The organism is Haemophilus haemolyticus (genome assembly GCF_003490595.1).
Taxonomy (GTDB): domain Bacteria; phylum Pseudomonadota; class Gammaproteobacteria; order Enterobacterales; family Pasteurellaceae; genus Haemophilus; species Haemophilus haemolyticus_L.
Genome location: NZ_QQGY01000002.1, coordinates 115,343 through 173,013, shown reverse-complemented (window position 1 = coordinate 173,013; position 57,671 = coordinate 115,343). Strand labels below are relative to the sequence as shown.

Sequence of the window (57,671 nt, the reverse complement as noted above, 5' to 3'; positions counted from 1 at the left end):
CAAGCACAGCGTATTAGTTCTGTTCGTCGCAAATTGAATACCATCAAAGCTGAATTTAAAGATAAAAACATCTTATTGGTGGATGATTCTATCGTTCGCGGCACAACCTCTGAGCAAATCGTTGAAATGGCTCGAGCAGCTGGTGCGAAGAAAATTTATTTTGCCTCTGCTGCACCAGAAATTCGTTATCCGAATGTATATGGTATTGATATGCCGAGCAGTGATGAACTGATTGCTTACGGTCGAGATATTGATGAAATTGCACATTTGATTGGTGTGGACAAATTAATTTTCCAAGATCTGACCGCACTTACTGAATCAGTTCAATTGGAAAATCCAGTTATTCAAGGATTTGATTGTTCGGTGTTCACAGGCGAATATATTACAGGTGACATCACGCCAGAATATTTGGACAAAATCGCAAGTCAACGGAACGATAGTGCAAAGAAAAAACGAGAAAAACAAGCATCTAATCTTGAAATTTATAATGAACAATAAATGGCGATAAGGCGAGATATTTAGTCTGATAAAAAATCACCGCATTAAAAAAGTGCGGTGATTTTTTTATTTGTTTTTTAGGATATCTTTTAGATAGTTTTCGCAATCAGAATATTTAAATTGGAATCCGGCGTTGAGTAATTTTTCAGGCACAACATTTTGGCTTTCGAGTAATAGATTCGCTCTTTCGCCAAGAATGAAATGTAATACCCATTTAGGAATGGTTGCAAAGGCAGGACGTTTTAATATTTGAGCCAAAGTGCGGTTAAATTTATATTGTTTTATGGGATTAGGGGCAGTGAAGTTAAATGAGCCTTGGCATTCGGAATGATCGAGTAAAAATAAAATGCCATTTACTATATCTTCTAAAGCAATCCAAGGGAAATATTGCTCTCCATTGCCCAGTTTACCGCCAAGTCCCCATTTGTATAGAGGCAACATTTGAGCTAGTGCGCCTCCTTTCTTAGAAAAGACCATGCCTGTTCGAATCAAACAAACTCTTGCATCAGCTTGTCGCGCAATATTTTCCCAATCTTGACATAATTGAGCGGTGAAGGTTTTTGCTGTTTTGCTTATTTCGGTAATTTTTTGTTCGTCTTGATCGCCATAAATTCCAGTCGCTGAACCTGAAATAAAAATAGGGTATTGTTGATATTGATTAATGAATTTTACTAGTTGAGTAGTTAGGCTTAAACGACTTTCTCGTAAAATAGATTTTTGCTTTGTCGTCCAAGCTTTATGAAAAATCGGCTCGCCAGCAAGATTGATGATAGCATCAAACTGTTCTTGTAAATCTAGTTGGGAAAGTGCGGTAATAAATTTGATGTTTTTTGGCTTTGAGATAGTTTGCGGCGTACTTGAGCGCGTTAAGATCGTCACTTGTTCATTGCGTAAGCAGAGTTGTTCAACAAGTGCTTTGCCGATAAGCCCAGTGCCTCCAGTTAATAAAATGTTCATTACAACGCGTTTTCAAATAAACGTTGGACATTTTTGAGTAAATCGACAATTTTTGTACCACGCGTTGGTGTGATAAAAATTGTGTCATCGCCTGCGATAGTGCCTAAGATGCCTTCTGATTTTCCAATTGAATCGAGTAATCGAGCGATGAGTTGTGCCGCACCCGGAGAAGTTTTAATGACAATTAACATGTCATTGTAATCAACATCTAATACAAGATTTTTTAATGGGCTACTGGTATTAGGAACACTTAATTCACTTGGTAAGCAATAGACCATTTCCATTTTGGTATTACGGGTGCGAACAGCGCCAAATTTGGTGAGCATTCTTGATATTTTTGATTGATTAATGCCTGTAAAGCCTTGTTTTTTTAAGGCATCGACAATCTCACTTTGAGAGCCAAAGCGTTCTTGATTGAGTAATTCTTTAAAAGCGCGAGTTAAATTGTCAGTCATTTTATTTTTCAATAGTCAAAAATTTGCATAAGAATTGCATAAAAATTCATTTTCATCAACTTGAATGTGAATAAAAGCAAAGAGAAGGAAAAAATTACCTCAGAAATGTGAACTAGATCATAGAATGATATTTCTCTGTTTGTAATTGTAAGATGAAAATTTTAAAATCAGGTCATCTTAAATTAACTAACACATAAGGAGTATTTATGAAAGTTGCAGTATTAGGCGCCGCAGGCGGTATTGGTCAAGCATTAGCGTTATTACTAAAACTTCAGTTGCCTGCAGGTTCAGATTTAGCATTATATGACATTGCCCCTGTGACCCCAGGTGTTGCAGTGGATGTGAGCCATATTCCAACTGCAGTGAATGTGAAAGGTTTTTCTGGTGAAGATCCAACGCCAGCACTTGAAGGTGCGGATGTTGTATTAATTTCTGCTGGTGTTGCGCGTAAACCTGGTATGGATCGTTCAGATTTATTCAATATTAATGCAGGCATTGTTCGTGGTTTAATTGAAAAAGTCGCGGCTACTTGCCCGAAAGCTTGTGTTGGTATCATCACTAACCCAGTAAATACAACAGTTGCGATTGCTGCAGAAGTATTGAAAAAAGCAGGCGTTTACGACAAACGAAAATTATTTGGTGTGACAACTTTAGATGTGTTACGTTCTGAAACTTTTGTGGCTGAATTAAAAGGTTTAAATGTTTCTCGTACGAGCGTTCCTGTTATTGGTGGGCACTCCGGTGTGACTATTCTTCCATTACTTTCTCAAGTTCAATATGCTGAATGGAATGAAGATGAAATTGAACCATTAACAAAACGTATCCAAAATGCAGGTACAGAAGTGGTCAATGCAAAAGCGGGTGGTGGTTCTGCAACGCTTTCAATGGCGCAAGCTGCAGCGCGTTTTGCTCGTTCTTTAGTGAAAGGATTAAGCGGAGAGACAGTTGTTGAATGTACTTATGTTGAAGGTGATGGTAAATATGCTCGTTTCTTCTCTCAACCAGTTCGTTTAGGCAAAGAAGGTGTAGAAGAAATTTTACCAATTGGCCCATTAAGCAATTTTGAACAACAAGCCTTAGAAAATATGTTGCCGACTTTACGTGCAGATATTGAATTAGGTGAAAAATTTATTAATGGTTAATCATTAAAAAAGAAGTGAGCATTAGCTCCCTTTTTCATGTTTCGATAAAAAGCCACCAAATGGTGGCTTTTGTTTGTATCTTTATTATTTCTGACGCATTGCAGGGAATAAGATCACATCACGAATTGATGGTGCATTTGCATAAAGCATTGCTAGACGGTCGATACCTAAACCTTCGCCGGCTGTTGGTGGTAAACCGTGTTCTAGCGCAACAACAAAGTCTTCATCTTTAAACATCGCTTCATCATCGCCCGCTTCTTTCGCAGCCACTTGTGCATCAAAACGTTCATTTTGGTCTTCTGCGTCGTTCAATTCTGAGAAACCATTACCGATTTCACGACCACCGATAAAGAGCTCAAAACGATCTGTTACATCAGGATTTTCATCATTACGACGTGCAAGTGGCGAAATTTCCGCAGGGTGAGCCATTAAGAAGGTTGGTTGAATTAAGTGATGTTCAGCTACTTCTTCAAAGATTGCGTTCACAATGCTTCCTAAACCCCAAGATTTTTGTACTTCAATACCTAAGCGTTCTGCCGTGGCTTTTGCACGATCAAAGTCATATAAATCTTCTTTTACGATACCTTTGTCTGCACCATATTTAATCGTTGCATCGTGTAACGTAATACGTTCGAATGGTTTACCAAAATCAAATTCGTATTCGCCGTATTTCACAATGGTAGTACCAAGAATATCAATCGCTAATTTACGAAGAAGTTCTTCGGTGTTATCCATTAAATCATGGTAATCCGCATAAGCTTGGTAGTATTCAAGCATGGTAAATTCTGGATTATGGCGAACAGAAACCCCTTCATTACGGAAGTTACGGTTTAATTCAAATACTCGTTCAAATCCACCCACGACTAAGCGTTTTAAATAAAGTTCAGGTGCGATACGTAAATACATATCCACATCTAATGCATTGTGATGAGTCACGAAAGGACGCGCAGATGCACCGCCTGGAATCACTTGTAACATTGGCGTTTCCACTTCCATAAAGCCTTTAGAAATGAAATATTCACGAATCCCCGCGACAACTTTAGAACGAATAATAAAAGTGCGGCGAGATTCTTCGTTAGAAATTAAATCTAAATAACGTTGGCGATAACGAACTTCTTGGTCGGTTAAACCATGGAATTTGTCTGGTAATGGGCGAAGTGCTTTAGTTAAAAGTTGAACTTCAGTGGTTTTCACTGTGAGTTCATCTGTTTTTGTTTTAAATAAAGTGCCTTTAACGCCAACGATGTCCCCTAAATCCCAAGTACCAACGTCATCTTTATAAACGCCTTCAGGCAAATTATCGCGTGCAACATAAAGCTGGATTTTACCGCTCATATCTTGAATGGTGATAAACGTCGCCTTACCCATTGCACGGCGAGTCATAATACGGCCAGCAACTTGTACTTCAACGTTTTTCTCTTTTAAGATTTCACCGTCTTCTGCATCATATTGATTGTGCAAATCTTGTGCGAGAGCATCACGACGAAACTTATTTGGAAAGGCATTACCTTTTGCACGTAATGCGGCTAATTTTTCACGACGAACGAGCATTTCGCCACTGAGATCTAATTCTTTAACTTCTTGTTCTGACATGTTGTTTACCTTTAATTTTAACTTTAAAAATACCTTCAAAAATAACCGCACTTTTGGGTTATTTCTATGATGGGATAAGTAACGCGTCTTTACTTATCCTGCAAATCATGATTAAAGCCCAGCTTTTAAACTCGCTTCAATAAATCGATCTAAATCACCGTCTAATACGGCTTGGGTGTTACGGTTTTCCACACCAGTACGCAAATCTTTAATGCGTGAATCGTCTAATATGTAAGAGCGAATTTGGCTTCCCCAACCAATGTCGGATTTATTATCTTCCATTGCTTGCTTATCTGCATTTTTCTTCTGTAATTCAAGCTCATACAATTTCGCTTTTAATTGTTTCATCGCTTGATCTTTGTTCTTGTGCTGTGAACGGTCATTTTGACATTGCACAACTATGCCACTTGGCATATGGGTAATTCGCACCGCACTTTCTGTTTTGTTTACGTGCTGACCACCTGCCCCCGATGCACGATAAACATCAATACGTAAATCAGCAGGATTGATTTCAATATCAATATCATCATCAATTTCAGGGTAGACAAATGCTGCGCTGAATGATGTATGACGACGGTTATTGGAATCAAATGGACTTTTACGTACTAAACGATGAATCCCCGTTTCTGTTCGTAACCAACCAAAGGCATATTCACCACTCACTTTAATGGTTGCCGATTTCAACCCTGCCACATCACCGTCAGATACTTCCATCAGTTCTGTTTTAAAACCTTTGCTTTCAGCCCAACGGAGATACATACGGAGCAACATTTCTGTCCAATCTTGAGCTTCCGTACCGCCAGAACCAGCTTGTAAGTCCACATAGCAATCGCAAGCATCATGTTCGCCACTAAACATTCGACGGAACTCTAATTTTTCGAGTTGTTGTTCGAGTTCATCTAATTCAGCAACTGCTTCATTGAAGGTGTCTTCATCTTCAGCTTCGATGGCAAGTTCTAATAATCCATCAACATCTTCTAAACCTTGTTCTAAATTTTTGATGGTATTTACAACTTGTTCTAAAGAAACGCGTTCTTTACCAAGCGCTTGGGCTTTATCTGGATCATTCCAAACATCTGGCTGTTCTAATTCCGCATTGACTTCTTCTAAACGCTCAACTTTGGCATCGAAGTCAAAGATACCCCCGAAGCACTGAAGTGCGGTCGGATAAGTCGGTGATTTTATTTTTTATAGGATTGATTTCAAACATAATAAATTCACTGTGTGATAAAGTGTGGAATTATATGCTATTTTCTGATTTTTGGATAGTTTGACCTTGCAGAAATTAGCAATCTCTCTATAATTTTAGACTTTCTCACTCAAGCTAATTTAGGAACAAAAAATGAAGAAAATTTTTACCGCACTTTTGTGCGTGGCTGCGGCTAATGCAATGGCAGATGATGCCACGATTAAAAGCAAATTACAGTCTCTTGGCGCATCAAATATTGATGTGAAATCCTCGCCAATTTCAGGTATCAAAACTGCCGTAACAGATCAAGGCGTACTTTATGTGACTGAAGATGGAAAATATGCTTTCCAAGGTAAACTTTACGAGCTCACGAATAATGGTCCTGTTGATGTAGCGGGTAAAATTTTAGTGGATAAACTTAATTCTTATAAAAATGAGATGATTGTTTATCCCGCTAAAAATGAAAAGCATGTTGTGACGGTATTTATGGATATTACTTGCCATTATTGCCATTTATTACATCAGCAATTAAAAGAATATAACGATCTTGGTATTACCGTGCGTTATTTGGCTTTCCCTCGTGCGGGCATGAATAACCAAACTGCAAAACAAATGGAAGCAATTTGGACGGCTAAAGATCCTGTTTTTGCTTTAAATGAAGCAGAAAAAGGCAATTTACCGAAAGAAGTTAAAACCCCAAATGTTGTGAAAAAGCATTATGAATTAGGCGCGCAATTTGGCGTAAATGGCACACCAAGTATTGTTACCTCAACGGGTGAGCTTATTGGCGGTTATTTAAAACCAGCTGATTTATTGAGCGCACTTGAAGAAACAGCGAAATAATTTTATAATGAAAAGCAAGGGGCAGATGCCTACCCCTTGTATTTAGTCGGTTATGCTTAATATGCTGGGGAGCTTAAAAGCATTAACAATACTAAGACTATGATATAAATACATAATTTAGGCATTATTAAAATCCTTAGCTGACACAATAGTTAGACTAATGGTCAGTGGGGCTTTTAACCCCTATCAGCATTCAGGGTTAAAAGCCCTGACCGACAGGAAAAGGTATAGATAAAAGAGCTGTTGATTTCAACAGCTTTTTGCTTTTAGATATGAATTAATATCCAGTGAAAAAACTTATCAAACGCCGTGAAATTCCAATTGGAAATTCTGTTTCAAACCATCCGTTATTAGATCGCCTTTATCGCGCACGCCATATTCAAAACACCGAAGAATTAGACCGCACTTTAAAATCAATGCTGAATCCAAATCAGCTATATGGTATTGAACAAGCCGTAAATTTATTAGTGGAAGCTTACCAACAACAGCAAAAAATAGTGATTGTTGGGGATTTTGATGCTGATGGTGCAACTAGTACAGCATTGAGTGTGCTTGCTTTAAGACAACTTGGTTTTGCTGACGTGGATTATCTTGTACCAAATCGATTTGAACAAGGTTATGGTTTGAGTATTCCAGTGGCTGAAATGGCGATTGAAAAGGGTGTACAGCTGTTAATGACGGTGGATAACGGTGTTTCATCTTTTGAAGGCGTTGCATTTTTGAAAGAGAAAGGTGTCCGTGTTTTAGTGACGGATCATCATTTACCTCCCGAAACTTTGCCGCTAGCCGATGCCATTGTTAATCCTAATTTAAGTCAGTGTGGTTTTCCTTCAAAATCTTTAGCGGGCGTTGGTGTTGCGTTTTATTTGATGTTAGCCGTACGAGCAAAATTTCGTGAACTCGGTATTTTTACTGCAGAAACACAACCTAATTTTACTGACTTGCTCGATCTAGTAGCATTGGGTACTGTCGCTGATGTGGTGCCTTTAGATCAAAATAATCGTATCCTTGCCTATCAAGGGTTAATGCGCATCCGTGCTCGACGTTGTCGCCCCGGAATTATTGCGTTGGCTGAAGTGGCTAACCGTAATGTAGAGCAATTTACTTCAAGTGATCTCGGTTTTTGTATCGGGCCTCGTTTAAATGCAGCGGGGCGTTTAGATAATATGTCGATCGGGGTAGAGCTTTTACTGGCGGACGATATGCTAAAAGCCCGAGAATTAGCGTTAGAACTTGACCAACTCAACCAAATGCGTAAAGAAATTGAAGCAGGCATGAAGCTTGAGGCGCTAGAAATTTGCCAAAATCTCACCGCACTTTTTAAAGAGTTACCTTCGGGGATTACACTTTATCAACCAGATTGGCATCAAGGTGTGTTGGGCATTGTGTCATCTAGGATTAAAGAGCAATATCACCGTCCTGTGATTGCCTTCGCGAAAGATGGTGATGGAATCTTGAAAGGTTCTGCGCGTTCTATTGAGGGCTTACATATGCGTGATATTTTAGAACGTATTCATTCGCAACATCCTGATATGATTTTAAAATTTGGTGGTCATGCGATGGCTGCGGGATTAAGCCTCAGAGAAGAATACTTTGACGATTTCCAACATATTTTTAATCAAACCGTTGCCGCTTGGCTTGATGAAGAACATTTACAAGGTGTCATCTGGACCGATGGTGAATTAAATTCAAATGAATTTAATCTTGAAACGGCAGAACTGATAAAATCAGCAGGCCCTTGGGGACAAGCTTTCCCAGAGCCTTGTTTTGATGGTGAATTTAAAATTTTAGACCAACGTGCAATTGGGCAAAATCAAAACCATCTCAAAATGTTAGTAGAGCCAAAACGAGGCGGACCTTTATTAGATGCAGTTGCGTTTAATATTGATACAAGATTGTATCCCGATCTTTCAATTAAACAGGCAAGATTTGCATATAAATTGGATGTTAATGAGTTTCGTGGTAACCGAAATGTACAGCTTTTAGTGGAATATATTGAAGCGATTGATGAGTAATGTTTTGAAATTTTATGGATTATTCGTATTAGGTTTATTTGGGTTTACATCATCGGTTATAGCTGAAGTAAATCAAAAAGAATTTTCTACTCAAAATCCACCGCACTTACCGTCTTCTGATGTCATGCATTTTGAAGATGGGCGGGATTATTTTTCTTATCAAGAGCCTATTGATCAAGCGCCTAGAGCGGATAAAAAAATACGTATTCAATTCTTTTGGGATTACGATTGCCGTGTATGTTCGTCAGCGCAAGATATTTTGGAGCTTTATAGTCAAATGCGTACAAATAAAGTTGCGTTGGAACAATATCCTATTGCAACTGCGGATAGTCAGTTTAGCGCACGCATTTTTTATACCTTGCAAGCACTAAGTGCGGGTGAATTATCTAATGTTTTATTGTTTGAAACTTCAGAAAAATCCCGTTATGCAGAATTGTCTGCGACAAATAAAATTCAACAATGGGCGGAAGAACAAGGGCTAGATAAGCCGTTATTTATTCAAACTGAAAATTCAGAAAGAGTAAAAGAACAAATTCAAGATGCGATTGAATTGACGGAAGAATATGGTGTTTTTACCTATCCTTACGTTGTCATTGGGGGAAAATATGTACTCACGGCGAGCACGCTTTATAACGATGATTATAGCGTGGCTGTGCTAGATTTTTTGGTAAATAAAATAGAACAGGAACAAAAGTGATGAAAATCGGAATTGTTGGCGCAATGGCGCAAGAAGTAGAAATTTTAAAAAATTTAATGGCAGAGAGAACTGAAACTCGAGTAGCAAGTGCGGTCATTTTTGAAGGCAAAATTAATGGTAAAGATGTTGCATTGTTGCAATCAGGTATTGGCAAAGTGGCCGCTGCAATTGGCACTACGGCATTGTTGCAATTAGCCAAGCCAGATTTTGTGATCAATACTGGTTCTGCGGGTGGAGTAGCAAAAGGCTTAAAAGTGGGGGATATTGTGATTTCTGATGAAACACGTTATCACGATGCGGATGTGACAGCTTTTGGCTATGAAAAAGGTCAGTTGCCCGCTAATCCCGCGGCATTTTTATCCGACAAAAAATTAGCTGACCTTGCTCAAGAAATTGCAGAAAAGCAAGGACAATCAGTAAAACGTGGTTTAATTTGTTCTGGCGATAGTTTTATTAATAGCGAAGACAAAATTGCACAAATAAAAGCAGACTTCCCGAATGTGGCGGGGGTTGAAATGGAGGCCACAGCGATTGCACAAGTTTGCTATGCTTTTAATGTGCCTTTTGTGGTGGTTCGAGCTATTTCGGATGGAGGAGATGGTGAAGCGAGTATGTCATTTGAAGAGTTCTTACCGTTAGCTGCAAAACAGTCTTCGGCGTTAGTGTTGGGGATGATTGATAGACTGTAGTAATAATCTTTTAATAAGATAATAAATTCTAAAATTGAATTATAAACATTATTTAAAAAGGCATAGCTTATTAGCTATGCCTTTTTATATGAGCCAATTAGAATTTATAATTTAAACTCAGAATATAAGTTCTTCCACGTGCAAAGTTATAAAGTACAGATTTATCTTTTCCTCCATCTTCACAAGTATTATTTTTACTACAAATTGAATCATTTAAGCTTGAATAATAGCGCTGTGAAGCAGCATCATTGCCTGAGTCTAAAGGATCAACATAACGTTTATCTAGTAGGTTTTGTACTTCAGCTTTGATAATTAAATCTTTAACAGGTTCATAACTTACATGCAAATCTAAAATAATCGGTTGTTTATTAATTTCCTCTGTTTTCTTTATAGCATAATAAGTTCGTTCATGGCTCGTATTTAATTCAAATTGAGAACCGTTAATATAATCTTCTTGAATGGTTGCTCGTTTACTTTTCCCATAGTAACGTGCTGCGATACCAAGAGTTAATTTTTGATCAAACCAGCGAGAGCCAAGTTCTAATCTTCCATAATCTTTCGGTAACATTGAGATACGAGATAGACCATAACCTTGTTTCAGAATATCATCTTTTGATGCGTTGTTAGGACGTGGGCTTGCGTCTGCATAATTGGTTGGTTGATTTGTTCGTTGGTATGCATAAGATAGATTTGCAAAGAAACGTCCCATGTCATAATTTACTTCTAACTCAACACCGCTCTTTTTCACAATAGGCTTATAATTTTGATGAGCAATGGTAAATCTAAATCCATTATTAGCTGCCCAGTCAGGAACAACGCCATCTCTCCACCATACACCATATACATTATGAATATAATTTTTGATAAAGCTGCGATAGCCCACTAGTTTTAAACCTAATATATCTTCTTTAGTGAAAATGCCTTTTTTATAGGTATTAAATCCAAGTTGATAAGTTTCAGCTCGCTCAGGTTTTAATGCCGTATTTACCCCAACGTCAGATGCTTGAGAGAAGAACATTTCTTGAATATTTGGCATTCTATGTGTGCGCGAATAGGTGAAAAACGGCATAAAATAATTATTGATATCTGCGCTAAGTGTTGCTGAGTGATTTATTGCTGTTTTATGTCCTGATTTATGCAAAATCGGTTCATTAATTTGTGTTGGTGTATTTTCGTAACCTACATACTCACCATTAAATGCATAATGCGTAAAATTGACACTATAGTCTAAATGGTAAATTCCTTTAGAAAGTGCGGTATCAAAATAAACAGTTTTAAATTTTTGTTTACCGGAAGGTTGTAAGATCACTGAACGTTGTGGTAATCCGCTTTTGCTTCCTTGGAAGCGACCTAAATAGCTATAGTTTCCTTGGGAGTGTGATTCATTGTTATAAAACAAACTTAATTCTTCAGGAAAACGGTTTTTACTATACTCATTAATAAAGTAGTTAAAGCCTAATGTGGTTTTTAAATCAATTTCTTTTGGCAATAAAAAAGTATAGCTATTGTTAATATCAATAATATTTGCCACATTCTTTGTAATTAATTTATCTTCTACTTGCCAACCAGAAAAGAATGCACCTTTAGGATAAATAGTTTTACCTAAGTTATGTGCTACCATTAGATTTAGATCAAGATAGCGATTATTATTAAAATTATAATTTAATTGATAATTACGATTTTCGATTTTTCGAGAACCAATTTTATTATCAAGGGTACGTATTTGTGCACCTAAGGTATGGTTGTCATCGCCATATTCAAATTTTAATAAATGGCTACGAGAACGAGATTGCAAACTACCTGGCTCAATAGGGGCAACACTATATTGATCTTTATTGCGCTCAAATGAGTCATTTGTAGAATTTACTTCATCCTGTAATTCAGGTATTTCTTGAGGCTGAGTGCCATTTGCTAATTCTTTTAAAATTTTCTTTCTTGTTTCATTTTTATAGTTATCAAGTTGATAGCGAGATGTATTGTAACGTGGCTCATCTGGCGTGTCCTCTTCACTAATATAATCGTAATTTTCTTCTTGTCGTTCAATTCGAGTAATACAGCCTGGTGTTCTTGTTTCTATAGTTCCAGTGAGTTCATCGGTTGTCGTAATTGGGTCTGTATTTCCATTAAATGTTGGATTAGGTGCGTTACAAGACCAATGATTTTTGTTTAAATCAGGTGTCCACTGTCCAGCTGAATTTAAAACATAACCTGCATTGTGGAAATAGGCTTCTTTTTCTTTAGCAAGAATATCTTGTCCAAGCGAAGACAATCGTTCTCCTCCACCAATAAGATAATCTTGTGAAACTTCACGTTGACTGTAACCATATACCACACCAACATAACCACCATTATCCAGCCATTTTCTGCCTGCAGCCATTGTCATAAAATTCGATTTAGTTGCATTGCTCCCCGTCATTCCTTTTACGATGAGTCCAAATGGTTTGTCATCAGTAATAACATCATTAACACCTAGCGTTCTAAAATTGGCACTACCAGATAAGGTATTTACGCCATTAGAACCTGAAAAGTTGCTTTTATTGACATCGACACCAGCAATGAAGTTAGGATCAAGCGATGCACCGAATTGAGAATTACCACCAGATTGACCTGAGTCCATGGCTGTAGAGTAAAAAGTTTGTGTGACTCCATCGACCATAGTATTGACACGACCTAACCCATTTTCGCCACGAATATTAACAGAAACTACGCCAGAGCCTTTATCTTGTTGAGTAAATGCACCAGGGATACTTCGAATGACTTGATCGATAGTCTGGGTTTCTTTAAAAATATGCTCTCGGGTACTTTTCGCTTTTGCTTCCGTAAAAGGTTTTTTATCGTTAGCGACATTTTTTTCTACTACATCAATTTGATCTAATGTTTCTTCAGCTTTTGCATCAACGATAGAAACACTAAGGGTATTGATTAAGCAGAGTGTGATTAAATTTAATTTAATAACTCTCTTCATTACATATCCTTATTGTTTTTTTGAGAAAGATTCTCATTATCTTATTATATTTTGTAAAACTCAATGGTTTTTTATTAAAATTAATATAAAACCGCGAAAAAATGAAAAAAATTAATTTTAAAAGGTGGAGGATAAGTAGAGTAGCTCCTTAACTAAAAAAGCTTATAGGTGCGTGTTTGTTATTTTTTTATTCTTTGTTAATGGATCTTGAGTTAAGTTTGAAAGGTGGCAATAGCGAAATAGAGTGTTTATCTCTATAATACGTCAACTTTTGATAAGTAAAGGATAAGTTATATGGGAACGATTATTACCGTTGATGGTCCTAGCGGTGCCGGGAAAGGTACGCTTTGTTACGCTTTGGCAGAAAAGCTAGGTTATGCGTTATTGGATAGTGGAGCAATTTATCGCGTTACAGCATTAGCTGCATTACAACGTAAAACTGATTTAACAAATGAATTGGCGTTAGCCGAATTAGCTCGTCATTTAGATATTCAATTTATTCCTCAAAATGGCGAGGTGAATATTTTGCTTGCTGGCATGAATGTAAGCCATTTAATTCGCACTCAAGAAGTCGCTGATGCCGCATCTAAAGTAGCTGTGTTTCCAGAAGTGCGGTCAGCTTTGCTACAACTTCAGCAAGATTTTGCGAAAAATGATGGATTAATTGCTGATGGTAGAGATATGGGGACTGTAGTATTCCCGAATGCTCAAGTGAAGTTATTTTTAGATGCGAGTGCTGAAGAGCGTGCAAAAAGACGCTATAAACAGTTGCAAAATAAAGGAATAAATGGTAACTTTGAGCAGATTTTAGCCGAGATAAAAGAGCGTGATTTTCGTGATAGAAATCGAGAGGTCGCGCCTCTAAAACCGGCTGATGATGCTTTATTATTGGATAGCACAACGTTGAGTATTGATGAAGTTATTGATCAGGCGTTAGCTTATATTCAAGAAAAGGTGTCAGTTTCGATTTAACTGTTTGTTCAAGGAAGAATAAGCATTTATCCTCAACCCCGCATTTTATGGATTTTAATGTGGATGTTATTAACTTAAATTAAGAAGATTATTTATATGTCAGAATCTTTTGCTCAACTTTTTGAAGAATCATTAAAAGGCCTTGAAACTCGTCAAGGTTCAATCGTTAGCGGTACTGTAGTAGCTATCCAAAAAGGCTTTGTGCTTGTTGATGCAGGTTTAAAATCTGAGTCTGCAATCCCAGTTGCTGAATTCTTAAATGCACAAGGCGAACTTGAAATCCAAGTTGGCGATACTGTAAATGTTGCATTAGATGCAGTTGAAGATGGTTTCGGTGAAACTAAACTTTCTCGTGAGAAAGCTGTTCGTCACGAATCTTGGATTGAATTAGAAAAAGCTTACGAAGAAAAAGCGACCGTTATCGGTTTAATCAACGGCAAAGTGAAAGGTGGCTTCACAGTTGAGTTAAACGGTGTTCGTGCATTCTTACCAGGTTCTTTAGTTGATACTCGTCCAGCGCGTGAAGCAGATCACTTACTTGGTAAAGAATTAGAATTCAAAGTAATCAAATTAGATCAAAAACGTAACAACGTTGTTGTTTCTCGTCGTGCAGTGATTGAATCTGAAAACAGCCAAGAACGTGAACAAGTATTAGAAAATCTTGTTGAAGGTTCAGAAGTTAAAGGTATCGTTAAAAACTTAACTGAGTACGGTGCATTCGTTGATCTTGGTGGTGTTGACGGTTTATTACATATCACAGATATGGCTTGGAAACGTGTTAAACATCCAAGCGAAATCGTGAATGTTGGCGATGAAGTTACTGTTAAAGTATTAAAATTTGATAAAGATCGTACTCGTGTATCTTTAGGCTTAAAACAATTAGGCCAAGATCCATGGGCTGCAATTGCTGAAAATCACCCTGTAAACAGCAAATTAACTGGTAAAGTAACTAACTTAACAGACTATGGTTGTTTCGTTGAGATCTTAGATGGCGTTGAAGGTTTAGTTCACGTTTCTGAAATGGATTGGACTAACAAAAATATCCACCCATCTAAAGTTGTTAGCTTAGGCGATACTGTAGAAGTAATGGTATTAGAAATTGATGAAGAACGTCGTCGTATTTCTTTAGGCTTAAAACAATGTAAAGCTAACCCATGGACTCAATTTGCTGAAACTCACAATAAAGGCGATAAAGTAACGGGTAAAATCAAGTCTATCACTGATTTCGGTATCTTCATCGGTCTTGAAGGTGGTATCGATGGTTTAGTTCACTTATCTGATATTTCTTGGAATGTATCAGGTGAAGAAGCAGTTCGTAACTACAAAAAAGGTGACGAAGTTTCTGCAGTAGTATTAGCTGTTGATGCAGTGAAAGAACGTATCTCTTTAGGTATCAAACAACTTGAAGAAGATCCATTCAATAACTTCGTAGCGATCAATAAAAAAGGCGCTGTAGTATCTGCAACAGTAGTTGAAGCAGATGCAAAAGGTGCTAAAGTTGAATTAGCGGGCGGCGTTGAAGGTTATATCCGCGCAGCTGATTTAACAAATGAAGTTGCTGCAGGTGATGTGGTTGAAGCTAAATACACTGGTGTAGATCGTAAATCTCGTATCGTTCACTTATCAGTGAAAGCAAAAGATCAAGCTGAAGAAGCTGCTGCAGTTGCAAATGTGAATAACAAACAAGAAGAAGTTGCTATTCCAAACGCAATGGCTGAAGCTTTCAAAGCAGCTAAAGGTGAATAATTAATTCACGTAGTAAGGCTGGGCTCATGTCCAGCCTTATTTTTAGGGCTTATTGCTAATACATTGAAATAATGTATTAGCAATAAATCTTAATTTGAATAATATTAAGGGAGAGAAGACGATGACTAAGTCAGAACTTATAGAAAAATTATTAGCGAAACATCCGACTTTACCCGTAAAAGAAATCGAAAATATGGTAAAAGATATTTTGGAGTTTATTTCTCAATCTCTTGAAAATGGCGATCGTGTTGAGTTGAGAGGATTTGGAAGTTTTTCACTGCATTATCGTAATCCTCGTTTAGGGCGTAATCCCAAAACGGGTGATTCTGTTAAATTAGAAGCTAAATCTGTACCGCACTTTAAGCCTGGTAAAGAATTAAAAGAGCGTGTAGATATTTATTAATAAAATTAAAATGCACGAATATGCCTTTTAAACTACAACGTTTGCCATTATTTAAAAAAGCCATATTTTAAGGAAATGTTATGATTAAATATATTTTAGGTATTGTTATTTTTATTGCTATCGTGTTGGTTGCAATTACCATTGGGGCAAATAACGATCAAGTTATTACATTTAATTATATTGTGGCGGAAAGCCAGCTCCAACTATCCACTCTTGTTGCTATTTTATTTGGATTAGGTTTGATTCTTGGCTGGTTAATCACTGCTTTTTTCTATCTTAAGTTAAAACTTAAAAATATGGCATTAGCTCGCCAAGTTAAGCGCCAAACTTTACAAATCAACGAGTTGACTACTGTGCGCGATAAGGTCGCCTGATGCTAGAATTACTCTTTCTACTATTGCCTATTGCTGCAGCCTATGGTTGGTACATGGGGCAGCGTAGTGCAAAGAAAGATCAAGATGATATTAGTAATAAACTCTCCCGAGATTATGTTACGGGGGTAAACTTCTTACTTTCCAATCAAACCGATAAAGCTGTAGATTTGTTTTTAGACATGCTTCAGAAGCAAGAAACTGAAAATGAAATCGAAAGTCACTCCCAATTTGAAGCTGAGCTTACACTTGGTAATCTATTCCGCTCTAGAGGCGAAGTTGATCGTGCATTGCGTATTCACCAAGCTTTAGACCTTAGTCCTAATTATACATTTGAGCAAAAATTACTCGCAAAGCAACAGCTTGCTAGAGATTTTATGGTGGTTGGTTTTTTTGACCGAGCTGAAAATCTTTATATTTTACTAGTGGATGAACCTGAATTTGCAGAAAATGCTTTACAGCAACTTTTACTGATTTATCAAAAAACTAAAGAATGGAAAAAAGCGGTTAATATTGCTGAAAAACTCGCTAAAATAAAACCACAAGAGAATAATATTGAACTTGCGCAATGTTATTGTGAATATTCACAAAGTTTAGAGCCTGAAAGTGCGGTTGAAAAACGCAGTGTTTTACAAAAAGCTTTGTCGGTTTCTCCTACTTGTGTTCGCGCTTCTTTATTACTCGCAAATTTAGAAATGCTTGAAGAACAATATCAACAAGCTGCAAAAATACTAGAAAATGTTTTAGAGCAAAATCCAGATTATACGGGTGAAATTCTGTCACCTTTAAAACATTGTTATGAAGAATTAAATCAGTTAGATAACTTTGAGTTATTCCTAATTCGTGCTGGCCAAATTACTAATAATGATGAAGTAGAGCTAGCTTTGGTTAAATTAATTGAAGAAAAAGATGGAAAGTCTGCTGCTCAAGCTAAGCTTTATCAGCAACTCACGAAAAAGCCAAGTACTTTAATTTTCCATCGTTTTATGCAGTATCAAATTGATGATGCAGAAGAAGGGCGGGGAAAAGAAAGCCTAATTTTATTACATAAAATGGTTGGTGAAAGAATTAAGCAAACATCGGCTTATCGTTGTACAAATTGTGGTTATCAAATCCATAAGCTATTGTGGAATTGCCCATCTTGCCGTCAATGGGAAAGTATTAAACCAGTTTCAAGTCAAGAACATAATTAATTGATACTCAGCGAGGTAACATTATGACAAGCAAAATTATTGTGGCATTGGACTATGAGAAAGAAGCAGAGGCTCTTGCTTTAGTTGATCAAATTGATCCGAGTTTGTGTCGATTAAAAGTGGGTAAAGAAATGTTTACTACACTTGGTATTAATTTTGTAAAACAATTACATCAACGTAATTTCGATGTTTTCTTAGATCTTAAATATCATGATATTCCAAATACTGTAGCAAGAGCGGTCCGTTCTGCAGCTGATTTGGGTGTATGGATGGTAGATCTGCACGCAAGTGGTGGGCTACGAATGATGGAAGAAGCTAAGAGAATTCTTGAACCTTATGGGAAAGATGCGCCATTGCTTATTGCTGTGACGGTATTAACCAGTATGGAAGATTTGGATTTATTACAAATTGGGATTAATGCATCGCCAATGGAACAAGTTTTACGCTTAGCTCATTTAACCCAACGAGCAGGTTTAGATGGTGTAGTCTGCTCCCCTCAAGAAGTTGAAATTTTACGTAACGCTTGTGGAGAAGAGTTTAAATTGGTGACACCAGGTATTCGTCCAATTGGAGCGGATTTTGGTGATCAACGACGTGTGATGACGCCTACTGCAGCAATTCGTGCAGGTTCAGATTATTTAGTTATTGGACGCCCAATAACTCAAGCGGATAATCCTGCGGAGGTTCTCCGTTCTATTAATGCATCTATTGGGTAATTATGATGTCAAATTCTGTTTTAGTGTATTCAACAGATGTGGGGCGAATTAAAGAGGAAAAGGCTTCTGTAGTTCGCCCAAAAGGAGACGGTGTTGTACGTATCCAAAAACAAACGAGTGGTAGAAAAGGTGCGGGCGTATCCGTTATAACTGGTTTAGATTTATCCGATGAGGAATTGAAAAAATTAGCGGCTGAATTAAAAAAACGTTGTGGATGTGGCGGTTCAGTTAAAAATGGAATGATTGAGATTCAAGGTGAAAAGCGTGATTTGCTCAAGCAATTGTTAGAGCAAAAAGGGTTTATCGTTAAATTATCAGGTGGATGATTAAAAAGGCGCATTAGCGCCTTTTTTGTTAAAGATTTAAAATTTCTTTAACGAAAGGAATTGTAAGATTTCGTTGTGCTTGTAACGAGGCTTTATCTAGTAGATCAAGCGCTTCAAATAATGTGTGCATGTCTCGCGCTAGTCGTGTAAGTAAAAAATTTGCAGTTTCGTCAGATAATTGGAATCCTCGTTGGTAAGCTGCGAGTTGTAGTACTTTGATTTTTTGTTCGTCTGTTAATGAATTTAATTGATAAATTTCCCCCCAAGTTAGGCGAGAGTTTAAATCAGGCAATTTTACAGAAAGTGCGGAAGGCGATTTATCTGAACTAATAAGCAAAAGCGTTTTTCCGCTCGCTTTAATTCGATTGAAGAGATCAAAAATAGCTAATTCCCATTCATCATTTCCGATCACACTTTGTACATCATCTAGACACACTAATTCTTGCTGTTCTAGATTTTCAAGAACTGCGGTAGAAAAATATTGAGATTTGCTGAGCGGTACATAAATAGCAGTACGTTGATTGATTAAATATTCGTTAGTGAATGCTCTAAGCAGGTGAGTTTTTCCAGAACCTTTATTTCCCCAAATATAGAAAAACTGTTGTTTTAATTCAGATGAATTTTTGCGTAAAGAATCGAGCAATAAAAGATTATTATCGCCGTAAAAGTTTTCTAATGTTGCATCATCAATTTGATGAATGGGTAAGGGAAGCTGCTTATTCAAATATTTATGTATTACAAGATTATAAGTAAGAAAAAGGGTTAAATTGGTATTTAACCCTTTTAAAAGGAATCTTATTCTACTTCATTTTTTGCTTTCGGTAAAACAAGGTTTAAGATGATAGCAACAATCGCGCACAAGCTGATACCTTTTAGTGATACGTTACCCACATCTACAAACATATTGCCGATACCAAATGTCATGACGACAGAAATAATACACAGATTACGTGCTTCGGTAACATCAACTTTGCCACGAATTAAGGTGCTCATGCCCACGACTGCGATTGAACCGAAAACAAGCATCATAATTCCACCCATTACAATAGTTGGAATCGTTGATAGGAATGCGCCTACTTTTCCACAGAATGAAATAGCAATAGCCCAAACCGCAGCCCAAGTCATAATATTAGGATTGAAATTTCGGGTTAACATTACGGCACCAGTTACTTCCGCATAGGTTGTATTTGGTGGGCCACCCACTAAAGATGCTGCTGCAGTCGCTAAACCATCGCCTAATAAAGTGCGGTGTAATCCTGGTTTTTTTAAAAAGTCTTTACCTGTCACAGAGCTGATTGCCATGATGCCACCCACGTGTTCTACTGCAGGTGCAATGGCAATGGGTAACATATAAAGAATAGCTTCTAGGTTAAATTCAGGCGCAGTTAATTTTGGTAAGCTGAACCAAGGCGCATCAATCACTGGTTGGAAATTAATTAAACCTAGGAATAAACATAAAATATAGCCCGCAGTAATACCAAACATAATTGGGATGAGTTTCATCAATCCTTTGGCAAATACTGCCACAGATAAAGTAGTAAGAAGCGTTACCATTGAAACTAATACCGCATCGTTATATGCATAAGCACTGTTTTTGCCTAATGACATATCAACTGCCACAGGGGCTAGTCCCATACCAATGATAATAATTACTGGGCCAACTACAATCGGTGGGAAAATGCGTTGTAACGCTTCTGTTCCGCGTAATTTTACTAACATGCTCAGTGCTAGATATACAAGCCCAGCGGATGCTAAACCACCCATAGTGGTCGCAATGCCCCAAGTTTGAACACCATATTGAATCGGTGCGATAAAGGCAAAAGATGAGGCCAAGAAAATAGGAACTTGTTTGCCAGTGCAAAGTTGGAAGAGTAGAGTGCCAACGCCGGCGGTTAATAATGCAGTATTGGAATCAAGGCCTGTAATTAATGGTACAAGAACGAGCGCGCCAAATGCGACGAAGAGCATTTGTAGGCCAACGAAAGATTGTTTTAATTTGCTTTGATTTTCCGCTAGGGAAGGAGGGATTTGGTTTGTCATTTAGTTTCAACTCTCTGTTTGAATTAACTTAAAAAGTGCGGTCAGTTTTTCTTGTGTTTCACGCACGGAAAAAAGACGGCTTAAATGCCGTCTTGTTTTGGGGATTATTTTGTCCCAAAAATTTTATCGCCCGCATCACCAAGACCCGGAATAATGTAACCTTGTTCATTTAAATGGCTATCAATAGAAGCGCAGTAAAGTTCAATGTCAGGATGTGCAGCCTCAAGAGCTTTAATTCCTTCTGGTGCAGCCACTAATACTAATACTTTGATATGTTTACAACCTTTTGCTTTTAAAAGATCGAGGGTTGCAATCATAGAACCGCCTGTTGCAAGCATTGGATCCACCACAATTGCAAGACGTTCTTCTAAATCGCTGGCTAATTTTTGGAAATAAGGGACTGGCTCAAGGGTTTCTTCATTACGGTAGATACCCACTACACTGATACGTGCGCTTGGTACATGTTCAAGTACACCATCCATCATACCTAAACCTGCACGTAAAATTGGCACAACCGTTACTTTTTTACCTTTAATTCGATCGATTTCTACTGGGCCATTCCAACCGTTGATCGTTACTTTTTCAGTTTCTAAATCAGACGTTGCTTCATAGGTTAATAGGCTACCGATTTCTGTTGCTAGTTCACGGAATTTTTTTGTATCAATCTCAGCTTCACGCATCACACCTAGTTTGTGTTTTACAAGTGGGTGTTTTACTTCAACCAGTTTCATTTTCACTCTCCTTTTGGCGCTTAAAAAACAAATTGACGAATTTTAGATTAAAAACATACAAAATGGTAGAGCTTAATAAAAATATTCTGATGATTTTATAAATTTGACAGGGAAATTGTGAGGGGAAAACACAATATTTTTAAACTGGTCGAATACTCTCTATATCTAATTTTGCATCAAACTCATTAAGTAGAATTTGTAATTTACTATCTTTTTGCAACTCATTTTGAGCCTTTTCCCGCAATGCTTGATAAATATTGCGGCGATATTCAATTGGCGTCGTGACATTGCTATCATCAATATTAATTGTTAATCGAATATTTTTACCTTGCAATTTGCTTAAAGCTTCAACCAAATTTTTTATACTTCTGTCTTGGCGTAAATGAGATTTTTCTGAATGTAGTCCAAGATTGATTTCATCATCGGTTTTGTTTTGTAAGAAACAATTTAACGCTAATTCTTTGCTAAATCCTGTTACGCCAGAACGCTCAACTATATCTGCCCACTCATCTTGTTGTTGAGTTTGGGTGATGATTTTTAAACGTAATTCAGGCGTAATATCTTTCAAAATCGCCTGTTTTATATCAGAAGGACGAACGCCTGTATCGGCTTTAGCAAGTTCTGGATTGCTCCATTCCCAACGATAGGTGTCAGCACTCAAGATTTCTTGCTCATCTTGAGCAATTTCTACATTATCACCACTTGAATTTTCTTCTGTACTATTTTCTTGTGAAGCTTGTGCGGCATTTGGTGGTGATGTTGGCTTTTCTATGTGCTTGGGCTTCGGTTCAGACATTTCTCGCACGGGAAGTGCGGTCATTTTTTTATGAGATTTTTCTTCATCCAGTTCTTGGATATGATGTAAAGTTTCACTTACAACAGCTAATGATTCAGCTTTGTGTTCTTGACGTTCTTGGTTTTCCAGTTGTGTTAAATGTTCAAGTGCATCTAAAGCTGAAAGGCTTGCCAAATTTGGAATGCTTGTTTTATTTGGTTTTGCTTGAGAATAAGCTGATTTTATACTTTGCGACAGTACTGGCACATCTACATAATTACCTGTATTTTCAACCGCACGTGGAGTTGATGGCGGTGGAGTAATTGTCGTGTTAGCCTTTGGTACTGCCGTAAGGAACTTTGGGTGAAATGCCAATGCCCTCAATAATGTCATTTCTGCGCCAATACGACGATTTGGCGCATTTGATAAATCTTTTCTACCAGAAACAATGACTTGATAAAAAAACTGAACATCTTCTGGAGAGATATGTTTGGCTAAAAATGAAAAATGTTCATTGTCATCTGAAGATTTTTGTGGAAGAAGTTGCATGAGTGCAATTTTATGTAATTTTTCTGCACATTCGCCAAGTAATTTGTCCCAATCGCCTGCTGCATCTGCAACTCTTTGCAGTGTTCGCATTAAGAGTTCACCATTGCCTTGATGTAAGGCATATAAAATATCAACAGAATAGTTATCGTCAAGCAGCCCTAACATATTGCTTACAACACTATTCGTAACTTGTCGGTCGCCCATTGCAATGGCTTGATCGGTTAAACTTAAGCTATCACGAATACTTCCTTGCGCCGCTTTTGCAAGTTTAACTAATGCAGGTTCTTCAAAAGGAATATTTTCTTGTGTCAAAATATGGGCAAGATGCTGGGAGATTTGGGTTTCATCTAATGCTTTGAGATGAAATTGTAAACAGCGAGAAAGGATGGTTATAGGTAGTTTTTGCGGATCCGTTGTCGCGAGTAAGAATTTTACATATTCTGGAGGTTCTTCCAACGTCTTGAGCAATGCATTAAATGAATGACGGGACAGCATGTGGACTTCATCGATTAAGTAAACCTTAAATCTTCCGACAACAGGTTTATATTGCACGTTATCCAATAATTCGCGCGTGTCTTCAACTTTTGTGCGGGATGCCGCATCAATTTCAATTAAATCAATGAAATTGCCTTGCTCAATGGCTTTACAATTTTCACATTCACCGCAGGGCGTTGCGGTTACACCATGTACACAATTTAATCCTTTTGCAAATAATCTGGCAATAGAGGTTTTCCCTACACCACGCGTGCCTGAAAAGAGGTAAGCGTGATGTAGTCGATTATCTTTTAATCCATTTGCTAATGCCGTGATAATGTGTTCTTGCCCAACGACATCAGCAAATGTTTTTGGTCGCCATTTTCTGGCTAAGACTTGATAGCTCATCGAATCCTTAATTAATGACCTTCAAAATTGACGAGTGTATAGCAATCAACGCCCAAATTATTTAAGCGTTTTTCGCCACCTAATTCAGGTAAATTAATCACAAATGCAGCGTGTTTTACCACTCCACCTAAACGTTGCACTAATTTTACTGTTGCTTCAACGGTGCCACCTGTTGCTAATAAATCATCAATGATTAAAATATTGTCACCTTCTGAAATTGCATCAACGTGCATTTCCAAAGTATCTTGACCATATTCTAGTTGATAAGATTGAGAAATGGTTTTGCGTGGTAATTTTTTAGGTTTACGTACTAATTCAAAAGGTAAACCTAGTGCTAAGGCAACGGGTGCGCCAAAAATAAAACCACGAGATTCAGTTCCAAGCACTTTGGTAATTCCTTTGTCTCGATATTGTTCCACAATAAGATCTATTGTTGCTTTAAAAGCTGCTGGAACTTCTAAAAGGGTAGTAATGTCGCGGAAGATAATGCCTTCTTTCGGATAGTTAGGAATAGATTTGATAGAAGATTTAATTAAATCAAGTTGTGTAGTCATAAATAATGCTCAAAAGTGCGGTAAAAAAGAAACGTTTTTAGGACGGTATCTTATCATAAAAAAATAAAAAGATAGGAAAATAAAAATCCCCAATAGGGGATTTTTATTTAGGTTTGGATTTATAATTTTAGCTGAATTAAAACTTCTTAAATAGAAATTATTTTTTCTTCGCTTTTGCATTTGGAAGGTCAGTGATTGAGCCTTCAAATACTTCTGCAGCTAAACCAACAGATTCGTGTAAAGTTGGGTGAGCGTGGATAGTTAATGCAATATCTTCTGCGTCGCAACCCATCTCGATGGCAAGACCGATTTCACCTAATAATTCACCACCGTTAGAACCTACGATTGCACCGCCAAGTACACGATGAGTATCTTTATCAAAGATTAACTTCGTCATACCTTCTGAACATTCGGATGCAATAGCGCGGCCTGATGCTGCCCAAGGGAATTTAGCTACTTCGTAGTTTAAGCCTTCTTGTTTACATTCTTTCTCAGTTTTACCTACCCAAGCTACTTCTGGTTCAGTATAAGCAATGGATGGAATCACTTTAGGATCAAAGTAGTGTTTTTGTCCCGCAATGACTTCTGCAGCAACGTGGCCTTCGTGAACACCTTTGTGCGCTAACATTGGTTGACCAACAATATCGCCGATTGCAAAGATATGTGGCACATTGGTGCGCATTTGTTTATCAACATGAATGAAACCACGATCATCAACTTCAACGCCAGCTTTACCTGCATCAATCAATTTGCCATTTGGTACACGACCGATAGCGACAAGCACCGCATCATAACGTTTGGTGTCATTGCATGCTTTGCCTTCCATTGAAACGTAGATACCATCATCTTTTGCTTCAACAGCGGTTACTTTGGTTTCAAGCATTAACTTGAATTTTTTCTCGATTTGTTTGGTATAAATTGCAACAACATCTTTATCCGCTGCTGGGATAACTTGGTCGAACATTTCTACCACTTCAATTTCTGAACCTAATGCGTGGTAAACTGTACCCATTTCTAAACCGATGATACCACCGCCCATAATGAGAAGTTTTTTAGGTACTTCTTTTAATTTAAGCGCATCCGTTGAGTTCCAAATACGTGGATCTTCATGTGGAATAAATGGTAATTCAATTGGGCGAGAACCTGCTGCAATAATCGCATTATCGAATTTAATGGTAGTTGGGTGACCATCACGATCGCGAGCCACTAAAGTGTGAGGATCCGTAAATGCTGCTAAACCTTCAACCACAGTGACTTTACGCGCTTTTGCCATACCTGCTAAACCATCAGTTAATTTAGCGACAACTGCTTCTTTACCTGCACGAACTTCATCTAAATCAATTTTTGGCTCGCCAAAATAAATACCATTTTTGCTTGCGTGTTTTGCTTCTTCAATCACTTTTGCTACGTGCAACAATGCTTTAGACGGGATACAACCTACATTTAAACATACCCCTCCAAGAGTTGAATAACGTTCAACTAATACAGTTTCTAAGCCTAAATCCGCACAACGGAACGCCGCGGAATAACCTGCTGGGCCAGCACCAAGTACGACGACTTGGGTTTTAATTTCTTTACTCATTTTTACCTCGTAAAAACGTTTAAAATATTGACCGCACTTTGCGATCTTTGTTGGGAGGGCTTTTAGCCCATCAATAAATCTCATTAATCGGTGGGCTGAAAGCCCACCCTACAGATTACATTACTAAGCGACGTAAATCCGCTAAAACAGAGCCAACATAGCTAATGAAACGAGCACCATCCGCACCATCAATGACACGGTGGTCGAATGATAATGACATTGGAAGAATTAAGCGTGGCGCAAATTCTTTACCATTCCATACCGGTTCCATCGATGATTTAGAGACACCAAGGATGGCCACTTCTGGCGCGTTTACAATTGGTGCAAAGTGAGTTGTACCAATGCCACCAAGACTTGAAATGGTGAAACAGCCACCTTGCATATCAGATGCAGTCAATTTGCCTTCACGTGCTTTTTTCGATACTTCCATTAATTCACGCGAAAGTTCGATAATGCCTTTCTTGTTCACATTTTTGAATACAGGCACGACTAAGCCATTTGGCGTATCTACTGCTACACCAATGTTAATATATTTTTTCAGGATTAAGCGTTGTGCATCTTCGGTAATTGAGCTGTTGAAACGTGGATACGCTTCTAATGCTTTTGCCACAGCTTTCATAATGAACACAACTGGCGTGATTTTTACGCCTAGTTTTTGTTTTTCTGCTAACGCATTTTGTTCTTTACGGAATGCTTCTAAATCCGTGATATCTGCTTTATCGAAGTGAGTAACGTGTGGAATCATTACCCAGTTACGATGTAAGTTAGCACCTGAAATTTTGTTGATACGACTTAATTCAACTTCTTCAATTTCGCCAAATTTACTGAAATCAACTTTTGGCCATGGTAATAAGCCTAAGCCAGCACCATTTGCTACACCATTGCCAGCAGCTTGTGCTGTTGCACCGCTTTCATAAGCTTTAACGGCGGTCTTCACATAAGCTTCGATATCTTCTTTAACAATACGACCTTTACGACCTGTACCTTTTACTTTATCTAAGTTTACGCCAAATTCACGTGCTAAACGACGAATAACTGGGGTAGCGTGCGCATAGCCAGCACTTGCCACTACTTGTTCTTGGCTTAAGCCAGATACATTGCCAGATTGAGCAGGTTGTGCAGCTGGCGCAGGTGATGCAACTTGTGGTGCTGGAGCAAATGTTGCCACAGCTGGCGCTGCACCCGCCACTTCAAAGCGCATAATTAGTGAACCAGTCGATACTTTATCGCCTGATTTCACTAGAATTTCTTTTACTACGCCGCCAAATGGAGCTGGAACTTCCATTGACGCTTTATCACCTTCAACGGTAATTAATGATTGATCTTCTGAAACAGTATCACCAACGGCAACCATAATTTCGGTTACATTGACTTCATCGCCACCAATATCTGGCACATTCACATCTTTAATTGCAGATGTTGTAGCAGCTACAGGCGCCGCTGTTTGAGCTGGTGCTGATGCAGCAACTGGAGCTGTTGATGCAGTTTCAAATTTCATGATAAGTTTGCCAGTTGAAACTTTATCACCGACATTAATTAAAATTTCTTTTACCACACCTGCGATTGGTGCTGGAACTTCCATTGAAGCTTTATCGCCTTCAACATTGATGATTGATTGATCAACTTCAACACTATCACCCACTTTAACCATAATTTCAGTAACGTTTACTTCATCAGAACCGATGTCTGGTACGTTTACTTCAACAACAGCTGACGCAGTTGGCGCAGTAGCAGCTACTGGTGCTGCCGGTGTTTCAGCAGCTGACGCAGCGCCTGCAGCTTCTAAAACGAGCATTGGGGTGCCTGTTGTGACTTTATCACCCACTTTGACTAAAACTTCTTTTACAACACCCGCTTCTGGTGCAGGCACTTCCATTGAAGCTTTATCGCCTTCAACGTTAATGATAGATTGATCAACAGAAATGGTATCGCCTACGTTTACCATGACTTCTGTTACGGTAACTTCATCACTACCAATATCAGGAATTTGAATTTGTTTTGACATTTTTTGTTCCTTTTAAAGTGCGGTCATAAAACACGCTGTTTTTTGACCGCAGTTTTCATCAATTACGCGTAAAGCGGATTGATACGATCTACATTCAAACCGAATTTCGCAATCGCATCTGCAACCACTTGGTTAGATACTGTACCTTCTTTCGCTAATTGAGAAAGTGCAGCAACCACAACATAACGTGCATCAACTTCGAAGTGTTCACGTAAGTTTGCACGGCTGTCTGAACGACCGAAACCATCTGTACCTAACACATGATAATGACGGCTTGGTACGAATGCACGGATTTGATCTGCGTATGCTTTAACATAGTCAGTTGAAGCAACGGTTGGTAAATCAGCTAATACTTGAGTAACGTATGGTACGCGTTGTGTCTCTGTTGGGTGTAATAAGTTCCAACGTGCTGCATCATGACCTTCGCGTGCTAATTCATTGAATGAAGGCGCAGAAAATACATCTGAAGTCACACCGTAGTCATTTGCAAGAATTTGCGCCGCTTCACGAACATGACGCATGATGGCACCAGAACCTAACAATTGAACGTGACCTTTGCCTTTTTTACCTTCCACTGTTTCAAATTTGTATAAACCTTTTCGGATACCTTCTTCCGCACCAGTAGGCATAGCAGGTTGATCCATGACTTCATTTAATGTTGTCATGTAATAGAATACATCTTCTTGTTTTTCGCCGTACATGCGGTTGATACCGTCTTGCATAATTACAGCAACTTCAAATGCAAACGATGGATCATAAGTGATACAGTTAGGAATGATACCTGCTTGAATATGGCTATGGCCATCTTCGTGTTGTAAGCCTTCGCCGTTTAAGGTTGTACGACCTGAAGTACCACCCACCATGAAACCACGAGCTAATTGGTCACCAGCAGCCCACATCATATCGCCCACACGTTGGAAACCAAACATTGAGTAATAGATGAAGAATGGAATCATCGGTTGGTTATTGACAGAGTAGGAGTTCGCTGCTGCTAACCAAGATGCGGTTGCACCTAATTCATTGATACCTTCTTGTAATACTTGACCATCTTTTGCTTCACGATAGTAAGCCACTAAATCACGGTCTGAAGGAACATAGTTTTGACCATGTGGGTTATAAATACCCACTTGACGGAACAAACCTTCCATACCGAAAGTACGTGCTTCGTCCGCGATCATTGGCACAATTGTTTTACCAATGTTTTTATCTTTTAATAAGATGTTTAATGCACGAGTAAACGCCATTGTGGTTGAAATACCACGAGGTTGTTCTTCTAATAATGCTTTAAACTCTTCTAATGCAGGAACTTTATATTCAACATCAAATTTAGTACGACGAGCAGGAACATAGCCGTTTAATGCTTTACGGTGGCCATGTAAGTATTCATACTCAGGCGTGCCTTCAGCAAATTTAATGTATTCTAATTTTTCTACTTGCTCATCTGTTAATGATAATTCAAAGAAGTCACGGAAACCTTTAAGGCTTTCGTAAGACATTTTTTTAGATTGGTGAGCGGTGTTTTTACTTTCTGCTTCGGGAATTTTATAACCTTTAACTTGATGCGCTAAAATCACAACTGGTTTCGTTGCATTTTGTGCTTTTGCATAGGCTGCATATAATTTTTCACTATCGTGTGCACCACGGCGTAATGCCCAAATTTCATCATCAGTCATATCTGCAACTAATGCAGCAGTTTCTGGATAACGACCGAAGAAATGTTCACGAACATAAGCACCATCTTTAGATTTAAAGGTTAAATAATCACCGTCAACTACTTCCATCATTAACTGAGTTAATTTACCTGAAGTATCTTTCGCGAATAATTTATCCCAATCACTTCCCCATAAAACTTTAATCACTTCCCAGCCCGCACCAGTAAATAATCCTTCTAATTCTTGAACGATCTTACCGTTACCATTCACCGGACCGTCTAAACGTTGTAAGTTACAGCTGATAGTGAAGATTAAGTTATCTAATTTTTCACGAGCCGCAAAAGTTAATGCACCTTTAGACTCAATTTCATCCATTTCACCATCGCCTAAGAATGCATAGACTTTTTGATCTTTGGTGTCTTTTAAGCCACGGTTATCTAAGTATTTTAAGAAACGCGCTTGGTAAATTGCGTTCACAGGGCCTAAACCCATAGAAACCGTAGAGAATTGCCAGAATTCAGGCATTAATTTAGGGTGTGGATATGAAGATAAACCATCGGTAAAGGCTTCTTGACGGAAGTTATCCATTTGTTCTTCAGTTAAACGACCTTCTAAGAATGCACGCGCATACATACCTGGAGCAGCATGGCCTTGGAAGAAAATTAAGTCGCCACCGTTTTTCTCGGTTGCTGCTTTGAAGAAGTGGTTATAGCAAACTTCATACATGGTTGCAGCAGATTGGAAAGTTGAGATATGACCACCTAAATCAAGATCTTTCTTCTGACTACGCAATACCATAGCAATAGCATTCCAACGCACAGCAGAACGAATACGACGCTCAATAGCATGATCACCTGGGTAAGCAGGTTGTTCAGAAGCAGGGATAGTATTGACATAATCGGTCGTTACACCTGTAGGCAATGAAACACCGTTGGTGCGTGCTTGGCCGATAACTTGCTCAATAATATATTGTGCACGCTCTACGCCTTCTTCACGAATCAAAGAATCTAATGATTGTAACCAATCTTGAGTTTCGATTGGATCAACGTCATTTTTTAAAATCTCAGACATAGGTTTTCCTTATCTGTTAATTAAGTGAACATTAGTTTAGTCAGCACTAAACACGAATATCAGAAATGCTTGCCTTTTTACAAACATTTAACAAATCTTGCAAATTTTAGAAGATTTTTTGAGATAAAGATAGTAAATTTTCATCAAATATCCCTGTTAAGTACTATGTTAATCGGTAATCTTTTGAAAGTGCGGTAATTTTTTCTAGCCTTTTGTAAGGCCTATTAAAATCATAAGTAAAACATTGCATTCTGTAGGGCTTTGCTTTAAAGTTTTCAAACTTATTTCAAAAAGGAATCAATCATGCATATAACGACTCGAACGCTCACTCAACATAAACGTATTGCACTTGTGGCTCATGATAGCTGCAAAAAAAATTTACTGAATTGGACGCAAAAACACAAAGATGCCCTAGCTCCTCATATACTTTATGCAACAGGTACAACAGGTCATATTTTAGAACGAGAAACAGGTTTAAGCATTCAATCTTTATTAAGTGGTCCGATGGGCGGTGACCAACAACTTGGTGGATTAATCGCAGAAAAGAAAATCGACATGATGATCTTCTTTTGGGATCCAATGAATGCCGCACCCCATGATCCTGATGTGAAAGCCCTCATGCGTATTGCAACAGTGTGGAATATCCCAGTTGCCATTAATCAAAGCTCTGCAGATTTCATGTTAACTTCAGTTTTATTTGAACAAGATGTGGAAATTGAAGTACCAGATTATGAAGGGTATTTAAAAGAGCGTTTAGCTTAAACTGTAACGAAAATTTACCGCACTTTATAGTGAAACAGGGCGACAATTTATCGCCCTGTTTTGTTATCATCCAAAGCCCCCCATCACAAGCATAAAGAGTACCATTTTCAACTGTTCTTCTGGTATTGCTTTGCCGTTTAGTTTTAATTCGTTATTTTCTAAAGCGAGCGTTAATGTGACGGTTTTGTCCGTGTTTACGATAATGCCATTTGCTTCGTCTTCAGCAATTAATTCGTCTATTCTGTAAACTAAATCTTGCTTTTGGTTTTCTGGTACAAATTTAGATAACAATGAAATCGCGGTTTCTTTATTTACATCAAAATTGATCGAAAAATCTTTGAATTGTTTGTATAAGCCGCTACTCATTAAATCAAATTTAGGATTTGGCACTAAGGCAATATTCAGATCCAATGCCACTTTGCCTTTTTCATCAGAAATAGAAAGAGGAGCAAATTTAATTTGAGGCTGATTATTCGCAATGGCCATGCCTGTTTGTTGTAATTTTTGCACCAATGCTTTAGGTAACGGCGTATCTGAATCAGCCTTGCCGATTGCAACTAAAATATTTAAAAGTTCTTGCAATGCGTTGCCATCAATATGGTTCAATTCTACATTGTTGGTCACTTTACCTAAGTTGTTACCGTTAATATTTAATTCATCCAGATTTGTTTTATTGATAATATTTACTGTATCACCCTCAACTTGTGTAGTTAAATTTGCTTGGTTGTTTTTCTGAATAATAGAGAGTTTTTCTCCAGTCTCTGCAGATTCGGTATTTTGCTCAAAATAGCCTATTTTGCTATTGATGCTTCCACTATAAATAAATGGCCATTTTGTGCTTTGTAGTGAGCCTTGTACGACAAGATCTTTTACTTTAATTGATGAAGCTGTTGAAGCTGTATGATTTGGGTTATTTGAATTAAATACATCTACAGATAGCGTATAATTGCTTGGTTCATTTTTGTCTAAATCTACATTTAATACGACATTTGACCAACCAAAATCTGCCTTATATTGCTCATTGTGATATTGCCCCGATGCAAGTTTTAATTCCGCATTACCGCTTAATGAATAATTCATTGCGAAATTCAGTTGTAACGGTTTCTCTGATTTTGTGATATCAAAGAGTGCCTGAGTTGTTGCATTTTTTCCTAACAAGGTTTGGCTTGAAAAAATGGTTGGAACGAAATTCAGTTTCGCCACACGATCAAGTGGCAAAGGCCCGTGATAAAGCGTTGATGATAAAGGAATAATGATCGTCTCATTTGCCTTGTGGATTTCTATTTGATCTTGAATATGAGACGCAAATAATCCTCTATCAAATTTTATATTTTTATAAAAAATTTTACTTTCTTCTAATGCATCGGTTTTGGCAAATAGTTGATTTAGCTGTTTTAGTTGATGTAAATATTCTTCTTCAGCTTTTTTCCCTGTAAACCATGCACCTGTACACCAAACGGCAGCAAGGGCAACGACTACACTTGCAGCAATTTTTGATTTTTTCATTTATTTCTTTCCTATTTTAAAGTAAAAATTTTCGCCAAATTTATCACAAATCCCTTTTTCTTGCCTGAAAATTTTTGTTTTCCCCTTGAAGTTCATCATTTGAGACTTATCTTGAAAACAAGAACGGAAATCACCGCACTTTGAGAAATAAAAAATTTTTAAAATTTTCTCTTGAAATGCGAAAGAATATCCACATCTTAAAACTCGTAATAAATTACCCTGAATTTTAAAATTTTTACTAGGAGTACAAAATGGGAAAAATTATTGGTATTGACTTAGGTACAACAAACTCTTGTGTAGCTGTAATGGACGGCGACAAAGCACGCGTAATTGAAAATGCAGAAGGTGCACGTACAACCCCTTCAATTATTGCTTATACAGATAATGAAACCTTAGTTGGTCAGCCAGCAAAACGTCAAGCAATCACTAACCCGAAAAATACATTGTTTGCGATTAAACGTTTAATTGGTCGTCGTTTTGAAAGTGAAGAAGTTCAACGCGATATTAAAATTATGCCTTTCGAAATTACTCGTGCTGACAACGGTGATGCTTGGGTAAATGTAAAAGGTGATAAATTAGCACCGCCACAAATCTCTGCTGAAGTATTGAAAAAAATGAAAAAGACTGCAGAAGATTTCTTGGGCGAGTCTGTAACAGAAGCGGTAATTACTGTTCCTGCATACTTTAACGATGCACAACGTCAAGCAACTATTGATGCAGGTAAAATCGCAGGTTTAGATGTTAAACGTATCATCAATGAACCAACAGCGGCTGCGTTAGCATTCGGTTTAGGTTCAAGCAAAGAGAACCAAGTGATCGCAGTTTATGACTTAGGTGGTGGTACATTCGATATTTCAATCATCGAAATTGATAACTTTGATGGCGAACAAACTTTCGAAGTGTTAGCAACCGGTGGTAATACTCACTTAGGTGGCGAAGACTTCGATAACCGTGTAATTGATTACATTATTGATGAGTTCAAAAAAGAGCAAAACATCGATTTACGTAACGACCCAATGGCATTACAACGTGTGAAAGAAGCAGCTGAAAAAGCGAAAATTGAACTTTCATCAGCGCAATCTACTGAAGTGAACCTTCCGTACATCACGGCAGATGCGACAGGCCCTAAACACTTAGCATTAAATATCACTCGTGCAAAATTAGAGGCATTAGTAGAAGATTTAGTGGCAAGCTCAATTGAGTCACTCAAAACTGTATTAAAAGATGCAGGTAAAGGTGTAAGCGAAATCCACGATATTATTCTTGTGGGTGGACAAACTCGTATGCCACTTGTACAACAAAAAGTGGCTGAGTTCTTTGGTAAAGAAGCTCGTAAAGATGTAAACCCTGATGAAGCGGTGGCAATCGGTGCGGCAGTTCAAGGTGGTGTATTAAAAGGTGATGTGAAAGACGTTCTTTTATTAGACGTTACTCCGTTATCACTTGGTATCGAAACCATGGGCGGCGTGATGACCACTTTAATTGAGAAAAATACCACGATTCCAACTAAAAAATCGCAAGTATTCTCAACAGCAGAAGATAACCAAAGTGCGGTAACCATTCACGTTCTTCAAGGTGAACGTAAACGTGCGGCAGATAATAAATCTTTAGGTCAATTCAACCTAGAAGGTATTAATCCTGCACCGCGTGGTATGCCACAAATTGAAGTAACATTTGATATCGATGCAAACGGCGTAATCAACGTATCTGCGAAAGATAAAAATACGGGTAAAGAACAACAAATTCGTATTCAAGCATCTTCTGGTTTATCTGATGAAGAAATTCAACAAATGGTGCGTGATGCAGAAGCAAATGCTGATGCAGATCGTAAATTTGAAGAAGTTGTTCAAGCGCGTAACCAAGCAGATGGTATTGCTCACGCAACACGTAAACAAATTGCAGAAGCGGGCGATGCATTGAGTGCTGCAGATAAAGAGAAAATTGAAGCAGCAGTCTCTGAGCTTGAAACAGCAGCAAAAGGCGAAGATAAAGCAGAAATTGAAGCGAAAATTGAAGCGGTAATTAAAGCCTCTGAACCGTTAATGCAAGCAGCGCAAGCAAAAGCTCAACAAGCTGGTGGCGAGCAACCTCAACAATCATCAGCAAAAGATGATGGTGTGGTAGATGCTGAATTTGAAGAAGTGAAAGATAATAAATAATTCACCGCTCTTCTTAGCATAAACAAAGGGCGTGGAAACACGCCCTTTTGGTGTATTAAACAGTCCCCTCTTTAGAAAAGAGGGGTTAGGGGAGATTTGATAGCGATATTAAATTTTCTTATGAGCTAAATTTACTTCTGCCAAATTTCCCCCCGCCCCTCTTTGCTAAAGAGGGGAGTATGTTACAAGCGGTCAAATTTACCCAGAATTTTGTAAATTTAAGGAATAGTTATGCCACTTACACTTTATCCACTTGCTAAAATTCGTACGCATAACACAAAGGAAAATCCCGCAGAAAAGATTGGACAGCTTTGGCAGAATAATTTTGCAAAATTGCCTCAAAATGAGCCTTATTATGGTGTTTATCTGAATTACGAATCGGATTTTACGGGCTATTATGATGTTGCTGTTGCTCAAGAAAGTAAACCTGAAGGTAGTTTCTCAACCATTGAAATTGAAGATCTGACTTGGTATGAAATCTTCCCCACGACTTGTGAATTAGTAGTTCAAACGTGGCAACGCATTTGGAATAAAGAAAAGCAAGGCTTATTAAAACGTGCTTATAAAGTGGATTTTGAGAAATATTATCCAAATGGAAAAGTGGATATTTACATTTCAATTTGCCCACATTGCTAAAAATAGCGAATGTAAGCGGTCAGAAATGACAAAATATTTGCAAATAAAAATACGGAAACACTATGGCAAAAAAAGATTACTACGAAGTCCTTGGCTTACAAAAAGGGGCGAGTGAGAATGACATTAAACGTGCGTATAAACGTTTAGCGTCTAAACATCACCCCGACAAAAACCAAGGCAGTAAAGAAGCGGAAGAAAAATTTAAAGAAATTAATGAAGCTTATGAAGTATTAGGCGACGATCAAAAACGCGCAGCCTACGACCAATATGGTCACGCAGCCTTTGAACAAGGTGGTGGCGCAGGTGGTTTCGGTGGCGGCTTTGGCGGTGCTGATTTTGGTGATATGTTCGGCGATATTTTTGGAGACATTTTCGGCGGTGGTGGACGCGGTCGTCAGCGCGTTGTTCGTGGCGAAGACTTACGTTATGACTTAGAAATCACTTTAGAAGAAGCTGTAAAAGGTACAACCAAAGATATTCAAATCAATACTCTTGCACATTGTGATAGCTGTGGTGGTTCTGGGGCTGAAAAAGGCTCTAAAGTGGAAACCTGTCCGCATTGCCACGGTTCTGGTCGAATTCGTCGTCAGCAAGGTTTCTTCGTATCTGAAAGTATCTGTCCGACTTGTCATGGTAGCGGTAAGAAAATTGAAAAACCTTGTCGCAGCTGTCATGGTGAAGGACGTGTTCATAAGAAAGAAAATCTTTCAGTAAAAATTCCTGCAGGCGTAGATACGGGGAACCAACTTCGCTTAGCTGGAAAAGGTGCAGCAGGTGAAAATGGCGCGCCAGCTGGAGATTTATATGTTGTGATTCACGTGAGAGAACATAACATTTTTGAACGTGATGGTAATAACTTATATTGCGAAGTACCGATTAGCTTTGCTACTGCAGCCCTTGGCGGTGAAATTGAAGTGCCAACATTAGATGGCAGAGTGAAGCTTAAAATCCCAGCTGAAACGCAAACGGGAAAATTATTCCGTATGCGAGGCAAAGGTGTTGCCTCTACACGTAGTGGTTATGCGGGCGATTTAATTTGCCGTATTGTGGTAGAAACACCCGTTAATTTAACCAGCGAGCAAAAAGAATTACTCCAAAAACTTGAAGAAAGTTTACAAGGTAAAGATTTAAGTAAACATGCACCAAAATCTTCAGGATTTTTGGATGGTGTGAAAAAATTCTTTGATAATTTGGGTAAATCAGACAAATAAAGATAATAAAAAAGTCCGCATTTCGCGGACTTTTTTATATGCAAATAATCTCTTTTAAAAATTACCGCACTTTTTGTGCTTTTGTTCAATGGCACTATTTGCGGACAGTATATTCGCCTTCACATACCCATTTATAACTTGTTAATGCTTCTAATCCCATTGGGCCACGAGCGTGAAGTTTTTGGGTACTAACGGCAACTTCTGCACCTAATCCAAATTGTCCGCCATCAGTAAAGCGTGTGCTTGCATTCACATAAACGGCGGCGACATCGACTTGATTAATAAATTGACGGGCTAGGTTTTGTGAGGAAGTTAAAATACTTTCAGAATGTTGCGTACCATATTGGCGGATATGCTCAATAGCGGCATGAATATCTTCCACAACAATGACATTCAAATCCAATGATCCCCATTCTTCGCGCAATTCTTTTTCTGTCACTTCGCATACATTCGCACCTGCTTGTTTCAATATATTAAGTGCGGTGGATTTTGCATGATATTTTACGTTTTTGGCGGAAAGGTGAGAGACAAGTTTTGGTAAAAATTCTTCAGCAATAGAACGCTGAACTAACAATGTCTCCAATGTGTTACAGGTGCTTGGACGTTGGGTTTTAGCGTTATCAATAACACAAATTGCTTTATTTTGGTCCGCACTTTCTTCAACGAAAGTATGGCAAACACCCACGCCACCCACAATAACTGGAATAGTCGAATGTTGTTTACACAATTCATGTAAACCAGCACCACCACGAGGAATAATCATATCCACATAGCGATCTAGTTTTAATAATTGCATAACGAGTTCACGGTCTGGATCGGTAATGGCTTGCACTGCGAATTTTGGTAAGCCTGCTTGCTCTAAAGCATTTTGTACAACTTCGATTAAAATCTTATTAGAAAACCGTGTTTCCTTACCACCGCGTAAAATCACTGCGTTACCCGTTTTAAGGCAAAGACTTGCCACATCAATGGTCACATTTGGGCGTGCTTCATAAATTGTGCCAATGACACCGAGCGGAGTGCGTACGCGTTCGATTTTAAGTCCGCTATCTAATGTACCGCCGTCTATAATTTTACCCACGGGATCTGCAAGTGAAATAACATGGCGTACATCATTAGCAATGCTTTGTAAACGTTCTTGCGTGAGCAGTAGGCGATCAATCAAAGCATCTGATAATCCATTTTGTTTAGCAAGTTCAATATCTTTTGCATTTTCCGCTAAGATAAGCGGTGCTTGTTGTTCGAGTTGTTCTGCAATAATGGATAATGCACGATTTTTTTCAGCAGTGGTGAGTTGAGCTAAGATAAATGCTGCATCTTTGGCTTGTTTACCCATTTGTTCTAACATAGTTATTCCCTTTATTGTATTTATTTCTTTTTATTTGGCAGCTTATCTTGTTCTTCCGATGTGAGTTCTTGGTAATTAAACACTGGCAAACCCCATTCGAAATGAATAGCTAAAAGACGTAAAGTAAAGCTACTAATAAGCGTGAGTAATACGGCAAGTGTATGTTCTACTTGAAGTGTGCTTAATGCGTAATAAGTCAGTGTGGCAAATAGCGCAATGCTGGCGTAGAGTTCTTTTTGGAATACGAGAGGAATTCGATTGCATAGCATATCACGTAGAACCCCGCCAAAGGCACCTGTAATACAGCCTGCAATGCTTACAATGGTGAGGCCATGTCCCATATCCATCGCAATTTGTGCGCCAATAATGGAATACACCACTAATCCCATTGCATCGAGCACCAAGAAAATAGTGCGGAAGTAGCGCATAAAATGATTGATGAATGGCGCGACATATACGGTAATCACCGCAGCACTTGCTACCATTAAAAAATATTCTGGATGCTTAACCCAGCCGAGAGGGTAATGTCCGAGTAGTACATCACGCACAGAGCCGCCGCCAATGGCAGTTACAGATGCGATAATTATCACGCCAAAAATATCCATTTTTTCACGACCAGCCGCGAGAGCGCCAGTCATTCCTTCAGCGGTGATACCGATGATATATAAAATACTAAGTAACATTCATGTACCTAAGTGCGGTTATAATTGGTTTCATTCTACTTTAAAATTTAATGAATTTTTAGCATAATGGCGCATTATTTTTTCAGACGTCAAAATTATGTCAGAACAATCTTCTAAATATATCGCGGCATTGCTTGCGGTATTATCGATCTCAATGGTGCTTGGCATCGATCTATTTATTTTTTCTTTGCAACCTGAAAAGCAAACAATACCTCATTTAGGTGTAGGCGTGTTGGTTGCACAGTTAATTTCTTTGTTGGTGTTTTATCGTGGCGAAATTTGCCCAGGACAACGTGGTCGTTTAATCAAAGTTAATCTGACTTTTGCCATTTATTGGGCAGTGTGGTTGGTGATAAGTTTATTGCAGAATAATCACACGCTTACTAACGTGATGAGCGTATGTGGTCTTTCTGTCGTGTATTTTATTTGGAAACAACCAAAAACTGAAAAAATCCGTAATAGCTTTTTATTGATGGCTGCATTAATTGCGGGTTTAGGTTGCTTGAGTTATTTAATGATTTTTACCGTGCTTCCTACGAACGATTTTACTGAATATAACCCGTTTGCACCGATTTTATCTGGCGTGATTTTGGCAAATCTTGCGCTTGTTATTGCACGAAATCGTTTACAAGGTTTTATAGCATTGTTGCCCTTAGCCATGATTATATTGCTCGCTTTAAATGCTTTGGCAATGTTTTTATTTTTACTTTTAAATGGCATGGAAAGTGCGGTTAATTCTGACAGTATTTTTGCTTACATCATTTATTTTGTTTGCCATTTTGTTATTGCGGCTATTCTGATTCTGCATAGTTTCCAAAAGTGGAAATTATCTGCTAATAGTTTATTTATCCTATTATTTATTGCTGTTTGCTTACCTTTATGGATGGTCTTCGCTTAATGGAAAAGCAAAATAATATTGCCTCTTTGATGTTGGTGGTAGGCTGTATTTTATTTGGCTTAGGTAGTTTGATTGTTAAGTTTGTGCCTGTCGGTGCTTATGCAATTGCTTTTTGGCGATTATTAATTGCATCGGGCATTTTCTATTTTTTAATGAAACTAAAACGCCAACATTTTCCAAAAAGTAAAAAAGCCTTATTTTTTGCCGCACTTTCTGGAGTATTTTTAGCGTTTGATCTTGCCTTTTGGCATGAAAGTATTTACGCCGTAGGTCCTGGCATTTCTACCTTATTAAATAGCTTGCAAATTTTTTGTTTGGCTGCCATTGGTTTTGTCTTTTTTGCAGAACGTCAAAGCAAACTACAAATATTAAGTTTGTTTTTGGCGATAGTTGGCGTAGCGTTCATTTCTGTCGAAGAATTACAGCATAATATTGACGGAATTTATGGCATTGTGATTGGTTTAATTTCAGCGGTAATGTTGGCGGGTTCTATGGTGATGGTGAAAAAAGTTCATCAAGAAGAGCAAACGGCATTATTTCCATTGATGTTAATTATCAGTTTGACAGGTGCTTTAGTGCTGCTTGTCCCATCTTTAATTTTCAATTCAAATAATCTTTATCCAACAACATGGCATGATTGGGGATTAGTTTTCATTTACGGTGCAGTAATGCAGTGTATTGCTTGGGGCATGATTGCTTATTCAATCCCTTTGCTTTCGCTAAGTGTTACGGGATTATTGTTACTCACGGAGCCAATAGCTGCATTGTTGATTGATTATTTCTATTTGGATAAAGCAATTAATCCTTGGCAATGGCTTGGTGCATTGCTCACTTTATTTGCGATTTATTTAGGATCGAAACGTTAGAAATTAATGTTCCCTCACTAACATTGAGGGAACAATGATGAATTGTGAGCTTATTTTCTCTCAGATTTTTTAAGATTTCGGCTGGTTAGAAAGTAATATGCCAATACGGAAATCGCGACACATGCCCCCATCGTAAAGAGCATTGGTGCGGCAGTATCCATTTTCATTGACGCAACTAAACTTCCCACAATTGCACCCACTGCAAAACGTACGCTACCAATCAAAGAATTTGCTGTTCCCGCCATTTGAGGACATCTTTCTAAAGCTGATGCCATTGCATTTGATGAAATCACTGGATTTGGACCGACGAAAAAGGCGACGCCAATTGCCATTGGCCAAAAACCGAGATCTAAAAGTGCGGTCAAAATTAGCCACATTCCAGAAAGGAATTGAATTGCGAGGGCTATCCGTAACATTGTTTCTGCACCCACTTTAGTGACAAATCGGCTATTCAAAAAGGAGGCAAAGATCATCGTAACGATATTCATCATAAAGAAATAACCGAACTGATCGACGGGAACGCCATAAATGCCGATATATACAATTGATCCTGCCGTCACAAAAGCAAACAACCCACCAAAGCTAAAAGAGGCGGCAAACATATAGCCAAGCACTTCTTTTTGCTTCCAAAGCAGAAGGAAATTGCGAGCGATAATATTTAAGCGCAGCGGAATGCGATTTTCTTTTTTATGGGTTTCTGGAATGATGAAAAAGACCAATGCAGCGGCTAATAATCCCACAAGCGAAATAACGTAAAAAATCGCATGCCAATGGAAAAATTTAACGATGTAACCACCAATAATTGGCGCAACTAAAGGTGCAAGCATAAATACTAATGTGATGGTGGACATCACTTTAGATAGCTGATCTTTACTAAATAAATCACGCAATAATGCGCCGGAAAGCACAATAGGTGCGGCACCAAAGAAACCTTGCACAAAACGAAGTGCGGTGAAATTTCCGACTGAATTTATTTCGGTGAGTACTAAAGCTGTTAGTGCGCCTACAATGACACCGAGTAAAATAATTGGTTTTCGTCCGAAACTATCACCAAAAGGCCCCCAGAAAAGCTGACCAAACGCCATACCGTAGGCAAAAGAGGTTAGTGTATGTTGTACTTGTTCTGGACTTACCTCGAGATCTTTTGCAATTTCTAAAAAAGACGGCAAATACATATCCACGCCAAAAGGCGGTAACATAGAGAGAATGCCGAGGGTAAGAATAAAGATGAAAGTCGATTTTTGTTGATTCATATTATTTTACCAAACTTTCAATTTCGCTTTGAGTCAATGAGCGGTATTCCCCTTCATCTAAGGATTGATCCAACACTACATTACCAATTTTCCAGCGATGTAATCCAACGACTTTATTCCTAAGTGCGGCAAACATACGTTTTACTTGATGATAGCGACCTTCAGAAATGGTTAGATTTACATTGTAATCATCTAAAATTTCTAATTTTGCTGGTTTAGTGGGTTCTTTTTCTCCACGTAATAAAATGCCTTCCGCACAAGCCGCTGCATAATTTTCTTCTACGGGATCAGCTAAAGTTACCAAATAGGTTTTTTCACAATGATGTTTTGGGGATGTGATGCGATGTGACCATTGTCCATCATCGGTAAGCAATACGAGGCCTGTTGTATCTACATCTAAGCGACCCGCGCTATGTAATTTTCCAGCCAAAGGATAATCGAAAAATTGATAAATTGTTGGATAGTCGCCGTCATCATTAGAACAAACACAGCCTTGTGGTTTATTCAACATAAAATACTGACCTTCTTCGACCCAAGTTAATAATTCATCTTCAAAATAAATTTCGTCTTCTTGTGAAATTTGTACTGAACCACTTTTGACAATTTCGCCATTAATTTTTACCGCACTTTGACGGATTGCTTTCGTTGCTTGAGAACGCGTTAAGCCCGTATTTTCAGCAATAAATTTATCTAATCTCATTATGTTTTCTCTTATTAAAATTCGCTAGGCATTTTACAGGTTTTTGCTTTTAGAACGAAACAAAAAAGGCTGCAATACAGCCTTTATCTATTAAGCTTGGTTAAACCACTTCACATAATCAAATTGGTCGTAATATTTTTTCCCATCCCAGCCAGAAAATTCAAAAATATCGCCCACCTGATTTTGCGTCTCGAAGTCTTTTATATAATAAGCCGATTTAAAAGCAGGGTAGGGCTTGTGAGTAAAAATCACTTTATTTTTGAAAGGGAGTTGATCAAAAAGTTGAATGTCTTTTTCGGTTACACCATCTCGATCTGTCATCATAATAAAAAGATTGTCTAAATTCATTCGTGACGTGCGAAGTTGCCATTTTTCATTGGCTTCTTGCTCACTATGATAGTGCATAAAATGAATTTCAAGATCGGCAAGTTTTCCTACTGGATAACTTTTTTCTGTTTGTACGAATGTGAGAGGTTGAGTACGGTAGAAATCCATATTTTGTAAATAACGCAAAAAATCCTGTGGCGAGAGATAGAGATTTACAAAAGGGGAATTAAACGGTTGGTGCAAATCATGTAAGATAAAAGCACCCACGCAATTGGCAGAAATGACAGTCATGCCTTGATTTGTTAGTTTACGTTGCAGAGTGCGATTAATGAAAAATCTTTGGTATTTATTCACCGCACTTTTGATTTTTTGAAATGGATTCATTTTCTCATCCTTTATGCTTTTGTTGCGAAAATCCTACCTTTTTTGCTGAAAAATGAAAAGTCTGGCTAATGCCTCGCATCAAAAAAATTTTGTTATAAAGTTGTGAAAATTTGCAGTTCGTCACAATTTTTTGAATAAAAAACAGATATAATCGACGCAATATTTCAATCCTGTCTCAAGAAAATGGAGCACTTATTATGACCGAACAATTACGTCAAGCAGCCTTAGATTTCCACGAATTTCCAATTCCTGGAAAAATTGAAGTTACCCCAACAAAATCACTCGCAACACAACGCGATTTAGCCTTAGCTTATTCACCAGGTGTGGCAGAGCCTTGTTTAGAAATTGAAAAAGATCCTGCTGCCTCTTACAAATATACAGCACGTGGAAATTTAGTGGCGGTGATTTCCAATGGTACAGCGGTGCTTGGACTTGGCAATATTGGCGCGCTTGCGGGCAAACCGGTAATGGAAGGAAAGGGCGTATTGTTCAAAAAATTCGCGGGTATCAATGTATTTGATATTGAAGTGAATGAACATGATCCCGATAAACTTGTCGATATTATTGCTTCGTTAGAGCCGACTTTCGGTGGGGTAAATTTAGAAGATATTAAAGCACCGGAATGTTTCTATATTGAACAAAAATTGCGTGAGCGAATGAATATTCCAGTATTCCATGATGACCAACATGGAACAGCGATCATCAGTGCTGCCGCGATCATCAATTCTCTTCGTATTGTAGGTAAAAAAATTGAAGATGTTCGACTTGTGGCATCTGGTGCAGGCGCTGCATCTATTGCGTGCTTGAACTTGTTGGTTTCTTTAGGTATGAAACGTGAAAATATCACGGTTTGCGACTCGAAAGGCGTGGTATATAAAGGTCGTGATGACAAAATGGATCAAACCAAAAAAGATTATGCAATTGAAGATAATGGCTGGCGTAAACTTGGCGATGCGATTCCAAATGCAGATATTTTCTTAGGTTGTTCTGCGGCTGGTGCGCTTACACAAGATATGGTAAAAACCATGGCTGCGCATCCAATTATTCTTGCTTTGGCTAACCCAAATCCTGAAATTACCCCGCCAGAAGCGAAAGCGGTTCGTCCTGATGCGATTGTATGTACAGGCCGTTCTGATTATCCAAACCAAGTAAATAACGTGCTTTGTTTCCCATTTATTTTCCGTGGCGCATTAGATGTGGGCGCAACCACTATTAATGAAGAAATGAAGCGTGCGGCAGTTTATGCCATCGCTGACCTTGCATTAGAAGAGCAAAACGAAGTTGTAACTTCAGCTTACGGTGGTGAAGGCGCGACTTTTGGTACAGATTATGTGATTCCTCGCCCATTCGATCCTCGCTTAATTGTGCGTATCGCACCAGCGGTAGCAAAAGCTGCAATGGAATCTGGTGTGGCAACTCGTCCAATTCAAAATTGGGATGCTTATGTTGAAAAACTAACTCAGTTTGTTTACAAAACGAGCTTGTTTATGCGTCCTATTTTCAGCCAAGCAAAAGCGGCAAAACAACGCATTATTTTAGCGGAAGGGGAAGAAAATAAAGCATTGCATGCCACCCAAGAAGTAATTTCAATGGGCTTGGCAAATCCAATTTTAATTGGTCGCCGTAGCGTGATTGAAGAAAAAATTAAAAAACTTGGTTTGCGTTTAACTGCGGGTGTGGATTTTGAAATTGTGGATAACGAAGATAATCCTCGCTATGAAGAATGTTGGAAACATTACTACGAACTTACGAAACGTAAAGGCATTACACCTGCAATCGCAAAACGTGTCGTTCGTTCTAACACCACCGTATTAGCTTCTACATTGCTTAGCTTAGGTTATGCAGACGCTTTAGTATGTGGTTTATTTGGTTCATACGGAAAACACCTTGCATCTATTCGCGATATTATAGGCTTAAAAGACGGTGTGAAAACTGCTGCTGCGTTAAATAGCCTTGTACTACCGACTGGTAACGTATTCTTAACTGATACTCACGTAAATAGTAATCCAACAACAGAAGAATTAGCTGAAATTACCTTAATGGCAGCGGAAGAAATTCACCGTTTCGGTATTGAGCCTGCAGTTGCATTGCTTTCTCATTCTAATTTTGGTTCATCTAATTCATTAGGTGCACCAAAAATGCGAGAAGTGTTACAGATCGTCAAAGAGCGTAATCCGCACTTAATGATCGATGGTGAAATGCGTGGCGATTTAGCGATGAATGAAGCTCATAGAAAAGAAGTTATGCCTGATAGCCCATTGAAAGGAAGCGCAAATTTATTAGTGTTCCCTGATTTGAGTTCATCACGTATTAGTTATAGCCTATTGCGCGGCACCACTACGGCAATTACTGTTGGCCCGATCTTAATGGGTATGAACAAATCTGCGCATATTCTTAATCCAGGGGCGTCTGTTCGCCGTATTATTAATATGATTGCCTATGCTGCGGTGAAAGCACAACAAGAGTAATTGAAAAAGTGCGGTAAATTTTTATTAAATTTCCGCCGTTTACTTAACAAAGCCTCGATTTTTTGGGGCTTTATCTTTATTGAATCGGATTACTTAAAACAGTACTACACAGAATTTGGCATATTGTTTACATTTGAGATTAAGTAAAACTATGCGAAAATTGACCGCACTTTAAGACTTTTGTCATGTCGAAAAGGAACCGACCGATAGACAGTTGCCTATCTTTCTTTAATTTAATACGGCTTGGATGCCGTTGCATTAGTGGTTTTTACAATGAAAAAAGCGCATTCCCCTTTATTCCCCATCTTCACCTTCGTGTTGATTAATCTCATCATCCTTTCCTTATCCCGTTTGGGACTTGCTGTATGGCAATCAGAGCGTGTATCCGCCGTAGATGGCTGGTTGCAATTATTTTTGCAAGGCGTACGAATGGATGTTGTGGCACTCTGTTATTTATTTGGCGTACCTGCATTGCTCACAACGTTGTTCCATAGCAGTAAGGTTTGGGTAAAAATTTTACGCATTTGGCTAACCCTTGGTAGCGTGTTCATTATCTTTATGGAAATTGCCACACCTGCCTTTATTGAAACCTACGATTACCGTCCAAATCGTTTATTTATTGAATACCTGATTTATCCGAAAGAAGTTTTTTCAATGCTTGCGGAAGGGCATTTAAGTGCGGTGATTTTTTGCCTTGTTTTCACGATCTTAGCTGCCGTGATTTATTGGAAAATTTCTGGTTGGGCAGTCAAAAATTTACGTTCAATGAGTTGGAAATTTCGCCCTGTAATTGCTTTGCTTGTGATTGTCGTGAGCTTCCTTGGGGCGCGTTCAAGTTTTCAACACCGTGGTATAAATCCTGCTATGGTGGCATTTTCTTCTGATGCGTTAGTGAATTCTTTGGTGCTTAATTCGGGCTATTCCGTCATTTATGCGGCACAGCAATTTAAAGATGAAGAAAAATCTTCAGAAATGTACGGAAAAATGGATGCAGATGAAATGTTTCGTATTGTTAAAGCCAGCCGTGGCCGTCCAGAAAGTGATTACATTTCAGATAAATACCCAACTTTAACGAAAAATGTCGCGACTTATCAGGGTAAACCTAAAAATATCGTGATTTTGCTACAAGAAAGTCTCGGCGCTCAGTTTATTGGTACACTCGGTGGCAAACCACTTTCTCCAAATGTGGATCAGCTCGCAAAAGAAGGATGGTTATTTGAAAATCTTTATGCAACAGGCACACGTTCAGTACGTGGTATTGAAGCAACAACAGCAGGTTTTACGCCAACGCCGGCTCGTGCAGTGGTAAAACTTAATAATGCCCAAAGTGGTTTCTTTACTATTGCGGATTTATTACATAAACAAGGCTATAACACTTCCTTTATTTATGGTGGCGAAAAGCACTTCGACAATATGGCGAGCTTTTTCTATGGCAATGGCTTTAAAGATATTTGGGATCAACAAGATTATCAGAATCCAAAATTTACCGGCACTTGGGGAGTGAGTGATGAGGATTTATTTGATAAAGCCAATGAAACTTTCACGAAATTACAAAATGAAGGTAAACCGTTTTTTAGTTTAGTGTTTAGCTCCAGCAATCACGATCCATTTGAATATCCAGATGGCAAAATTGAGCTTTATGAGCAACCAAAAGCCACTCGTAATAACGCAGCAAAATATGCGGATTATGCGTTAGGTCATTTCTTTAAAATGGCAAAACAGTCTAATTATTGGAAAGATACGATTTTCTTAATTGTTGCGGATCACGATTCTCGTGTAGGCGGAGCAAGTCTTGTACCAATTAAGCATTTCCATATTCCAGCTTTGATTCTTGGTGATGGCATTACGCCACGCCGTGATAGCCGTCTTGTGAGCCAAATTGATATGCCAACTACATTGCTTTCTTTAGCAGGCGTAAGTGGCAATTATCCAATGATTGGCTTTGATTTAACGCAAGATGTAAACCCAGATCGTGCCTTTATGCAATATGATCAAACTCAAGCAATGATGAAAGGCAATAATGATGTGGTGATTCAAATGCCAAATAAAGCGGCGCAAGGTTATCATTATGATAAAGCTTCAGAAACTTTAACGCCAAAAGAGGTGCCTGATGCAATGAAAAAAGAGGCATTAGCTCACGCTTTATTAGGCAGTTATTTATATAAAAATCGCTTGTATTCTTCAGGTGAAAACAAATAAACGGAACGCCAGCTTAAGCTGGCGTTTTTTTAGTTTTCAAAAACAAACTGCTCACGCAATTGATGTAATTGATCGCGAATTGCTGCGGCTTTTTCAAATTCCAAATCTTGTGCAAATTTATACATTTGTTGTTCCAGTTTTTTGATTTGTTGTTGATATTCTTTGGCATTTTTCGGTGCATTATAAAGTGCGGTTGGTTCTGCTGCCATTTTTCCACGTTGTTTATTGGCTTTCGCTTTTTGGTTTGCACCTTGCCCAATATCTAACAATTCACCGACTTTCTTATTCAATGCTTGTGGCACAATGCCATGTTCTTCATTGTATTTTGTTTGTTTTTCACGACGACGATTGGTTTCAGTAATAGCTTTTTCCATCGATTTTGTGATGCTATCCGCATATAAAATTGCTTTACCATTTAAGTTTCGTGCAGCACGACCGATGGTTTGGATCAAAGAGCGTTCAGAACGTAAAAATCCTTCCTTATCTGCATCTAAAATCGCTACAAGAGAAACTTCCGGAATATCCAAACCTTCACGCAATAAGTTAATTCCAACCAATACATCAAATTCACCTAAACGCAAATCACGGATAATTTCCACACGCTCCACGGTATCAATATCAGAATGTAGATAACGCACACTAATCCCGTGTTCATCTAAATAATCCGTTAAATCTTCTGCCATTTTCTTGGTGAGTGTTGTCACTAAAACGCGCTCATTTTTATCCGCTCTTTGGCGAGCTTCGGAAAGTAAATCATCCACTTGAATTGAGACTGGACGAATTTCAATGAGCGGATCAAGCAAACCAGTTGGGCGAACCACTTGATCGATGATTTCACTGCCTGATTTTTCTAATTCATAAGGCCCTGGTGTTGCGGAAACATAAATGGTTTGTGGGGCTAAGCGTTCAAATTCCTCAAAGCGTAACGGACGATTATCCAAGGCGGACGGTAAACGGAAACCATATTCTACTAAGGTTTCTTTACGTGAACGGTCGCCACGATACATTCCACCAATTTGAGGCACCGTCACATGAGATTCATCAATAATTAAAATAGCATCAGAGGGCATATAATCAAATAATGTTGGTGGTGGCTCGCCCTCATTTCTTCCTGATAAATAGCGAGAGTAGTTTTCAATGCCCGAGCAGTAGCCCAATTCATTCATCATTTCAATATCAAATTGGGTTCGTTGGCTAATTCGTTGTTCTTCTAGAAGTTTGTGTTCTTTAATGAAGTATTCACGGCGTGATACCAGTTCTTTTTTGATGTTTTCTATCGCATCTAAAATACGTTCTCTTGGCGTCACATAGTGAGTTTTAGGATAGATCGTAAAACGTGGGACAGCACCAAAACTACTGCCAGTGAGCGGATCAAATAAACTTAAACGCTCGATTTCATCATCAAATAATTCAATACGCACCGCACGATCATCGGATTCCGCAGGGAAAATATCAATAATTTCGCCACGAACACGGAAAGTTCCACGCTGAAATGCTTGATCATTACGGGTATATTGCAATTCCGCTAACTTCGCTAAAATTTGGCGTTGATCGATAATGGCACCTTGTTGTAAATGCAACATCATTTGTAAATAGCTATCAGGATCGCCCAAACCATAAATTGCAGAAACGGAAGCCACCACGATGGTATCTCGACGTTCTAAAAAAGATTTCGTCGCAGAAAGACGCATTTGTTCGATTTGATCATTAATGGATGCATCTTTTTCAATAAAGGTATCACTGCTGGGCACATAGGCTTCTGGCTGATAATAATCATAGTAAGACACAAAATATTCCACCGCATTTTCTGGAAAGAAGGCTTTCATTTCTGCATAAAGCTGGGCGGCAAGTGTTTTATTTGGTGCAAGTAACATTGCGGGGCGATTTAATTGAGCAATTACATTGGCGATAGTAAATGTCTTCCCCGAGCCTGTTACACCGAGCAAAGTTTGATGTGCCAATCCATCTGTTAAGTTTTCAGCTAATTTTTCGATAGCTTGTGGCTGATCGCCAGAAGGACGAAAGTCGGAATGCAGAATGAACGGTTTTGTGTTGATTTTTTCAGACATAAAGTGCGGTCAGTTTTTTCATAGTTTTGAATAATGTCTATTTTAGCATATTTAATGTGTAAAATTGATCAGGCAAAAATCTAAGTTTTACACAGACTTAGCGATGTCAAGAGGAATATGTCACAAATTCATAAAAAAAACTTTAATTTTTTACTAGACAAAATATAACCTATTGATTTTAAATTAAAATTTAATTTTAGGCTAATCTGTAATCAAGATCGAATAATCCTTGTAAGAACAAGGGATCCGCAAAATTTTAAAAAGTTAATCCACAAAGTTATCCACAGGCTCTGTGGATAGAAAAAAGAGAGGATTCTGATAAAAATAAAGCCCATCAACATGATGGGCTCAAAATCTTTTGGTTGCTAATTTAGAATTTGTAAAAGGAGACAAACAAACTCTAAACCAAAAGAAAAATTGGCTCCTCCTGCTGGACTTGAACCAGCGACATATGGATTAACAGTCCACCGTTCTACCGACTGAACTAAGGAGGAATAAACTTTGTATCACAAGGAACAGGGCGCGCATTTTAATGAGGAGAAAACCTCTTGTCAACAAAAAACTATAGTAATTTAGAACCAATTTACACATCATCTATTTAAACTAAATATTTCTCATATTTTTAACACCTTATCTTTACAAATCTTTACAAAAAAACAATGGTTATATCACCATTAATATGGCAGAATGCAGCGTTTTTCTTAGATGGCATAAATATATCTAAACGTATTTAACACGTAGAATTTAATTTATTGAGGATTATTAATGAACCGAATATTTAAAGTTATTTGGAATAAAACAACACAAAGAACAGAAGTAGTATCTGAACTAGCTAGAGGCATGGCTAAATCCTCTTCTAACTCTGTGGTCAATGCAATTAAATCAGTTAAACCAGTTTTAAAACTTTCTCTACTCTCAATTTGCTTGGGATATCCAACCTGGGCAATGGCAGCAACAGGTGCTGAAAATGGAACTGTTAAGTATGGCGATTATGGGATTGCTATTGGCGGTTATAATGGTGGTGCACAAGTTGGTCCTAAGCCCAAAGAGGGAAATAGAGTTGCAGCGGTTGGTAATAGACAAATTTCTATTGGACACGATAAATTAGTTGCCTCTGGTAATAACAGTATCGTTATTGGCACTGATTATGGACATGCTAACGCTTGGGGGTTAACTTATAGACAAGGTGGTACTCAAGGTTTTAATACAGTTGGAATTGGTGCCGGGGCACAATCTATCGGGCTTAATGCATTAGCGTTAGGGGCTGCATCAGGTAGTGGAGTGGGATACCAAGGGTATGATGATGCTGTCTATCTTGGTTCATTCTCTCGTATTGCACCAAAAGGCTTAGGACAAAGCTATACTGATGCTCAGATTAATAATTTAAATAATACCTACGTTACAGCGGTTGAGGCATTCAATCAAAACCAAAATGAAAACACTTTAAATGCGGTTAAAGAAGCAGGAAGAAAAATAAACAATGCTGCATTAAATAAAGTAGAAGGGATGACTATCAAATCTAATGTTAATCATCCAACTATAGCAGATAAATTTGCGATAGAAAATAAACAAGTTACTCAAGTTAATGGTTCTTCTGGTACTACAACCGTTTCTATTCTTTCTGTAGGTGGCAAAGATGGTAATAATACGATGTATCGCCAAATTCAAAACGTGGCTGCAGGTCGTATTGCTTCTGACAGTAACGATGCGGTAACCGGTTCACAACTTTACTATGTGAGAAATTATACTGGTTGGAATATTGGGCATTATGATGATGCAACAAAAGCTAACACGACAACAGGGCGCGTTAATAATGATCATACGGTTATATTTAAACCGGGTGACTACACAGATGTGTATACAACCTTAGACTCAACCAATCAAAGCACGGTAGGTATTGAAGTTAAAACAGCTAGTCTAAGTACAGAGAAGGCAAATGGTAAAATTTCAAAGGTTGTTATAACAGAACCTATTGGCACAGATGCAAACAAGACCGTTGCAAAAACAGCAGGTGTAAAATCCGTATTAGATGACTTTAATGAAATTAAAGCGGATAAAGTAGATATCATGGGATATTCGCATGTTAATGAAACTGATGCGGATAAGGTTACAGAAAATCGTATTATTACAGCTAAAAATTGGGATAATCAGTTTAACAATAACAACGGCACATATCATGAATCAGCTGGAGCACAAGGAAACAGGGCTATTACCTCAGGCGTAAGAGCTAATGCATTAGCAAACGATTCTATTGCAATTGGTTCACTTGCTAATGTAAATAATAACTGGGGAAATCAAGTGGTTGCAGCTGAACGTTCTATTGCAATTGGTCGTGAGGCAACAGTAAATGCTGGAAAAGATTCTATTGCTATGGGGTCGGGAGCACAAATTTTACATAGCGACGCAACAACACTTAATGCAAATAATGCTATTGCAATTGGTAATTTAGCTAAAGTAGATCAAGCAAGTAATGCGATTGCATTAGGTAATAAGGCTAGTATAGGGGGTAATTATTCTTCTAATGGTGTATGGAAGGCTTCAGATAATAGTATTGCTATAGGTAATGAAACAACAGTTTCACGTGAAAACTCTGTTGGTATTGGTACAAACGTAACCGTCGCACGTGAAAATTCTGTTGTTATTGGTCAAAATGCAAGCGCAACTAAAGAAAGGGTTGTCGCCATTGGTGCATATGCAACAGCAGGAGGCGATAGAACTGTAGCAATTGGTCCAGAAGCAACAGCCAATGGCTCAAGATCTATTGTGATTGGTGGTATTGGTGATGCAAAAGCGACTGCAGAGAAAGACTACTCCATTGTTATCGGTAATGGCGCGCAAGCAACAGATAATGCAACATATTCTGTTACTTTAGGTAACAATGCTAAAACAGCTGGAGCGACAGGGATTAGTATCGGTGATCGTGCTCAAGTGGTAGCGTCTGCAGCAAATGGGATTGCATTAGGTCAAAGTGCAAAAGCAAATAATGCAGGCGATATTGCCATTGGTCAATCTTCAAGTACATCGACCAAACATACAGTAAGTGATATCAAAATTGGTGATGCAACCTTATCTAAAGGCGTTCTTGCAACCGATAATGGCACTGTAAGTTTTGGTAATGACAATATTAAACGCCAGATTCAAAATGTTGGAGCTGGTGAAATCTCTGAGACATCTAGTGATGTAGTTACTGGTTCACAACTTTATCATGTAATCAAAGCTGCCGATGAAATTGCTAAAACGGAATATAAGTTCCAAGTAAATGGCTCGGATATTAAAACTATGAGTAACAAAGGCACATCAGCAGTTAATAATGCTAATAATGTGCTTAATTTCAAAGCTGGCGATGGGTTAGATGTTGCATATGAAAATGCTGCAGTAACTTACAAATTAAATGAGGATTCTAAACAAGCAATTGCAGATGCTAAAACCGCGGCAACCACCGTAACTAATAAGCTCCAAGAGATCAATCAATCTGTTGCACGAGCAGAAACAGCTGCATCAGCAGCAGCAAGCTCAGCAACTGCAGCAAGCACGTCTGCATCAGCAGCAAATAGCTCAGCGACAGCGGCTTCAACTTCTGCATCGGCAGCGGCCAGCTCAGCAACGGCAGCAAGCACATCTGCATCGGCAGCAAATAGCTCAGCAACGGCAGCAAGCACGTCTGCATCAGCAGCAAATAGCTCAGCGACAGCGGCTTCAACTTCTGCATCGGCAGCGGCCAGCTCAGCAACGGCAGCTTCAACTTCTGCATCAGCAGCAAATAGCTCAGCAACGGCAGCAAGCACGTCTGCATCAGCAGCGAATAGCTCAGCGACGGCAGCAAGCACATCTGCATCTGCAGCAGGCTCATCTGCAACCGCAGCAAGCACATCTGCATCAGCAGCGGCCAGCTCTGCAACCGCAGCTTCAACGTCTGCATCAGCAGCAAATAGCTCAGCAACGGCGGCAAGCACATCTGCATCAGCAGCGAACAGCTCAGCAACCGCAGCTTCAACGTCTGCATCAGCAGCAAATAGCTCAGCAACCGCGGCATCAAGCTCTGCTTCAGCAGCGAACAGCTCAGCAACGGCAGCATCAACTTCTGCATCAGCAGCGAACAGTTCAGCAACGGCAGCTTCAACGTCTGCTTCAGCAGCAAATAGCTCAGCAACGGCGGCAAGCACATCTGCATCAGCAGCGAACAGCTCTGCAACGGCAGCAAGCACGTCTGCATCAGCAGCAAATAGCTCAGCGACAGCAGCAAGCACATCTGCATCGGCAGCGAACAGCTCTGCAACCGCAGCTTCAACGTCTGCATCAGCAGCAAATAGCTCAGCAACGGCGGCAAGCACATCTGCATCAGCAGCGAACAGCTCTGCAACGGCAGCAAGCACATCTGCATCAGCAGCAAATAGCTCAGCAACGGCAGCAAGCACATCTGCATCAGCAGCGAACAGCTCAGCAACCGCAGCTTCAACGTCTGCATCAGCAGCAAATAGCTCAGCAACGGCAGCAAGTACATCTGCATCAGCAGCGAACAGCTCAGCAACCGCAGCTTCAACGTCTGCATCAGCAGCAAATAGCTCAGCAACCGCGGCTTCAACTTCTGCATCAGCAGCAAATAGCTCTGCAACGGCAGCAAGCACATCTGCATCAGCAGCAAATAGCTCAGCAACCGCAGCTTCAACGTCTGCTTCAGCAGCGAACAGCTCAGCAACCGCAGCGTCAACGTCTGCATCAGCAGCAAATAGCTCAGCGACAGCAGCAAGCACGTCTGCTTCAGCAGCGGACAGCTCTGCAACGGCGGCTTCAACTTCTGCATCAGCAGCAAATAGCTCAGCAACGGCAGCAAGTACATCTGCATCAGCAGCAAATAGCTCAGCAACCGCAGCTTCAACGTCTGCATCAGCAGCAAATAGCTCAGCAACGGCGGCTTCAACTTCTGCATCAGCAGCAAATAGCTCAGCAACGGCAGCAAGCACGTCTGCATCAGCAGCAAATAGCTCCGCAACGGCAGCAAGCACGTCTGCATCAGCAGCAAATAGCTCAGCAACGGCAGCTTCAACTTCTGCATCAGCAGCAAATAGCTCCGCAACGGCAGCTTCAACTTCTGCATCAGCAGCGAACAGTTCAGCAACGGCAGCTTCAACGTCTGCTTCAGCAGCAGGTTCATCTGCGACAGCAGCTTCAACGTCTGCATCAGCAGCAAATAGCTCCGCAACGGCAGCTTCAACGTCTGCATCAGCAGCAAATAGCTCCGCAACCGCTGCAAGCACATCTGCATCAGCAGCGAACAGCTCAGCAACAGCGGCAAGCACGTCTGCATCAGCAGCGAACAGCTCAGCAACAGCAGCGTCAACGTCTGCATCAGCAGCAAATAGCTCAGCAACGGCGGCAAGCACGTCTGCTTCAGCAGCGAACAGCTCAGCAACAGCGGCAAGCACGTCTGCATCAGCAGCGAACAGCTCAGCAACAGCAGCGTCAACGTCTGCATCAGCAGCAAACAGCTCAGCAACCGCAGCAAGCTCTTCAGCGTCTGCAGCAAGCAGCTCAGCGACAGCAGCGAGTGATTCAGCGTCTGCAGCAAGCAGCTCTGCAACCGCAGCGAGTGATTCAGCTTCAGCAGCAAGCAGCTCAGCAACGGCAGCAAGTTCTTCTGCATCAGCAGCAAATAGCTCAGCAACCGCGGCATCAAGCTCTGCTTCAGCAGCGAACAGCTCAGCAACCGCAGCAAGCACTTCTGCATCAGCAGCGAACAGCTCAGCAACGGCAGCAAGCACTTCTGCATCAGCAGCGAATAGCTCAGCAACCGCAGCAAGCACATCTGCATCAGCAGCAAATAGCTCCGCAACCGCAGCGTCAACTTCTGCTTCAGCAGCGAACAGCTCCGCGACAGCGGCAAGCACATCTGCATCAGCAGCAAATAGCTCCGCGACAGCGGCAAGCACGTCTGCATCAGCAGCAAACAGCTCAGCAACAGCAGCAAGCACATCTGCATCAGCAGCGAATAGCTCAGCAACCGCGGCAAGCACTTCTGCATCAGCAGCGAACAGCTCAGCAACGGCAGCAAGCTCTTCTGCTTCAGCAGCGAATAGCTCTGCAACCGCAGCAAGCTCTTCAGCCTCAGCAGCAAATAGCTCTGCAACGGCGGCAAGTTCATCAGCATCAGCAGCACAAAGCTCTGCTCAACGTATCGAGGATTCTGGTTTAATCAGTAAAGATGGTAAAACTGCCTTTGCTGCTGATAACACCAGTAATCGTGATAGTGCTGAAGCAAAAGGTAAGGATGCAACGGCAATGGGATACGGTTCAAAAGCAAGTGGTGAAAACACAACAGCTTTAGGAAACAATTCTCAAGCATCAGCGCAGAATGCGACAGCAATTGGTCAAGGAGCAAAAGCGAAAGCAGAAAATTCAGTTGCAATTGGACAAGGATCTGTAGCAAACGAAAAAGATACTGTATCGGTAGGTAATGATGGTTCAAATGGTCAACCTATTGTAAATCGCCGTATTACTAACGTTGCAACGCCTATTCACAATACAGATGCAGTAAATAAACAGTATGTTGATAACTCAGTAAATTCAGTTCGTAATGAATTGAAACAAACTGATAAGAAACTTCGTGGAGGTATTGCTGGTGCTGTTGCAATGGCTAATATTCCTACTGTAAACCGTGCTGGAGGTACAATGATTGGCTTAGGAATCGGTAACTTTAAAGGTCAAAATGCAGTGGCTGTTGGTATGAGCAAATCAAGTGATAACAACCGTATCCACTTTAAAGTAAGCGGCTCTGCGACCAGTTCGGGAGATTATGCTGTTGGTGGTGGAATTGGCTATCAATGGTAATCTATTCTAAATCATAATGAGGAAATCACTCTGGGAAACCAGAGTGATTTTATTATGTACTTTGCATATAAAATAAATAATCTTAATGCCTTGTAAAACTCTTTATATAGTAAACCTAAACAGGAGATATCATGAAAAAATATAAAATTGGAATTACATTTAATTTAGAAGCTAAAGTTACAGATATTTGGGCAAATGGTGCGAACCAAAATGTCATTCATCTTTATCATTTGTTTCAACATTCCGACATTGTGGATGATGTGGTTTTAGTATCTTGGGGGCCAGAGAAAAGAACAACGCCTCCAGATGGGTTTATGTTGAATGATCTGGACTTAAAGTTTGCTTATATTAATGATGTGATTGATGAATTGGATGTGTTAATTGAAGGGACTCTTAGTATTGAACCTGCGCTTAGTAATAAAATGCATGAACATGGCGGGAAAGTTGTTTGTTATAAAATGGGGCCTGATTACATCATGGATATTGAAAACTTCATTTTTAATCAGCCTGCTGGTCGTGTATTTAATGGAAGTAAGTTTGATAGTATCTGGTTAATTCCACAAAATGAAAATACTTGCCGCTCTTATTTTTCTATTATGTTTGAGTGTGATGCACATGTTGTTCCAGCAATTTGGGCACCTACATTTTGTGATATTGTAATTAAAAGGTTAAAAGAAAAGCATGGAATTGAATTTGGCTATAAGCCGAATAAAGATCGTAAAAAATGGCGAATTGCGAACTTTGAGCCAAATATTTTTATTTTCAA

43 protein-coding genes and 1 tRNA gene (2 of these 44 running past the window's edge) are annotated in these 57,671 nt (G+C 39.0%); 23 read left to right on the top strand and 21 right to left on the bottom strand.

Going from position 1 to position 57,671, the window contains the following annotated elements:
* A protein-coding gene (purF, locus tag DV415_RS02415) for an amidophosphoribosyltransferase (protein ID WP_118790620.1) crosses the window boundary here: on the top strand, positions 1-498 show its end. The gene continues 1,020 nt to the left of window position 1, outside the view; 498 of the gene's 1,518 nt are visible here — the last part of the coding sequence; its start codon lies off the left edge, out of view; its stop codon occupies positions 496-498.
* Positions 499-564: 66 nt separating this feature from the next.
* Here purF and DV415_RS02410 read toward each other — a convergent pair whose 3' ends face one another.
* Entirely contained in the window at positions 565-1,455 is an 891-nt protein-coding gene (locus DV415_RS02410) for a TIGR01777 family oxidoreductase (RefSeq protein ID WP_118790619.1), read from the bottom strand.
* Positions 1,455-1,910, bottom strand: coding sequence for a transcriptional regulator ArgR (argR, locus tag DV415_RS02405; protein WP_118790618.1), 456 nt, complete (start codon positions 1,908-1,910; stop codon positions 1,455-1,457). Before argR ends, DV415_RS02410 begins: the two co-directional genes overlap by 1 nt.
* A gap of 206 nt (positions 1,911-2,116) precedes the next feature.
* Here argR and mdh point away from each other — a divergent pair, with 206 nt between their 5' ends.
* A complete protein-coding gene (mdh, locus tag DV415_RS02400) occupies positions 2,117-3,052 on the top strand; it encodes a malate dehydrogenase (protein WP_118790617.1) in 936 nt (311 codons plus the stop codon).
* Between the two features lie 84 nt (positions 3,053-3,136).
* On the opposite strand, the gene lysS is transcribed toward mdh, so the two are convergent.
* Both lysS and prfB read right to left on the bottom strand, forming a co-directional pair.
* Positions 3,137-4,645, bottom strand: coding sequence for a lysine--tRNA ligase (gene lysS / locus DV415_RS02395; RefSeq protein ID WP_118782386.1), 1,509 nt, complete (start codon positions 4,643-4,645; stop codon positions 3,137-3,139).
* A gap of 111 nt (positions 4,646-4,756) precedes the next feature.
* A protein-coding gene (gene prfB / locus DV415_RS02390) for a peptide chain release factor 2 (protein WP_118790616.1) occupies positions 4,757-5,855 on the bottom strand; the annotation gives its coding sequence in 2 pieces (ribosomal slippage) (positions 4,757-5,779 and positions 5,781-5,855; 1,098 coding nt in all).
* A 132-nt stretch (positions 5,856-5,987) separates the two neighbouring features.
* Here prfB and dsbC point away from each other — a divergent pair.
* The 4 genes from dsbC (at position 5,988) to DV415_RS02370 (ending at position 10,078) form a co-directional block, all read left to right on the top strand.
* Positions 5,988-6,677, top strand: coding sequence for a bifunctional protein-disulfide isomerase/oxidoreductase DsbC (gene dsbC / locus DV415_RS02385; protein WP_118790615.1), 690 nt, complete (start codon positions 5,988-5,990; stop codon positions 6,675-6,677).
* A 287-nt stretch (positions 6,678-6,964) separates the two neighbouring features.
* Positions 6,965-8,692 (top strand): single-stranded-DNA-specific exonuclease RecJ, encoded by a 1,728-nt coding sequence (gene recJ / locus DV415_RS02380; protein ID WP_118790614.1) that lies wholly within the window; start codon positions 6,965-6,967, stop codon positions 8,690-8,692.
* Positions 8,685-9,389 carry a thiol:disulfide interchange protein DsbA/DsbL gene (locus DV415_RS02375; RefSeq protein WP_118790613.1) on the top strand — a complete coding sequence of 235 codons (705 nt, stop codon included), beginning with the start codon at positions 8,685-8,687 and terminating at the stop codon, positions 9,387-9,389. Before recJ ends, DV415_RS02375 begins: the two co-directional genes overlap by 8 nt.
* Positions 9,389-10,078, top strand: coding sequence for a 5'-methylthioadenosine/adenosylhomocysteine nucleosidase (locus tag DV415_RS02370; protein ID WP_118790612.1), 690 nt, complete (start codon positions 9,389-9,391; stop codon positions 10,076-10,078). Before DV415_RS02375 ends, DV415_RS02370 begins: the two co-directional genes overlap by 1 nt.
* 97 nt (positions 10,079-10,175) lie before the next feature.
* Here DV415_RS02370 and DV415_RS02365 read toward each other — a convergent pair whose 3' ends face one another.
* Positions 10,176-13,043, bottom strand: coding sequence for a TonB-dependent receptor domain-containing protein (locus DV415_RS02365; protein ID WP_114908865.1), 2,868 nt, complete (start codon positions 13,041-13,043; stop codon positions 10,176-10,178).
* 294 nt (positions 13,044-13,337) lie between these two features.
* Here DV415_RS02365 and cmk point away from each other — a divergent pair, with 294 nt between their 5' ends.
* From cmk to yciH, 7 genes are all read left to right on the top strand, one after another.
* Positions 13,338-14,015 carry a (d)CMP kinase gene (gene cmk / locus DV415_RS02360; RefSeq protein ID WP_162790775.1) on the top strand — a complete coding sequence of 226 codons (678 nt, stop codon included), beginning with the start codon at positions 13,338-13,340 and terminating at the stop codon, positions 14,013-14,015.
* 96 nt (positions 14,016-14,111) lie between these two features.
* Positions 14,112-15,761 (top strand): 30S ribosomal protein S1, encoded by a 1,650-nt coding sequence (gene rpsA, locus DV415_RS02355; RefSeq protein WP_005630739.1) that lies wholly within the window; start codon positions 14,112-14,114, stop codon positions 15,759-15,761.
* 103 nt (positions 15,762-15,864) lie between these two features.
* Positions 15,865-16,164 carry an integration host factor subunit beta gene (locus DV415_RS02350; RefSeq protein WP_479680705.1) on the top strand — a complete coding sequence of 100 codons (300 nt, stop codon included), beginning with the start codon at positions 15,865-15,867 and terminating at the stop codon, positions 16,162-16,164.
* A gap of 80 nt (positions 16,165-16,244) precedes the next feature.
* Entirely contained in the window at positions 16,245-16,538 is a 294-nt protein-coding gene (locus tag DV415_RS02345) for a LapA family protein (protein ID WP_005628856.1), read from the top strand.
* Complete coding sequence (gene lapB, locus DV415_RS02340) at positions 16,538-17,728, top strand: lipopolysaccharide assembly protein LapB (RefSeq protein ID WP_118784844.1); 1,191 nt, start codon at positions 16,538-16,540, stop codon at positions 17,726-17,728. Before DV415_RS02345 ends, lapB begins: the two co-directional genes overlap by 1 nt.
* A 23-nt stretch (positions 17,729-17,751) precedes the next feature.
* Positions 17,752-18,444: an orotidine-5'-phosphate decarboxylase gene (gene pyrF, locus DV415_RS02335; RefSeq protein WP_118790611.1), complete on the top strand. Its 693-nt coding sequence runs from the start codon at positions 17,752-17,754 to the stop codon at positions 18,442-18,444.
* A 5-nt stretch (positions 18,445-18,449) separates the two neighbouring features.
* Positions 18,450-18,770 (top strand): stress response translation initiation inhibitor YciH, encoded by a 321-nt coding sequence (yciH, locus tag DV415_RS02330; RefSeq protein WP_118790610.1) that lies wholly within the window; start codon positions 18,450-18,452, stop codon positions 18,768-18,770.
* Between the two features lie 28 nt (positions 18,771-18,798).
* On the opposite strand, the gene hda is transcribed toward yciH, so the two are convergent.
* The 8 genes from hda to aceE form a co-directional block, all read right to left on the bottom strand.
* Positions 18,799-19,494 (bottom strand): DnaA regulatory inactivator Hda, encoded by a 696-nt coding sequence (gene hda, locus DV415_RS02325; protein WP_118790609.1) that lies wholly within the window; start codon positions 19,492-19,494, stop codon positions 18,799-18,801.
* A 71-nt stretch (positions 19,495-19,565) separates the two neighbouring features.
* Positions 19,566-20,810: a nucleobase:cation symporter-2 family protein gene (locus DV415_RS02320; RefSeq protein ID WP_118790608.1), complete on the bottom strand. Its 1,245-nt coding sequence runs from the start codon at positions 20,808-20,810 to the stop codon at positions 19,566-19,568.
* A 104-nt stretch (positions 20,811-20,914) separates the two neighbouring features.
* Complete coding sequence (upp, locus tag DV415_RS02315) at positions 20,915-21,541, bottom strand: uracil phosphoribosyltransferase (RefSeq protein ID WP_013525717.1); 627 nt, start codon at positions 21,539-21,541, stop codon at positions 20,915-20,917.
* 139 nt (positions 21,542-21,680) lie between these two features.
* Complete coding sequence (gene dnaX / locus DV415_RS02310) at positions 21,681-23,747, bottom strand: DNA polymerase III subunit gamma/tau (protein WP_118790607.1); 2,067 nt, start codon at positions 23,745-23,747, stop codon at positions 21,681-21,683.
* Positions 23,748-23,758: 11 nt separating this feature from the next.
* A complete protein-coding gene (gene apt / locus DV415_RS02305) occupies positions 23,759-24,301 on the bottom strand; it encodes an adenine phosphoribosyltransferase (protein ID WP_118790606.1) in 543 nt (180 codons plus the stop codon).
* A 157-nt stretch (positions 24,302-24,458) separates the two neighbouring features.
* Positions 24,459-25,883, bottom strand: a complete 1,425-nt coding sequence (gene lpdA, locus DV415_RS02300; protein ID WP_118790605.1) for a dihydrolipoyl dehydrogenase — start codon at positions 25,881-25,883, stop codon at positions 24,459-24,461.
* A 115-nt stretch (positions 25,884-25,998) separates the two neighbouring features.
* Positions 25,999-27,888 (bottom strand): pyruvate dehydrogenase complex dihydrolipoyllysine-residue acetyltransferase, encoded by a 1,890-nt coding sequence (gene aceF, locus DV415_RS02295; protein ID WP_118790604.1) that lies wholly within the window; start codon positions 27,886-27,888, stop codon positions 25,999-26,001.
* Between the two features lie 62 nt (positions 27,889-27,950).
* The gene (gene aceE, locus DV415_RS02290; RefSeq protein ID WP_005630760.1) at positions 27,951-30,611 is read right to left on the bottom strand and encodes a pyruvate dehydrogenase (acetyl-transferring), homodimeric type; all 2,661 of its coding nucleotides are present in this window, start codon (positions 30,609-30,611) and stop codon (positions 27,951-27,953) included.
* A 303-nt stretch (positions 30,612-30,914) separates the two neighbouring features.
* On the opposite strand from aceE, the gene mgsA reads away from it, so the two are divergent.
* Positions 30,915-31,373 carry a methylglyoxal synthase gene (gene mgsA, locus DV415_RS02285; protein WP_005646625.1) on the top strand — a complete coding sequence of 153 codons (459 nt, stop codon included), beginning with the start codon at positions 30,915-30,917 and terminating at the stop codon, positions 31,371-31,373.
* Between the two features lie 66 nt (positions 31,374-31,439).
* On the opposite strand, the gene DV415_RS02280 is transcribed toward mgsA, so the two are convergent.
* Complete coding sequence (locus DV415_RS02280; protein WP_118791626.1) at positions 31,440-32,879, bottom strand: YdgA family protein; 1,440 nt, start codon at positions 32,877-32,879, stop codon at positions 31,440-31,442.
* 251 nt (positions 32,880-33,130) lie between these two features.
* On the opposite strand from DV415_RS02280, the gene dnaK reads away from it, so the two are divergent.
* The 3 genes from dnaK to dnaJ all read left to right on the top strand — a co-directional run bounded on the left by dnaK (position 33,131) and on the right by dnaJ (position 36,885).
* Positions 33,131-35,038 (top strand): molecular chaperone DnaK, encoded by a 1,908-nt coding sequence (gene dnaK, locus DV415_RS02275; protein ID WP_118791625.1) that lies wholly within the window; start codon positions 33,131-33,133, stop codon positions 35,036-35,038.
* Between the two features lie 231 nt (positions 35,039-35,269).
* Positions 35,270-35,674 carry a GyrI-like domain-containing protein gene (locus DV415_RS02270; RefSeq protein WP_118791624.1) on the top strand — a complete coding sequence of 135 codons (405 nt, stop codon included), beginning with the start codon at positions 35,270-35,272 and terminating at the stop codon, positions 35,672-35,674.
* Between the two features lie 62 nt (positions 35,675-35,736).
* A complete protein-coding gene (dnaJ, locus tag DV415_RS02265) occupies positions 35,737-36,885 on the top strand; it encodes a molecular chaperone DnaJ (RefSeq protein WP_065246038.1) in 1,149 nt (382 codons plus the stop codon).
* Between the two features lie 94 nt (positions 36,886-36,979).
* Here dnaJ and proA read toward each other — a convergent pair whose 3' ends face one another.
* On the bottom strand, positions 36,980-38,233 hold the full coding sequence (gene proA, locus DV415_RS02260) for a glutamate-5-semialdehyde dehydrogenase (RefSeq protein WP_118791623.1): 1,254 nt from the start codon (positions 38,231-38,233) through the stop codon (positions 36,980-36,982).
* Between the two features lie 20 nt (positions 38,234-38,253).
* On the bottom strand, positions 38,254-38,916 hold the full coding sequence (locus tag DV415_RS02255; RefSeq protein WP_005646565.1) for a trimeric intracellular cation channel family protein: 663 nt from the start codon (positions 38,914-38,916) through the stop codon (positions 38,254-38,256).
* Between the two features lie 97 nt (positions 38,917-39,013).
* Here DV415_RS02255 and DV415_RS02250 point away from each other — a divergent pair, with 97 nt between their 5' ends.
* On the top strand, positions 39,014-39,814 hold the full coding sequence (locus DV415_RS02250; RefSeq protein ID WP_118791622.1) for a hypothetical protein: 801 nt from the start codon (positions 39,014-39,016) through the stop codon (positions 39,812-39,814).
* Positions 39,814-40,680: a DMT family transporter gene (locus DV415_RS02245; protein WP_118791621.1), complete on the top strand. Its 867-nt coding sequence runs from the start codon at positions 39,814-39,816 to the stop codon at positions 40,678-40,680. Before DV415_RS02250 ends, DV415_RS02245 begins: the two co-directional genes overlap by 1 nt.
* Before the next feature lie 50 nt (positions 40,681-40,730).
* Here the strand turns inward: DV415_RS02245 and DV415_RS02240 are convergent, their stop codons facing one another.
* From DV415_RS02240 to DV415_RS02230, 3 genes are all read right to left on the bottom strand, one after another.
* Positions 40,731-41,933: a Bcr/CflA family multidrug efflux MFS transporter gene (locus tag DV415_RS02240; RefSeq protein ID WP_118791620.1), complete on the bottom strand. Its 1,203-nt coding sequence runs from the start codon at positions 41,931-41,933 to the stop codon at positions 40,731-40,733.
* A 1-nt stretch (position 41,934) separates the two neighbouring features.
* Positions 41,935-42,633: a 16S rRNA pseudouridine(516) synthase RsuA gene (rsuA, locus tag DV415_RS02235; RefSeq protein WP_118791619.1), complete on the bottom strand. Its 699-nt coding sequence runs from the start codon at positions 42,631-42,633 to the stop codon at positions 41,935-41,937.
* Positions 42,634-42,723: 90 nt separating this feature from the next.
* A complete protein-coding gene (locus DV415_RS02230) occupies positions 42,724-43,344 on the bottom strand; it encodes a DUF1919 domain-containing protein (RefSeq protein WP_118791618.1) in 621 nt (206 codons plus the stop codon).
* A gap of 197 nt (positions 43,345-43,541) precedes the next feature.
* On the opposite strand from DV415_RS02230, the gene DV415_RS02225 reads away from it, so the two are divergent.
* Both DV415_RS02225 and DV415_RS02220 read left to right on the top strand, forming a co-directional pair.
* On the top strand, positions 43,542-45,812 hold the full coding sequence (locus DV415_RS02225; RefSeq protein WP_118791617.1) for an NADP-dependent malic enzyme: 2,271 nt from the start codon (positions 43,542-43,544) through the stop codon (positions 45,810-45,812).
* Between the two features lie 273 nt (positions 45,813-46,085).
* Positions 46,086-48,011, top strand: a complete 1,926-nt coding sequence (locus tag DV415_RS02220) for an LTA synthase family protein (protein WP_118791616.1) — start codon at positions 46,086-46,088, stop codon at positions 48,009-48,011.
* A 29-nt stretch (positions 48,012-48,040) separates the two neighbouring features.
* On the opposite strand, the gene uvrB is transcribed toward DV415_RS02220, so the two are convergent.
* Complete coding sequence (uvrB, locus tag DV415_RS02215; RefSeq protein WP_118791615.1) at positions 48,041-50,080, bottom strand: excinuclease ABC subunit UvrB; 2,040 nt, start codon at positions 50,078-50,080, stop codon at positions 48,041-48,043.
* A gap of 418 nt (positions 50,081-50,498) precedes the next feature.
* A tRNA-Asn gene (locus tag DV415_RS02210) sits at positions 50,499-50,574 on the bottom strand.
* Positions 50,575-50,845: 271 nt separating this feature from the next.
* Here DV415_RS02210 and DV415_RS02205 point away from each other — a divergent pair.
* Both DV415_RS02205 and DV415_RS02200 read left to right on the top strand, forming a co-directional pair.
* The gene (locus DV415_RS02205; RefSeq protein ID WP_118794392.1) at positions 50,846-56,905 is read left to right on the top strand and encodes a hypothetical protein; all 6,060 of its coding nucleotides are present in this window, start codon (positions 50,846-50,848) and stop codon (positions 56,903-56,905) included.
* Between the two features lie 131 nt (positions 56,906-57,036).
* A protein-coding gene (locus tag DV415_RS02200) for a DUF2827 family protein (RefSeq protein WP_118790695.1) crosses the window boundary here: on the top strand, positions 57,037-57,671 show its 5' portion. 505 nt of this gene lie beyond the right edge of the window; only the first 635 of its 1,140 coding nucleotides appear in the window; its start codon is at positions 57,037-57,039; its stop codon lies beyond the right edge, outside the window.

What these genes read in the sequence shown, in the direction of transcription:
- DV415_RS02245 (WP_118791621.1), top strand. Translation starts at nt 39,814, where the DNA reads ATGGAAAAGCAAAATAATATTGCCTCTTTGATGTTGGTGGTAGGCTGT.
- yciH (WP_118790610.1), top strand. Translation starts at nt 18,450, where the DNA reads ATGTCAAATTCTGTTTTAGTGTATTCAACAGATGTGGGGCGAATTAAA.
- DV415_RS02320 (WP_118790608.1), bottom strand. Translation starts at nt 20,810, where the DNA reads ATGACAAACCAAATCCCTCCTTCCCTAGCGGAAAATCAAAGCAAATTA.
- rsuA (WP_118791619.1), bottom strand. Translation starts at nt 42,633, where the DNA reads ATGAGATTAGATAAATTTATTGCTGAAAATACGGGCTTAACGCGTTCT.
- DV415_RS02240 (WP_118791620.1), bottom strand. Translation starts at nt 41,933, where the DNA reads ATGAATCAACAAAAATCGACTTTCATCTTTATTCTTACCCTCGGCATT.
- uvrB (WP_118791615.1), bottom strand. Translation starts at nt 50,080, where the DNA reads ATGTCTGAAAAAATCAACACAAAACCGTTCATTCTGCATTCCGACTTT.
- DV415_RS02270 (WP_118791624.1), top strand. Translation starts at nt 35,270, where the DNA reads ATGCCACTTACACTTTATCCACTTGCTAAAATTCGTACGCATAACACA.
- dnaX (WP_118790607.1), bottom strand. Translation starts at nt 23,747, where the DNA reads ATGAGCTATCAAGTCTTAGCCAGAAAATGGCGACCAAAAACATTTGCT.
- DV415_RS02230 (WP_118791618.1), bottom strand. Translation starts at nt 43,344, where the DNA reads ATGAATCCATTTCAAAAAATCAAAAGTGCGGTGAATAAATACCAAAGA.
- mgsA (WP_005646625.1), top strand. Translation starts at nt 30,915, where the DNA reads ATGCATATAACGACTCGAACGCTCACTCAACATAAACGTATTGCACTT.
- DV415_RS02375 (WP_118790613.1), top strand. Translation starts at nt 8,685, where the DNA reads ATGAGTAATGTTTTGAAATTTTATGGATTATTCGTATTAGGTTTATTT.
- proA (WP_118791623.1), bottom strand. Translation starts at nt 38,233, where the DNA reads ATGTTAGAACAAATGGGTAAACAAGCCAAAGATGCAGCATTTATCTTA.
- aceF (WP_118790604.1), bottom strand. Translation starts at nt 27,888, where the DNA reads ATGTCAAAACAAATTCAAATTCCTGATATTGGTAGTGATGAAGTTACC.
- lapB (WP_118784844.1), top strand. Translation starts at nt 16,538, where the DNA reads ATGCTAGAATTACTCTTTCTACTATTGCCTATTGCTGCAGCCTATGGT.
- lpdA (WP_118790605.1), bottom strand. Translation starts at nt 25,883, where the DNA reads ATGAGTAAAGAAATTAAAACCCAAGTCGTCGTACTTGGTGCTGGCCCA.
- DV415_RS02225 (WP_118791617.1), top strand. Translation starts at nt 43,542, where the DNA reads ATGACCGAACAATTACGTCAAGCAGCCTTAGATTTCCACGAATTTCCA.
- lysS (WP_118782386.1), bottom strand. Translation starts at nt 4,645, where the DNA reads ATGTCAGAACAAGAAGTTAAAGAATTAGATCTCAGTGGCGAAATGCTC.
- DV415_RS02255 (WP_005646565.1), bottom strand. Translation starts at nt 38,916, where the DNA reads ATGTTACTTAGTATTTTATATATCATCGGTATCACCGCTGAAGGAATG.
- DV415_RS02370 (WP_118790612.1), top strand. Translation starts at nt 9,389, where the DNA reads ATGAAAATCGGAATTGTTGGCGCAATGGCGCAAGAAGTAGAAATTTTA.
- aceE (WP_005630760.1), bottom strand. Translation starts at nt 30,611, where the DNA reads ATGTCTGAGATTTTAAAAAATGACGTTGATCCAATCGAAACTCAAGAT.
- DV415_RS02345 (WP_005628856.1), top strand. Translation starts at nt 16,245, where the DNA reads ATGATTAAATATATTTTAGGTATTGTTATTTTTATTGCTATCGTGTTG.
- mdh (WP_118790617.1), top strand. Translation starts at nt 2,117, where the DNA reads ATGAAAGTTGCAGTATTAGGCGCCGCAGGCGGTATTGGTCAAGCATTA.
- DV415_RS02280 (WP_118791626.1), bottom strand. Translation starts at nt 32,879, where the DNA reads ATGAAAAAATCAAAAATTGCTGCAAGTGTAGTCGTTGCCCTTGCTGCC.
- dnaJ (WP_065246038.1), top strand. Translation starts at nt 35,737, where the DNA reads ATGGCAAAAAAAGATTACTACGAAGTCCTTGGCTTACAAAAAGGGGCG.
- DV415_RS02220 (WP_118791616.1), top strand. Translation starts at nt 46,086, where the DNA reads ATGAAAAAAGCGCATTCCCCTTTATTCCCCATCTTCACCTTCGTGTTG.
- cmk (WP_162790775.1), top strand. Translation starts at nt 13,338, where the DNA reads ATGGGAACGATTATTACCGTTGATGGTCCTAGCGGTGCCGGGAAAGGT.
- DV415_RS02365 (WP_114908865.1), bottom strand. Translation starts at nt 13,043, where the DNA reads ATGAAGAGAGTTATTAAATTAAATTTAATCACACTCTGCTTAATCAAT.
- dsbC (WP_118790615.1), top strand. Translation starts at nt 5,988, where the DNA reads ATGAAGAAAATTTTTACCGCACTTTTGTGCGTGGCTGCGGCTAATGCA.
- argR (WP_118790618.1), bottom strand. Translation starts at nt 1,910, where the DNA reads ATGACTGACAATTTAACTCGCGCTTTTAAAGAATTACTCAATCAAGAA.
- pyrF (WP_118790611.1), top strand. Translation starts at nt 17,752, where the DNA reads ATGACAAGCAAAATTATTGTGGCATTGGACTATGAGAAAGAAGCAGAG.
- DV415_RS02205 (WP_118794392.1), top strand. Translation starts at nt 50,846, where the DNA reads ATGAACCGAATATTTAAAGTTATTTGGAATAAAACAACACAAAGAACA.
- apt (WP_118790606.1), bottom strand. Translation starts at nt 24,301, where the DNA reads ATGACTACACAACTTGATTTAATTAAATCTTCTATCAAATCTATTCCT.
- dnaK (WP_118791625.1), top strand. Translation starts at nt 33,131, where the DNA reads ATGGGAAAAATTATTGGTATTGACTTAGGTACAACAAACTCTTGTGTA.
- DV415_RS02410 (WP_118790619.1), bottom strand. Translation starts at nt 1,455, where the DNA reads ATGAACATTTTATTAACTGGAGGCACTGGGCTTATCGGCAAAGCACTT.
- DV415_RS02250 (WP_118791622.1), top strand. Translation starts at nt 39,014, where the DNA reads ATGTCAGAACAATCTTCTAAATATATCGCGGCATTGCTTGCGGTATTA.
- rpsA (WP_005630739.1), top strand. Translation starts at nt 14,112, where the DNA reads ATGTCAGAATCTTTTGCTCAACTTTTTGAAGAATCATTAAAAGGCCTT.
- upp (WP_013525717.1), bottom strand. Translation starts at nt 21,541, where the DNA reads ATGAAACTGGTTGAAGTAAAACACCCACTTGTAAAACACAAACTAGGT.